The organism is Trinickia sp., assembly GCF_051954495.1.
Classification (GTDB): Bacteria; Pseudomonadota; Gammaproteobacteria; order Burkholderiales; family Burkholderiaceae; genus Trinickia.
The window spans coordinates 1-57,671 of record NZ_JBQCHR010000039.1 but is presented as its reverse complement, the minus strand read 5'-3'; the positions used below and the strand labels follow the sequence as shown (position 1 = coordinate 57,671).

The 57,671-nt window shown below is 63.7% G+C and carries 47 protein-coding genes and 1 tRNA gene (1 of these 48 running past the window's edge); 15 read left to right on the top strand and 33 right to left on the bottom strand.

The window, feature by feature from the left end:
• The 3 genes from prfB to ACTHNR_RS06625 form a co-directional block, all read left to right on the top strand.
• The gene (gene prfB / locus ACTHNR_RS06635) for a peptide chain release factor 2 (protein WP_440546771.1) occupies nucleotides 1-333 on the top strand (it extends 772 nt beyond the left edge of the window). Within the gene, nucleotides 1-333 belong to an annotated coding region that runs on past the window's edge; the region does not span the whole gene.
• A gap of 16 nt (nucleotides 334-349) precedes the next feature.
• Nucleotides 350-1,876, top strand: coding sequence for a lysine--tRNA ligase (lysS, locus tag ACTHNR_RS06630; protein ID WP_440546770.1), 1,527 nt, complete (start codon nucleotides 350-352; stop codon nucleotides 1,874-1,876).
• Between the two features lie 247 nt (nucleotides 1,877-2,123).
• Nucleotides 2,124-2,912 carry a glycine zipper 2TM domain-containing protein gene (locus ACTHNR_RS06625; RefSeq protein WP_440546769.1) on the top strand — a complete coding sequence of 263 codons (789 nt, stop codon included), beginning with the start codon at nucleotides 2,124-2,126 and terminating at the stop codon, nucleotides 2,910-2,912.
• Nucleotides 2,913-3,126: 214 nt separating this feature from the next.
• Here the strand turns inward: ACTHNR_RS06625 and iscX are convergent, their stop codons facing one another.
• From iscX to ACTHNR_RS06565, 12 genes are all read right to left on the bottom strand, one after another.
• Nucleotides 3,127-3,324, bottom strand: coding sequence for a Fe-S cluster assembly protein IscX (iscX, locus tag ACTHNR_RS06620; protein WP_440546768.1), 198 nt, complete (start codon nucleotides 3,322-3,324; stop codon nucleotides 3,127-3,129).
• A gap of 21 nt (nucleotides 3,325-3,345) precedes the next feature.
• Nucleotides 3,346-3,687, bottom strand: coding sequence for an ISC system 2Fe-2S type ferredoxin (fdx, locus tag ACTHNR_RS06615; RefSeq protein WP_440546767.1), 342 nt, complete (start codon nucleotides 3,685-3,687; stop codon nucleotides 3,346-3,348).
• Between the two features lie 84 nt (nucleotides 3,688-3,771).
• Nucleotides 3,772-5,637, bottom strand: coding sequence for a Fe-S protein assembly chaperone HscA (gene hscA, locus ACTHNR_RS06610; protein ID WP_440546766.1), 1,866 nt, complete (start codon nucleotides 5,635-5,637; stop codon nucleotides 3,772-3,774).
• 13 nt (nucleotides 5,638-5,650) lie between these two features.
• On the bottom strand, nucleotides 5,651-6,178 hold the full coding sequence (gene hscB, locus ACTHNR_RS06605) for a Fe-S protein assembly co-chaperone HscB (RefSeq protein ID WP_440546765.1): 528 nt from the start codon (nucleotides 6,176-6,178) through the stop codon (nucleotides 5,651-5,653).
• 126 nt (nucleotides 6,179-6,304) lie between these two features.
• The gene (iscA, locus tag ACTHNR_RS06600) at nucleotides 6,305-6,628 is read right to left on the bottom strand and encodes an iron-sulfur cluster assembly protein IscA (protein ID WP_440546764.1); all 324 of its coding nucleotides are present in this window, start codon (nucleotides 6,626-6,628) and stop codon (nucleotides 6,305-6,307) included.
• A 14-nt stretch (nucleotides 6,629-6,642) separates the two neighbouring features.
• The gene (gene iscU / locus ACTHNR_RS06595; protein WP_440546763.1) at nucleotides 6,643-7,062 is read right to left on the bottom strand and encodes a Fe-S cluster assembly scaffold IscU; all 420 of its coding nucleotides are present in this window, start codon (nucleotides 7,060-7,062) and stop codon (nucleotides 6,643-6,645) included.
• A gap of 45 nt (nucleotides 7,063-7,107) precedes the next feature.
• Complete coding sequence (locus ACTHNR_RS06590) at nucleotides 7,108-8,331, bottom strand: IscS subfamily cysteine desulfurase (protein WP_440546762.1); 1,224 nt, start codon at nucleotides 8,329-8,331, stop codon at nucleotides 7,108-7,110.
• A 74-nt stretch (nucleotides 8,332-8,405) separates the two neighbouring features.
• Complete coding sequence (iscR, locus tag ACTHNR_RS06585) at nucleotides 8,406-8,936, bottom strand: Fe-S cluster assembly transcriptional regulator IscR (protein ID WP_440546761.1); 531 nt, start codon at nucleotides 8,934-8,936, stop codon at nucleotides 8,406-8,408.
• Nucleotides 8,937-9,055: 119 nt separating this feature from the next.
• Nucleotides 9,056-9,541, bottom strand: a complete 486-nt coding sequence (locus ACTHNR_RS06580) for a low molecular weight protein-tyrosine-phosphatase (protein WP_440546760.1) — start codon at nucleotides 9,539-9,541, stop codon at nucleotides 9,056-9,058.
• A gap of 135 nt (nucleotides 9,542-9,676) precedes the next feature.
• Nucleotides 9,677-9,925: a hypothetical protein gene (locus ACTHNR_RS06575; protein WP_440546759.1), complete on the bottom strand. Its 249-nt coding sequence runs from the start codon at nucleotides 9,923-9,925 to the stop codon at nucleotides 9,677-9,679.
• Between the two features lie 147 nt (nucleotides 9,926-10,072).
• Nucleotides 10,073-11,506, bottom strand: a complete 1,434-nt coding sequence (locus ACTHNR_RS06570) for a lactate utilization protein B (RefSeq protein WP_440546758.1) — start codon at nucleotides 11,504-11,506, stop codon at nucleotides 10,073-10,075.
• Between the two features lie 51 nt (nucleotides 11,507-11,557).
• Nucleotides 11,558-12,286, bottom strand: a complete 729-nt coding sequence (locus tag ACTHNR_RS06565; RefSeq protein WP_440546757.1) for a (Fe-S)-binding protein — start codon at nucleotides 12,284-12,286, stop codon at nucleotides 11,558-11,560.
• Between the two features lie 178 nt (nucleotides 12,287-12,464).
• On the opposite strand from ACTHNR_RS06565, the gene ACTHNR_RS06560 reads away from it, so the two are divergent.
• Nucleotides 12,465-13,274, top strand: coding sequence for an IclR family transcriptional regulator (locus ACTHNR_RS06560; protein ID WP_440546756.1), 810 nt, complete (start codon nucleotides 12,465-12,467; stop codon nucleotides 13,272-13,274).
• A 153-nt stretch (nucleotides 13,275-13,427) separates the two neighbouring features.
• Here the strand turns inward: ACTHNR_RS06560 and pbpG are convergent, their stop codons facing one another.
• The gene (gene pbpG / locus ACTHNR_RS06555) at nucleotides 13,428-14,543 is read right to left on the bottom strand and encodes a D-alanyl-D-alanine endopeptidase (protein WP_440546755.1); all 1,116 of its coding nucleotides are present in this window, start codon (nucleotides 14,541-14,543) and stop codon (nucleotides 13,428-13,430) included.
• 648 nt (nucleotides 14,544-15,191) lie between these two features.
• Here pbpG and ACTHNR_RS06550 point away from each other — a divergent pair.
• The gene (locus tag ACTHNR_RS06550) at nucleotides 15,192-15,773 is read left to right on the top strand and encodes a phasin family protein (protein WP_440546754.1); all 582 of its coding nucleotides are present in this window, start codon (nucleotides 15,192-15,194) and stop codon (nucleotides 15,771-15,773) included.
• A 179-nt stretch (nucleotides 15,774-15,952) separates the two neighbouring features.
• On the opposite strand, the gene lpdA is transcribed toward ACTHNR_RS06550, so the two are convergent.
• The 3 genes from lpdA to aceE form a co-directional block, all read right to left on the bottom strand.
• A complete protein-coding gene (gene lpdA / locus ACTHNR_RS06545) occupies nucleotides 15,953-17,725 on the bottom strand; it encodes a dihydrolipoyl dehydrogenase (protein WP_440546753.1) in 1,773 nt (590 codons plus the stop codon).
• A gap of 41 nt (nucleotides 17,726-17,766) precedes the next feature.
• On the bottom strand, nucleotides 17,767-19,443 hold the full coding sequence (aceF, locus tag ACTHNR_RS06540; RefSeq protein ID WP_440546752.1) for a dihydrolipoyllysine-residue acetyltransferase: 1,677 nt from the start codon (nucleotides 19,441-19,443) through the stop codon (nucleotides 17,767-17,769).
• Nucleotides 19,444-19,530: 87 nt separating this feature from the next.
• Nucleotides 19,531-22,227 carry a pyruvate dehydrogenase (acetyl-transferring), homodimeric type gene (aceE, locus tag ACTHNR_RS06535; protein WP_440546751.1) on the bottom strand — a complete coding sequence of 899 codons (2,697 nt, stop codon included), beginning with the start codon at nucleotides 22,225-22,227 and terminating at the stop codon, nucleotides 19,531-19,533.
• Nucleotides 22,228-22,498: 271 nt separating this feature from the next.
• Here aceE and fixL point away from each other — a divergent pair, with 271 nt between their 5' ends.
• The 4 genes from fixL to ACTHNR_RS06515 all read left to right on the top strand — a co-directional run bounded on the left by fixL (nucleotide 22,499) and on the right by ACTHNR_RS06515 (nucleotide 29,027).
• The gene (gene fixL / locus ACTHNR_RS06530) at nucleotides 22,499-25,018 is read left to right on the top strand and encodes an oxygen sensor histidine kinase FixL (protein WP_440546750.1); all 2,520 of its coding nucleotides are present in this window, start codon (nucleotides 22,499-22,501) and stop codon (nucleotides 25,016-25,018) included.
• Nucleotides 25,015-25,659 carry an oxygen response regulator transcription factor FixJ gene (gene fixJ / locus ACTHNR_RS06525; RefSeq protein ID WP_440546749.1) on the top strand — a complete coding sequence of 215 codons (645 nt, stop codon included), beginning with the start codon at nucleotides 25,015-25,017 and terminating at the stop codon, nucleotides 25,657-25,659. The genes fixL and fixJ overlap by 4 nt, the downstream gene beginning before the upstream one ends.
• A gap of 230 nt (nucleotides 25,660-25,889) precedes the next feature.
• The gene (gene folD / locus ACTHNR_RS06520) at nucleotides 25,890-26,747 is read left to right on the top strand and encodes a bifunctional methylenetetrahydrofolate dehydrogenase/methenyltetrahydrofolate cyclohydrolase FolD (protein ID WP_440546748.1); all 858 of its coding nucleotides are present in this window, start codon (nucleotides 25,890-25,892) and stop codon (nucleotides 26,745-26,747) included.
• 144 nt (nucleotides 26,748-26,891) lie between these two features.
• Nucleotides 26,892-29,027: a M3 family metallopeptidase gene (locus ACTHNR_RS06515; protein WP_440546747.1), complete on the top strand. Its 2,136-nt coding sequence runs from the start codon at nucleotides 26,892-26,894 to the stop codon at nucleotides 29,025-29,027.
• A 27-nt stretch (nucleotides 29,028-29,054) separates the two neighbouring features.
• Here the strand turns inward: ACTHNR_RS06515 and ACTHNR_RS06510 are convergent, their stop codons facing one another.
• The 7 genes from ACTHNR_RS06510 to ACTHNR_RS06480 all read right to left on the bottom strand — a co-directional run bounded on the left by ACTHNR_RS06510 (nucleotide 29,055) and on the right by ACTHNR_RS06480 (nucleotide 38,261).
• Entirely contained in the window at nucleotides 29,055-30,341 is a 1,287-nt protein-coding gene (locus tag ACTHNR_RS06510) for an amidohydrolase family protein (protein WP_440546746.1), read from the bottom strand.
• 93 nt (nucleotides 30,342-30,434) lie between these two features.
• Entirely contained in the window at nucleotides 30,435-31,601 is a 1,167-nt protein-coding gene (gene dinB / locus ACTHNR_RS06505) for a DNA polymerase IV (RefSeq protein ID WP_440546745.1), read from the bottom strand.
• Between the two features lie 107 nt (nucleotides 31,602-31,708).
• The gene (locus tag ACTHNR_RS06500) at nucleotides 31,709-33,331 is read right to left on the bottom strand and encodes a methyl-accepting chemotaxis protein (RefSeq protein WP_440546744.1); all 1,623 of its coding nucleotides are present in this window, start codon (nucleotides 33,329-33,331) and stop codon (nucleotides 31,709-31,711) included.
• Between the two features lie 523 nt (nucleotides 33,332-33,854).
• Nucleotides 33,855-33,931, bottom strand: a tRNA-Met gene (locus tag ACTHNR_RS06495).
• Between the two features lie 37 nt (nucleotides 33,932-33,968).
• Nucleotides 33,969-34,763, bottom strand: a complete 795-nt coding sequence (locus ACTHNR_RS06490) for an SDR family NAD(P)-dependent oxidoreductase (RefSeq protein ID WP_440546743.1) — start codon at nucleotides 34,761-34,763, stop codon at nucleotides 33,969-33,971.
• A 213-nt stretch (nucleotides 34,764-34,976) separates the two neighbouring features.
• The gene (locus tag ACTHNR_RS06485; protein ID WP_440546742.1) at nucleotides 34,977-36,587 is read right to left on the bottom strand and encodes a methyl-accepting chemotaxis protein; all 1,611 of its coding nucleotides are present in this window, start codon (nucleotides 36,585-36,587) and stop codon (nucleotides 34,977-34,979) included.
• Nucleotides 36,588-36,812: 225 nt separating this feature from the next.
• The gene (locus tag ACTHNR_RS06480; protein ID WP_440546741.1) at nucleotides 36,813-38,261 is read right to left on the bottom strand and encodes an alpha/beta fold hydrolase; all 1,449 of its coding nucleotides are present in this window, start codon (nucleotides 38,259-38,261) and stop codon (nucleotides 36,813-36,815) included.
• 162 nt (nucleotides 38,262-38,423) lie between these two features.
• Between ACTHNR_RS06480 and ACTHNR_RS06475 the strand changes: the two genes are divergently transcribed.
• From ACTHNR_RS06475 to xth, 3 genes are all read left to right on the top strand, one after another.
• Nucleotides 38,424-39,002 (top strand): TetR/AcrR family transcriptional regulator, encoded by a 579-nt coding sequence (locus ACTHNR_RS06475; protein WP_440546740.1) that lies wholly within the window; start codon nucleotides 38,424-38,426, stop codon nucleotides 39,000-39,002.
• Between the two features lie 78 nt (nucleotides 39,003-39,080).
• Nucleotides 39,081-40,316, top strand: coding sequence for an SIR2 family protein (locus ACTHNR_RS06470; RefSeq protein WP_440546739.1), 1,236 nt, complete (start codon nucleotides 39,081-39,083; stop codon nucleotides 40,314-40,316).
• A 267-nt stretch (nucleotides 40,317-40,583) separates the two neighbouring features.
• Nucleotides 40,584-41,360: an exodeoxyribonuclease III gene (xth, locus tag ACTHNR_RS06465; protein WP_440546738.1), complete on the top strand. Its 777-nt coding sequence runs from the start codon at nucleotides 40,584-40,586 to the stop codon at nucleotides 41,358-41,360.
• A 108-nt stretch (nucleotides 41,361-41,468) separates the two neighbouring features.
• Here the strand turns inward: xth and ntrC are convergent, their stop codons facing one another.
• The 3 genes from ntrC to glnA form a co-directional block, all read right to left on the bottom strand.
• Nucleotides 41,469-43,019, bottom strand: a complete 1,551-nt coding sequence (gene ntrC / locus ACTHNR_RS06460) for a nitrogen regulation protein NR(I) (protein ID WP_440546737.1) — start codon at nucleotides 43,017-43,019, stop codon at nucleotides 41,469-41,471.
• A gap of 13 nt (nucleotides 43,020-43,032) precedes the next feature.
• On the bottom strand, nucleotides 43,033-44,175 hold the full coding sequence (gene glnL, locus ACTHNR_RS06455; RefSeq protein WP_440546736.1) for a nitrogen regulation protein NR(II): 1,143 nt from the start codon (nucleotides 44,173-44,175) through the stop codon (nucleotides 43,033-43,035).
• A gap of 127 nt (nucleotides 44,176-44,302) precedes the next feature.
• Nucleotides 44,303-45,718, bottom strand: a complete 1,416-nt coding sequence (gene glnA / locus ACTHNR_RS06450; protein WP_440546735.1) for a type I glutamate--ammonia ligase — start codon at nucleotides 45,716-45,718, stop codon at nucleotides 44,303-44,305.
• A 434-nt stretch (nucleotides 45,719-46,152) separates the two neighbouring features.
• On the opposite strand from glnA, the gene ACTHNR_RS06445 reads away from it, so the two are divergent.
• A complete protein-coding gene (locus tag ACTHNR_RS06445) occupies nucleotides 46,153-46,620 on the top strand; it encodes a rhodanese-like domain-containing protein (protein WP_440546734.1) in 468 nt (155 codons plus the stop codon).
• 12 nt (nucleotides 46,621-46,632) lie between these two features.
• Here the strand turns inward: ACTHNR_RS06445 and ACTHNR_RS06440 are convergent, their stop codons facing one another.
• From ACTHNR_RS06440 to hrpA, 5 genes are all read right to left on the bottom strand, one after another.
• Nucleotides 46,633-47,463, bottom strand: coding sequence for a competence/damage-inducible protein A (locus ACTHNR_RS06440; RefSeq protein ID WP_440546733.1), 831 nt, complete (start codon nucleotides 47,461-47,463; stop codon nucleotides 46,633-46,635).
• Between the two features lie 9 nt (nucleotides 47,464-47,472).
• Nucleotides 47,473-48,285, bottom strand: coding sequence for an EI24 domain-containing protein (locus ACTHNR_RS06435; RefSeq protein WP_440546732.1), 813 nt, complete (start codon nucleotides 48,283-48,285; stop codon nucleotides 47,473-47,475).
• A 12-nt stretch (nucleotides 48,286-48,297) separates the two neighbouring features.
• Complete coding sequence (locus ACTHNR_RS06430) at nucleotides 48,298-49,299, bottom strand: sterol desaturase family protein (protein ID WP_440546731.1); 1,002 nt, start codon at nucleotides 49,297-49,299, stop codon at nucleotides 48,298-48,300.
• A gap of 25 nt (nucleotides 49,300-49,324) precedes the next feature.
• Entirely contained in the window at nucleotides 49,325-50,356 is a 1,032-nt protein-coding gene (locus ACTHNR_RS06425; RefSeq protein ID WP_440546730.1) for a YncE family protein, read from the bottom strand.
• A 212-nt stretch (nucleotides 50,357-50,568) separates the two neighbouring features.
• Nucleotides 50,569-54,645 (bottom strand): ATP-dependent RNA helicase HrpA, encoded by a 4,077-nt coding sequence (gene hrpA, locus ACTHNR_RS06420; protein ID WP_440546729.1) that lies wholly within the window; start codon nucleotides 54,643-54,645, stop codon nucleotides 50,569-50,571.
• A 22-nt stretch (nucleotides 54,646-54,667) separates the two neighbouring features.
• On the opposite strand from hrpA, the gene argA reads away from it, so the two are divergent.
• Together argA and ACTHNR_RS06410 are read left to right on the top strand one after the other, a co-directional pair.
• Nucleotides 54,668-56,047, top strand: a complete 1,380-nt coding sequence (argA, locus tag ACTHNR_RS06415; protein WP_440546728.1) for an amino-acid N-acetyltransferase — start codon at nucleotides 54,668-54,670, stop codon at nucleotides 56,045-56,047.
• A gap of 48 nt (nucleotides 56,048-56,095) precedes the next feature.
• Complete coding sequence (locus ACTHNR_RS06410) at nucleotides 56,096-56,371, top strand: oxidative damage protection protein (protein ID WP_440546727.1); 276 nt, start codon at nucleotides 56,096-56,098, stop codon at nucleotides 56,369-56,371.
• Between the two features lie 246 nt (nucleotides 56,372-56,617).
• Here the strand turns inward: ACTHNR_RS06410 and ACTHNR_RS06405 are convergent, their stop codons facing one another.
• Together ACTHNR_RS06405 and ACTHNR_RS06400 are read right to left on the bottom strand one after the other, a co-directional pair.
• Nucleotides 56,618-56,815: a hypothetical protein gene (locus tag ACTHNR_RS06405; RefSeq protein ID WP_440546726.1), complete on the bottom strand. Its 198-nt coding sequence runs from the start codon at nucleotides 56,813-56,815 to the stop codon at nucleotides 56,618-56,620.
• Nucleotides 56,816-56,958: 143 nt separating this feature from the next.
• The gene (locus ACTHNR_RS06400; protein ID WP_440546725.1) at nucleotides 56,959-57,579 is read right to left on the bottom strand and encodes a glutathione S-transferase family protein; all 621 of its coding nucleotides are present in this window, start codon (nucleotides 57,577-57,579) and stop codon (nucleotides 56,959-56,961) included.
• Nucleotides 57,580-57,671: the final 92 nt, after the last annotated feature.

The following is a 57,671-nucleotide window of genomic DNA, read 5'->3' as shown; positions in this document are numbered from 1 at the left end:
AAGACCGATTCGGCCGTGCGGATCACGCACATGCCGTCGGGCATCGTCGTGCAATGCCAGAACGACCGCTCGCAGCACCGCAATCGCGCCGAAGCGATGGCAATGCTGAAGTCGCGCTTGTACGAGGCCGAAATCCGCAAGCGTCAGGCCGAGCAGGACAAGCTCGAATCGAGCAAGACCGATGTGGGCTGGGGCCATCAGATCCGTTCGTACGTGCTCGATCAGAGCCGCATCAAGGATTTGCGGACCAACGTCGAAATGAGCAACACGAAGGCCGTGCTCGACGGCGACCTCGACGATTTCATCAGCGCGAGCCTGAAGCAAGGCGTCTAAGCGCACCGGATACACCATGACCGAATCGACTCTCCCCACCGTCGACGCCAGCGTCGACGAGAACAAGATCATCGCCGAGCGGCGTGAAAAGCTGCGCCTGCTCCGCGAGTCGGGTATCGCCTACCCGAACGATTTCCGCCCCACGCACCACGCGGGCGATCTGCAATCGCAATACGTCGACGCCGACAAGGACGCGCTCGAAGCCACCGCGCTGCAAGTCGCCGTGGCCGGCCGCATGATGCTCAAGCGCGTCATGGGCAAGGCGAGCTTCGCGACCGTGCAGGACGGCTCGGGGCAAATCCAATTCTTCGTCACGCCGGCCGACGTGGGCGAGCAGGCGTACGAGGCCTTCAAGAAGTGGGATCTCGGCGACATCATCGCCGCGCGCGGCGTGCTGTTTCGCACGAACAAGGGCGAGCTGTCGGTGCGCTGCACCGAACTGCGCCTGCTGTCGAAAGCGCTGCGCCCCCTGCCCGACAAGTTCCACGGCCTGTCCGACCAGGAAACGCGCTACCGTCAACGCTACGTCGACTTGATCGTCACGCCCGAGGCGCGCAGCACGTTCGTCGCTCGCACGAAGGCCCTTTCGTCGATCCGCAAGTTCATGTCGGACGCCGACTTCATGGAAGTCGAAACGCCGATGCTGCACCCGATCCCGGGCGGCGCGGCGGCCAAGCCGTTCACGACCCACCACAATGCGCTCGACATGCAGATGTTCCTGCGCATTGCGCCGGAGCTTTATCTGAAGCGGCTGATCGTGGGCGGATTCGAGCGTGTCTTCGAGGTCAACCGGAATTTCCGCAACGAAGGCGTCTCGCCGCGGCACAATCCGGAATTCACGATGATGGAGTTCTACGCCGCGTACACGGATTACACGTGGCTCATGGACTTCACCGAACAGTTGATTCGCCAGGCCGCCATCGATTCGCTGGGCACGGCGAACATCGTCTATCAAGGGCGTGAGCTCGATCTGTCCAAGCCGTTCCATCGCCTGACGATCACGCAAGCCATCCGCAAATACGCGCCCGACTACAGCGATGCGCAACTGGCCGACGCTGCATTCCTGCGCACGGAACTTAAGCGCTTCGGCGTCGATACGACGCAGCCGACCTTTCTGAATGCGGGCGTCGGCGCACTGCAATTGGCGCTGTTCGAGGAAACGGCCGAAGCGCAGCTGTGGGAGCCGACCTACATCATCGACTACCCGGTGGAGGTGTCGCCGCTTGCGCGCGCATCGGATTCGGTCGAAGGCATCACCGAGCGGTTCGAGCTGTTCATCACAGGCCGCGAAATCGCCAACGGTTTCTCCGAGCTGAACGACCCCGAAGATCAGGCGGCGCGCTTCAAGAAGCAAGTCGAGCAGAAGGATGCCGGCGACGAGGAAGCCATGTATTTCGACGCCGACTACATCCGCGCGCTCGAATACGGCATGCCGCCGACAGGCGGTTGCGGCATCGGCATCGATCGGCTCGTGATGCTGCTCACCGACAGCCCGAGCATTCGCGACGTCATCTTGTTCCCGCACCTGCGCCGCGAGGACTGACGCGCGCAAACCACAGCGGATTGTAACTATCGGTAAAAGCCGCTCGCCAGCCCGCTGGGAGCGGCTTTGTTTTATGCGGTGCGACCCTTCCACAGCCGATGGCCGCGCCTCTTTCGCGCGGGCGCCGCCGCGGCGCACCACGGTAGCCAGGCCCCGCGCGTTACAAATTGAAACGTCGAGATCCGCGCGATGGCGGAAACTAACGACGTCTCAATCAGAAGCCCCTTCGTTCTCACGGAGGTACCACATGAACAATCCGACCACCCCCGCTCGTCGCTTGCACCCGCTGATCGCGGTCGCCGCGGGCACCGTCATCGTTGCCAGCCTCGCCGCCACCGCCGCCATCACCGGCGTGTTCCCCAAAGCATCGAGTTCGAGCGTTCAAAACGATCAAACGCAAAACGCGCAGGTTTTGTCGCAACCTGTTGTCGATTCGGCCGCTCCGGCGAACACGACGTCGACATCGCTGACGAGCCCGCAGCCGCAGCCCCAACAGCAGCCGGGGCAAGTTCAGACGCGCTCGTCTCAAGCCGCCCAACCGGCGCCGGGCCAGGTGCAATACGCTGGCCAGCCGGGCCAGCCCTCCTACGCACAACCGTCCGGCCAACCGCCCACGCAGCAACAGCAATATGCGCAGCAGCAACAGCTCGCACAGCAGCCCTACGCCCAACCGCAACAGCAGCCGAACGCCCAGCAGGCCTACTGCGCCAGCTGCGGCACGGTCGAATCGATCGCGGCGGTACGGCATGAAGGGCATGGCACCGGTATCGGCGCGGTTGGCGGCGCGGTGGCCGGCGGCCTGATCGGAAACCAGTTCGGCGCAGGCACCGGGCGGACCGCGATGACGGTACTCGGCGCGGTCGGGGGAGGCTTCGCCGGCAATTCCGTGGAAAAGCACCTACGCAGCGAAACGAGCTACCAAGTGCGGGTGAGAATGCAGAACGGCCATCTGCGCTATTTCAACTATCGTGAAGCGCCGCCATTCCAACAGGGCGAGCGCGTGCACATCGAGCACGGCGCATTGGCGGCAGGCTGAACGGCAACGCTCGGCTAACGATAGACGCCTGACGAAGCCGCCTCGGCCAAGGATGGAAGGCGGAGGCGCTCACACTTCGAACGCGTATAAGAAAGGCGACCTCACATGGGTCGCCTTTTTTTTGGTTCGGCTGCTATCCGACTGCTATCCGTCGCTGCGGCAACGCAACCCTACCTCTTCATCACGTCACCGCATTCCTCGGATCAGTCGCGACTCACTCCGCCGCGTCTTCGATCCAAGCTAGCTGAATCGCTTCGAGAATCTTTTCGCTCGATCGATGAGGATCATCGTCGAAGCCGTCGAGCGCCATGACCCACTTGTGCAAATCCGTAAAGCGGATCTGCTGCGGATCGACCTCCGGATGATTGTCGGTGAGGGCCATTGCGATTTCTTGCACGTCCGTCCACTTCATGGCTGCTCCCTCCTTCGGGTCTCAATGATTTTCTTTAGCGTGATTGATCGAGTAGCGCGGGATCTCGACCACGAGATCCTTGTCTTGCGGCACACGCGCTTGGCACGATAGCCGCGAAGTCGGCTCGAGCCCCCACGCCTTGTCGAGCAGATCGTCCTCGTCCTCTTCAGACGGCGCGAGCGCTTCGAAACCTTCACGCACGATCACATGACACGTGGTGCAAGCGCAAGACTTTTCGCACGCGTGCTCGATTTCGATGCCGTGCTCGAGCAGCGCGTCGCACACGCTCTCGCCCGGTGCGGCCTCGAACACCGCCCCCTCCGGGCACAGTTCGACATGGGGCAGGACAACGATTTGAGGCATAGGGAATTCCGTGACTTATAGAATGCGGGGCGGCCGGCGCCGCCCGCCTCGTCATTGTAAGGCGGGCACGTCGACACAGAAATGTCAGATATCCTCGAGCTTGCGGCCGGTCAACGCTTGGCGAATGCTCTTGTTCATGCGCCGCGCGGCGAACTCGTCGGTTTCCTCGGCGAGCGCTTTGGTCGCCGTTTCGATGTCGTCGGCGACATCGCCCTGGGCCGTCGCGCTCAAGCGAGCCAACGCGGCTTCCACCTTCGCGCGTTCGTCGTCGGCCAGCAATTCGCCATCGGCGGCCAGCGCGGCTTGGGTGGCCTCGAGCAAGCGTTGCGCCTCCACCTGCGCCTCGCGCAGCGCGCGTGCGCGCATGTCGATTTCCGCCGTGCTGAAGCTCTCCTCGAGCATGCGCGCGACATCGTCGTCGGCCAGGCCATACGACGGCTTGACCACGACCGACGCCTCGACGCCCGAGTGCTGCTCACGCGCGAAGACCGACAGCAAACCATCGGCATCGACCTGATAGGTCACACGAATACGGGCCGCGCCGGCCGCCATCGGCGGAATGCCGCGCAACTCGAATCGCGCGAGCGAGCGGCAATCGGATACGAGTTCGCGCTCGCCCTGCACGACGTGAATCGCCATGGCCGTCTGGCCGTCCTTGAACGTCGTGAACTCTTGCGCGCGCGCGACGGGGATCGTCGAATTGCGCGGAATGATTTTTTCGGCCAGCCCGCCCATCGTCTCCACGCCGAGCGACAGCGGGATGACGTCGAGCAGCAGCCAGTCCTCGCCGGCGCGATTGCCGGCTAGCAGGTCGGCCTGAATGGCCGCGCCGAGCGCGACGACCTGATCGGGGTCGAGATTGGTCAACGGCGGCTGGCCGAAAAATGCCTCGACGGCACGGCGAATGACCGGCATGCGCGTGGCCCCGCCGACGAGCACGACGCCCTTCACGTCCTGCGGCGCGATCTTCGCATCGCGCAGCGCCTTTTTCGTCGGCACGAGCGTGCGTTCGACGAGCGAACGTACGAGTTCCGCGAACTGCGTCTCGGTCAGCGGCACCGAGATCGGCGTACCGTCCGACAGCGTCGCCTCGACCGTTGCCTCGGGCGACGACGACAGCGTTTCCTTCGCGACGCGCACACGATCGAGCAGCAGCCGGACGTCCTCCGGCGCCAGGCCTTGCGGCGCCAAACCCGCTTCATGCAGCACGTGGCGGAACAAGACGTGATCGAAGTCGTCGCCGCCCAGCGCCGAATCGCCGCCGGCCGCGAGCACCTCGAATACACCCTTCGTCAGCTTGAGGATCGACAGATCGAACGTGCCGCCGCCGAGGTCGTAGACCGCGTACAGCCCTTCGGCGCCGTGATCGAGCCCATAGGCGATCGCCGCGGCCGTGGGCTCGTTGAGCAAACGCAGCACGTTCAGGCCGGCGAGCCGGGCCGCATCCTTGGTGGCTTGGCGCTGCGCCTCGTCGAAGTACGCGGGCACGGTGATGACCGCCCCGACGAGTTCGTCGCCCAGCGAATCCTCCGCGCGCTGGCGCAAGGTAGCGAGAATTTCGGCCGAGACTTCGACCGGACTCTTTACGCCCGCGACCGTGCGAATCTGCACCATCCCCGGGGCGTCGACGAATTCATAGGGGGCGTTCTCCGCCCCTTCCACCTCTTGCTTGCCGCGTCCCATGAAGCGCTTGACCGAAACGATCGTGTTGCGCGGATCGAGCACGGCTTCTTCTTTCGCCGTGTGGCCGATGCGGCGGCCGCCGCGTTCGAGATAGCGCACCACCGAAGGCAGCAGCACCCGGCCCGCTTCGTCGGGCAGCGCTTCGGCGATGCTGTTGCGCACGGCGGCCACGAGCGAGTTCGTCGTGCCGAGATCGATGCCGACCGCCAGGCGCCGCTGATGCGGCGCGGGCGCCATGCCGGGTTCCGAGATTTGCAGTAGGGCCATTCTGTTTTATAGGTCAGTGTTCGAGGCGTTCGATCTGATGGCCGATCTCACCGGCCACGCGCTCGAGAAACATCAACTGCCGCACGGCTTCGGCCGCCGGTTGATCGGCGCCGGTGTCGAGCAGCGTTCCGAGCCTCTCGAAGCGCGTACGCTCCTCGTCGCGAAGCTCGTCTTGCAGCGCCAGCAGATCGCCAACGTTCCTCGCATCGGCGGCGTCCTCCACGCGTTCGCGCCACTCCATCTGCTGCATCAAAAATGCCGGCTCCATCGCGGTGTTCTCGGATGCGCCGACATCGACGCCCCGCAGCGAGAGCAGATACGTGGCGCGCTTGAGCGGATCGCGCAGCGTCTGGTAGGCCTCGTTCGCGCGCGTGGCCCATTGCATGGCGACGCGTTTTTGCGCCTCGCCCGCCGCGGCGAACCGGTCCGGGTGGACCTGCGCCTGCACGGTGCGATAAGCATGTTCGAGCGCCTCGAGATCGAGCGAAAAGCGCGCCGGCAAATGGAACAAGTCGAAGTGGCTGTCTTGGATCGAGGACATGTTGGCAATCGTCGCTGTAACGTAAAGCGCGAAACGTAAAACCGGCGGCGTGCCGCCGAACGAGCGCCTAGAAACAAAAAGGCGGCCCGCGCCGCCTTCTCGCCCGCCCGAGGCGGCCAGCCATCGTCATACGCGGAACGATTCGCCGCAGCCGCACTCGTCCTTCACGTTCGGGTTGTTGAACTTGAACCCTTCGTTCAACCCTTCGCGCGCGAAATCGAGCTCGGTGCCGTCGATATAGGCCAGGCTCTTCGGATCGACGATGACCTTCACGCCGTTGCACTCGAAGATTCGATCCTCGGGTTCGAGCTCGTCGACGTACTCGAGCTTATAGGCGAGCCCGGAGCACCCCGTCGTGCGCACGCCCAGGCGCAGCCCGAGCCCCTTGCCGCGGCGGGTCAGGTACTTCTGCACGTGCTGCGCGGCTTTTTCGGTCAGTGTGATCGCCATGATCTTTCGTTCGCTTACGCGGCTTGCTGCTTGGCTTCGTCGGCCGATTGAGCGCCGCCGTGACGTTGCTTGTAGTCGGCCACCGCCGCCTTGATCGCGTCTTCCGCGAGAATCGAGCAGTGGATCTTGACCGGCGGCAATGCAAGCTCTTCGGCGATCTGCGTGTTCTTGATGGACAGGGCCTCGTCGAGCGTCTTGCCCTTTACCCATTCCGTGACGAGCGAGCTCGACGCGATGGCCGAACCGCAGCCGTACGTCTTGAACTTCGCATCTTCGATGACGCCGTCGGCGCCGACGCGGATCTGCAGCTTCATGACGTCGCCGCACGCGGGGGCGCCCACCATGCCGGTGCCGACCGTATCGTCATCTTTCGAGAACGAACCGACGTTGCGCGGGTTTTCGTAATGATCGAGAACTTTGTTGCTGTAAGACATGATCGAACTCCTAGATTCGCTTAAATCCGAGTAATCGTGAGGCGCTCAGTGCGCGGCCCATTTGATCGTCGACAGGTCGATGCCGTCCTGATGCATTTCCCACAGCGGAGACAGGTCGCGCAACTTCGCGATCTTGTTCTTCAGCAGGTTGACGACGTACTCGACGTCTTGTTCCGTCGTGAAGCGGCCCACCGTGAAACGGATCGAGCTGTGGGCCAGTTCGTCGTTGCGGCCGAGCGCGCGCAGCACGTACGAGGGCTCCAGCGAAGCCGACGTGCAGGCGGAGCCCGACGACACGGCCACGTCCTTGATCGCCATGATCAGCGATTCGCCTTCGACGAAATTGAAGCTGATGTTCAGGTTGTGCGGCACGCGGCGCTCCATGTCGCCGTTGACGTAGACCTCTTCCATCTCGGTCAGACCCTTGAGCAGCCGGTCGCGCAGCATGCGCACGCGTTCGTTCTCCGTGGCCATTTCCTCGCGCGCGATGCGGAACGCCTCGCCCATGCCGACGATCTGGTGCGTGGCCAGCGTGCCCGAACGCATGCCGCGCTCGTGACCGCCGCCGTGCATCTGCGCTTCGACGCGCACGCGCGGCTTACGACGCACATAGAGCGCGCCGATGCCCTTGGGGCCATACGTCTTGTGGGCCGAGAACGACATCAGGTCGACCTTCAAACGGTTCAGATCGATTTCGACCTTGCCGGTCGCTTGCGCCGCATCGACGTGGAAGACGATGCCCTTTTCGCGGCAAATCTCGCCGATTGCTTCGATGTCTTGGATGACGCCGATCTCGTTGTTCACGGACATGACCGAGACGAGGATCGTATCGGGCCGCAGCGCGGCCTTGAAGACGTCGAGATCGATGAGGCCGTCGCTCTTCACATCGAGGTAGGTCACCTCGAAGCCTTCGCGCTCCAGCTCGCGGCAGGTATCGAGCACCGCCTTGTGCTCGGTCTTCACCGTGACGATGTGCTTGCCCTTGCTCTTGTAGAAGTGCGCGGCGCCCTTGATCGCCAGGTTGTCCGACTCCGTCGCCCCGGACGTCCAGATGATTTCGCGCGGATCGGCGTTCACGAGCGCCGCGACTTGTTCGCGCGCTTCCTCGACCGCCCGCTCCGCCTCCCAGCCGTACGAATGGCTGCGCGACGCGGGGTTGCCGAACTGCTCCCGCAGATAGGGGATCATCTTGTCCACCACGCGCGGATCGACGGGGGTCGTCGCGCTGTAGTCCATGTAGATGGGCAGGTGGGGCGTCTGGTTAGTCATCAATGGCTCCGGGGGAAATCGTTATAGCTCGTCAATGTTCGTTCGCGCTGGCTTCGTTTGATCTCGCGCCGGCTTCACGAACTCGCGATGTTGAATACGGAATTGGGCCCTTTGGGGGCGACGCGCGCCGCTTCGACGGCCGCGCTTTCGGGGCGCCTATCGCGCAGCACCGCCGGCGACCCTTCCCGCGCGCGCTGCTGATCGACGAGATCCTGCAATGAGACCGAATCGAGGTACTCGACCATTTTCTGGTTCAGCGTCGACCACAGCTCGTGCGTCATGCAGTGGCCGTCGTGCTGCTTGGTGCCCTCGCACGAGCCCTTCCCGCCGCACTGCGTGGCATCGAGCGGCTCGTCCACGGCGATGATGATGTCCGCCACCGTGACCTCTTGCGCCCGACGCGCGAGGTTGTACCCGCCGCCCGGCCCGCGCACCGATTCGACGATCTCGTGGCGGCGCAGCTTCCCGAACAATTGCTCGAGGTACGACAGCGAGATGCGCTGACGCTGACTGATGCCGGCGAGCGTCACCGGACCTTGCTCCTGGCGCAGGGCCAGGTCGATCATCGCCGTAACGGCGAAACGGCCTTTCGTGGTGAGTCTCATAGGGACAGGGGATCCGAATTCTCGACGATTTTGGTCAAGTATAAATACATGACGTTTTTAGTCAAGTATCCCCTTCAACGTTTAGGTTATTGGTGACGGAGTGAGCGGGCACGGCGCAGTCAAGCCTGTTCGAGCTGTGCCCGCAGGTGCGCGAGCAAGCCCCGGCACGCCGCTTCGCATTGATCGAGCACCGCTTCGAAGCCCTCGCTGCCGCCGAAATAGGGATCCACGACCTCCCGGCCGCCTGCGCCCGGCGCGAATTCCATCAGCAATCGCACGCGGGCGCGCCGCTCGGGCGGGCACACGCGCAACAAGTTGCTGACGTTTTCATCGTCCATCGCCAGCAGCAGATCGAAGCGGTCGAAGTCCCCCACGTCGATCTGTCTGGCCCGCAGCGGCGACAGGTCGTAGCCGCGGCCGCGCCCGGCCTGCTGCGCGCGCGAATCCGGCGCCTTGCCCACGTGCCAATCGCCGGTGCCGGCGGAGTCGATCCGCACCTGCTCCGTCAGCCCGGCGGCCGCGACTTGCGCGCGCATGACCGCTTCCGCCGTGGGCGAGCGGCAGATGTTTCCGAGACAGACGAAGCAGATAGAAACGGTTTTCATCGAAAAGGACTGCACGAGCCGGCGCGCGTGTCGTGACCGCAGTTGCGGGGGCGGCTTTGGAGTCCCGTTTCGGAAACCCTTGAAGCCCTGAACTGCACGCCGGCGAGCGAATCGCTCATTATATCGGGCTGCTGGCTAGGATGCCTGGGGCGTAGCCGCAGGCGCCTGTGCGCGATGCACGGCGGGCGCGACTGCTGCCGACCCCGCATCGATGAGCCCGTACGACACCGTGCGCGCAAGTTCCGCCGTGACCTGCTCGGCCGGCAGCGGCTCGTACGCCGCGCCGCCGTCGCCGTAAGCGTGCAACGCAGCCAGTGCGATCAGCGCCACGGCCAGCGCCAACGGCCAGTAGCTGGAGATATAGCCCGATCTTGTCGTTCTCATATTCGCGCCCCTTTCTCGGCGGACACGCGCCGATCGCGCGCCCGCTCGTATCCATGGCACGTATTCTATAAACTCCGCCTATCGAGACAAAGATGCGAATAGCGAATTCAGCGTTGCGGTGGGATAAACAATGAACCGCTCCGCTCGTTAGCTGCGCCGCTGTTCGCTACGATCGAGATGGGTGCGCTGCGCGGCGTAAAGCTCGCGGAACGTGCGGCCGACCGGCGCCGGCATTTCCCGCGTCGCGGTCCAGCCCTGGCCGAACGGCAAGTACGCAATCGAGCGCCGGCTTCCGCCCGCCCGCTCGAGCACCCGAACGGCAAGCTTGGTCACCAAGGCATACAGCGCCGGCCGCATCGCGACAAAGCCCCATACGGCAAGCGCCGCGCGCTCCCGCAACGGCCTCAAGCCCCGCTCGACCTGCTTTTCGCGCAATGTGCGCAGCAGATCGGAGAGCGGGATGCCTACCGGGCACACCGAGTTGCATTCGCCGCACATCGTGGCGGCCTGCGGCAGATCGAGCGCCTTGTCGACGCCGACGTAGCTGGGCGTGAGCACCGAGCCCATCGGCCCCGGGTAGACCCAGCCGTAAGCATGGCCGCCGACCTTCTGATAGACGGGACAGTGGTTCATGCATGCGCCGCAACGGATACAGCGCAACATTTCTTGAAACGCACCGCCGATCAGGCCCGTGCGGCCGCCGTCGACGAGCACCACGTACATGTGCTCGGGCCCGTCCAAATCGCCCTCGCCGCGCGGGCCGGTCAACAACGAAAAATAATTCGACGTCACCTGCCCCGTTGCGCTGCGCGGCAGCAGCCTCATCGCCAGGGCGAGGTCTTCCAGCGTGGGCAGCACCTTTTCGATGCCGGTGACGGCCACATGCACGCGCGGCATGACCGTGCACATGCCCTCGTTGCCTTCGTTCGTCACGATGGCGACGGAGCCGGTTTCGGCGACGAGGAAATTACCGCCCGTCACGCCCATGTCCGCCGACAAGAAATGCGGACGCAGCACCTCGCGGGCCTCGCGCGTCATGTCCGGGATCTCGGTCAGCCGCGGCCGGCCGTGCGTGGCCGCGAACAAATCGGCGATCGCCTCCTTGTCCTTGTGCACGACGGGCGCAATGATGTGGCTCGGCGGCTCGTTGCCGTTGATCTGAAGAATGTATTCGCCGAGGTCGGTCTCGATCGACTGCACGCCCATGTCGCCGAGCACGGCATTGAGCCGCATCTCCTCCGACACCATCGATTTCGTCTTGATGACCTTCTTGACGTCGTGCTTGCGCGCGATGTCGGCGATGAGCTTCGCGGCGTCTTGCGTGGTTTCGGCATAGAGCACGGTCGTGCCGCGCCGCGCCGCCTCACGCTCGAACGTCTCGAGCCACACGTCGAGATTGTCGAGCGCCCGGTTGCGGCGCGCTTTCAGTTCGGCGCGCGTGGCCGGAAAATCGATCGCCTGCATGGCCACGGCGCGCGCGGACACGAATTTCGTCGAGAGTTTTTTGAGGTTCTGCTGCAAACGCGCGTCGGCCAGACCTTCCTTGGCGCGCGCCTTGAAATGCATCGATTGAACTTGCATGGGGCCCGAGGTATCCGTTCGTTGAACGCAGCGCCGCTGCTCTGTGGTCGGTCAGTGATCGGCGTCGCCGGCCAGCACTTGGGCGATATGCAGCACGCGCGTCGTCGCGTCGCCCGTGCGGCGCAGCCGCCCTTCGATATTGAGCATGCAGCCCAGATCGCCGAGCACGACGCAGCCCGTTCCGCTCGCTTGGACGTTCGCGCACTTTTCGTCGGCGATGGCCGTGGAAATGTTGCCGTACTTGACGGCGAAGGTGCCGCCGAAGCCGCAGCAGTGCTCGCAATCCTTCATTTCCGTGACGGCGACCCCACGCTGGGCCAGCAGCGCGCGCGGCTGCTGCTTGACGCCTAGCTCGCGCAAGCCCGCGCAGGAATCGTGATAGGTGACCGGCCCCGCGAAAGTCCCGGCGGCCAATTCCACCTTCGCGACATTGACGAGAAAGTCCGTCAATTCATAGACTTTCGCACGCAGCCGTTCGTAGCGCCCCATCAGCTCCGGATCGTCGCGAAAAAGGTCGCCGTAATGCACGGCGATCATCCCCCCGCACGAACCCGAGGGAACCACGACGTAATCGAACTGCTCGAATTCGCGCAGCATCTTTTCCGCGAGATCGCGGGCGACGCCGCGCTCCCCGGAGTTGTAGGCCGGTTGCCCGCAGCAGGTTTGCGCCGGCGGGACGATCACATCGAAGCCCGCTTGCTCGAGCAGCTTGACGACTGAAAACCCGATCTCCGGGCGCATCAGGTCAATGAGGCAAGTGACGAAAAGTCCGACTCGCATGGTAGCCACAGGTGAACGAAACGACACGATTATGCGTCGTTTATGGCCGCCGACAACGCAACGAGCGGAAAAAAGCGCCGGCCCGCCGCCCGAGGGCTCATTCAAACGGCGTTCGCTTTTTTCACAATACGAGATACAATGGGCCCCACGTGTTAATTGCCGAGTCAATCGATTTCCAATGAGTGAGACGAATCCGGACTCCAAAACGTCGATCCAAGTGATCGAACGCATGATGCGCCTGCTCGACGCCCTGGCTTCCCATACCGACCCGGTCAGCCTCAAGGAACTCGCGCTGCGCACCGAACTTCATCCCTCGACGGCGCACCGAATCCTGAACGACATGGTCACGTGCCGCCTCGTCGATCGGTCCGATCCGGGCACCTATCGGCTGGGGATGCGGCTGCTCGAACTGGGCAACCTCGTCAAGGCGAGGCTCTCGGTGCGCGACGCCGCCCTCGCCCCCATGCGCGAGCTGCACCGGATGACGGGGCAGACCGTCAATCTGTCGGTACGCCAAGGCGACGAAATCGTCTATATCGAACGGGCCTACTCCGAGCGCTCGGGCATGCAGGTCGTGCGCGCCATCGGCGGGCGAGCGCCGCTTCATCTCACGTCCGTCGGCAAGCTGTTCTTGGCCGCCGACGAGGCCGCGCGTGTCCGCGCCTACGCCATGCGCACGGGTCTCTCGGGACATACGCAGAACAGCATCACCGACATCTCGCGGCTCGAACGGGAACTGACGCAGGTTCGTCAACAGGCTTGCGCACGCGATAACGAAGAACTGGAGCTCGGCGTGCGATGCATCGCCGCGGGTATCTACGACGATACCGGCAAGCTCGTAGCCGGCTTGTCGCTGTCCGCTCCGGCCGACCGCCTGCAAGACTCGTGGCTCGGCCAGTTGAGCCGCACCGCTCTCGTCATTTCCGAGTCGCTCGGCTACCATCCGGAAGCCGCAGCCGACGCCCCGATGAAGTCAGGGGCGCACTAAGCCTGCTGCTTGTCGGCGCGGCACGGCGTAGGTATCGTCGATCGTCCATCGAAGCGCCGGACGCACACAGCAAAAAGCCCGCTTCGAGAAGCGGGCTTTTTGTTTCGGCAGACGCTACGCCAAAGAGGCGCGCATGCTCGGTCGCCGTCGGCCTCAGGTGCCGCGACCGCCTGCGTCCGCGCTGGTGATGCGCGGGCCGTCGGACTCGTCGAGCCACTTGCGCAGGCGCTGCGCATCGGCAAAGCGCGAGTATTTGCCCAACGAATCGAGCAGCACCATGACCATGGGGCGGCCGTGGATCGTCGCCTGCATCACGAGGCACTCGCCCGCTTCGTTGATGAAGCCGGTCTTCTGCAGCCCGATATCCCAAGTAGGATTGCGCACGAGCGCATTCGTGCTGTTGTAGGCCAGCACGCCGCGGCCCGGCGACACTTCGTAGCTGCGATCGGTCGAGAACTTGCGGATCAGCGGATACTGATACGCCGCGTTGATCATCTTCACGAGATCGCGCGCCGTCGAGACGTTATGGCTCGTGAGGCCCGTCGGGTTCTCGAAGTGCGTATCGTTCATCCCCAGCTCTTTGGCCTTGGCGTTCATCGCGGCGATGACCGCCGGGCGGCCGCCCGGGTAATAGCGCGAAAGCGCGGCGGCGGCGCGGTTTTCCGACGCCATCAACGCGATGTGCAGCATATCTTCACGCGAGAGCACCGAGCCGACGCGTAGGCGCGAACCCGTGTGCTTTTCGTAGTCTTTGTCTTCGTCGGTGACTTCGATCTGATCGGTGAGCGGCGCCTTTGAATCGAGCACGACCATGGCGGTCATCAGCTTCGTGATCGACGCGATGGGTACGACCGACGTGGAGTTCTTGTCGAACAAGACTTCCGACGTGTTTTGATCGACGACGAATGCGACATTGGAGCGCAGCGCAACGCCTTCAGGCGTTTCCTGCAGACCGAACGCCTGCCCGGCCGTGGGCGAACGCGGCTCGAAAGCCACGCGATGCACGACGCCGTGCCGGGCGTGCGCGCGCGCCGTGTAGTGTACGCGCGCGCGTTTGACCGGCTCCTTCGCTTGCGTGCCCGCGGCGGCGACCTTGTCGCTCTTTTTCAGGTGTTTCTTATGGACCGGCTGATGAGCCGCCGTGGCGGTCGCGGCAAAGGCATCGATCGGGGTCGCGATGGTCGCGACGAGCAATGCGCCGGCCGACACGACTGTGCCGAGCGCCACGCCTCGCATCATGCTGAGCGACGAAAACAGAGCGAATTTCATTGGTGTTCTGAAGCAGGAGTGGCGAACGGTTGTCGGCAAGTGTAGTAAAGCTACGAAAAATTAGCAATATTAAGCACTTATGGGCCGTCCTTGATCCAATTTGTAAATTAGGGAAACGCGGGCCGTGCATGCATCTTGCGCATCCCGCCCCTCGCCTACTAGGGCCGTAACCGCATAACGGCCGTATTTGTCTAAACTTGAACGAATTCGTTCCCCGCCGGGCCACACTCGACGCGGGTTTCGGCCAAACAGCCTCGCCCGGGGGCCCGACAAGCTCGTCTTAACGCGCCAGCCTCACGTTCGGTGTACAGCGTTTCCCGCCAAAACACCGCGCGCTGGCGCACATCGACGGATCAAAGCCGTCATCGATGCCGCATCGGCGCGCCGGCACGCATCGAGCAGTGCGGCAAAAATACCCGAAAACGATTCCATCGTCACGTCCCCAAATACCCGCAAGACATTGTTTTACCGACAAATTCCCGATATTGTGCGGCGCACCAAAATCCGCTTGACATTTGTTCACGTCGTCCTAAAATGGGAACCGTTGTTGCGACGCACAATACACGTCGATCCAAGAAGCGCCTCGCAAGTTTAGCCATTCCACCATGCTCGGCCTGCCAAGACAGGTCGAATTTCAGGAGCGAAAAGATGACTCTGTTGACCCCTGAGCAATTCGCCGCAGCACAGAAAGCGAACCTCGAAGCCCTCTTCGGTCTGACGAACAAAGCGTTCGAAGGCATCGAGAAGCTTGTCGAACTGAACCTTCAAGTGGTGAAGTCGACGCTCGCCGAAGGCCAGGAAAACGCACAACGTGCGCTGTCGGTCAAGGACGCGCAGGAATTCGTCGCGCTGCAAGCCAGCCTGGCGCAACCGGTGGCCGAAAAGGTTCTGTCGTACGGCCGTCACCTGTATGAAATCGCCTCGGCCACGCAAGCGGAATTCGCGCGCGTCGCGGAAGCGCAGTACGAAGAGCAGAACCGCAAGGTTCAAGCGCTCGTCGAGAACGTCGCGAAGAACGCGCCGGCCGGTTCGGAAACCGCTGTCGCCGTCATGAAGTCGGCCATCACCGCCGCCAACACGACGTACGAAACGGTTCACAAGGCCACGAAGCAAGCGGTCGAAATCGCCGAAAGCAACTTCAACGCCGCCGCCACGGCTGCGCAAAAGGCTGCCCAGCAAGCCGCGTCGCAAGCGTCGCGCGCTGCCGGCGCCAAGAAGACGGCTGCGTAATCGCCCGGCATTCGCTCCGCGCCGAAAGACAAAAACGGCGCGCTCCCTAAGCGGAGCGCGCCGTTTTTTATTTGCCGGCCCGCCCGGCATGGAAAACGACGGGCGGGACACCGGCCTGTTCCGCCTAATTCCCGTATCGACAACCCGCTGCCGACCACCGGCCGGCAGCAGGCGCTGCCTTACTTCTTACGCTGCGGCGGCAGGTCCGTACAGACACCCTCGTAAAGCTCGGCTGCCATACCGATCGATTCGCCGAGCGTCGGGTGCGGGTGGATCGTCTTGCCGATATCCGTTGCATCGGCGCCCATCTCGATCGCCAAGCACACTTCGCTGATGAGATCGCCGGCATTCAGGCCGACGATGCCGCCGCCGATCACGCGATGCGTTTGTTCGTCGAAGATCAGCTTCGTGAAGCCCTCGTCGCGCCCGTTTGCGATCGCGCGGCCCGATGCGGCCCAAGGGAAGACCGCCTTGCCGTATTTGATACCTTCGGCCTTGCACTGATCTTCCGTCTTGCCGGCCCATGCCACTTCCGGATCGGTGTAGGCCACCGAAGGAATCTGCAGCGCGTCGAAGTAGGCCTTTTCGCCGTTGGCCGCCTCGGCCGCCACATGGCCTTCATGCACGGCTTTGTGCGCGAGCATCGGCTGACCGACGATATCGCCGATCGCGAAGATGTGCGGCACGTTCGTGCGCATCTGCTTATCGACTTCGATGAAGCCGCGATCGGTGACCGCCACGCCCGCCTTGTCCGCGCCGATCTTCTTGCCGTTCGGGCTGCGGCCCACGGCCACAAGCACGAGGTCGTAGCGTTGCGGCTCGGCCGGCGCCTGTTCGCCTTCGAACTTCACGTAGATGCCGTCCGACTTCGCTTCGGCCGCCGCCGTCTTCGTCTTGAGCATGACGTTGGCGAAATGCTTGGCGCTGTACTTCTGCCAGACCTTCACGAGGTCGCGGTCGGCGCCCATCATCAAGCCGTCGAGCATTTCGACCACGTCGATCTTCGCGCCGAGCGTCGCATAGACCGTCGCCATTTCGAGGCCGATGATGCCCCCGCCGATGACGAGCATGCGTTGCGGCACTTGGCGCAGTTCGAGGGCGCCCGTGGAATCGACGACACGCGGGTCTTCCGGCATGAACGGCAGCTTCACGGCTTGGGAGCCGGCCGCGATGATCGCTTGCTTGAACTTGACGATCTTCTTGCCGCCCTCGCCCTGCACTTCCATGTGGTGCGGATCCACAAACGTGCCGACGCCCGTCGCCACTTCCACCTTGCGGGCCTTGGCCATGCCGGCGAGGCCGGTCGTCAGCTTCTTGACGACACCCGATTTGAACGCGCGCAGCTTGTCCAGATCGATTTGCGGCTTGCCGAACGTGATGCCGTGGTCGGCCAGCGCCGCCACTTCGTCGGTGATGAGCGCCGTATGCAGCAGCGCCTTCGACGGAATGCAGCCCACGTTCAAACACACGCCGCCGAGCGTCGAATAGCGTTCGACGAGCACCGTCTTCATGCCGAGATCGGCCGCGCGGAACGCAGCCGAATAGCCTCCGGGGCCGGCGCCGAGCACGAGCATGTCGCATTCGATATCGGCGGCGCCCGAGAAGCTGCCGGCTTGCGGCGCGGCGGCGGGAGCGGCGCTCGAAGCGGGCTTCGCCGCGGGAGCGGCGGCCGCGGCCGGCTGCGGCGCGGGCGCGCTCTTGGCCGGCTCAGAGGCGGCGGCTTCGACGAGTGCGACGACGGTGCCTTGGGAGACCTTATCGCCGGCTTTGATTTTGACTTCCTTGACGGTGCCGGCGACATCGCTCGGCACTTCCATCGAGGCCTTATCCGATTCGAGCGTCAGCAGCGATTGTTCTTTCTCGATGACGTCGCCCGGCTTGATGTTGACTTCGATGACGTCGACATCTTTAAAATCGCCGATATCCGGCACCTTCACTTCGACGAGACTCATTCACACGCCCCTTCTTGTTTGGATTGCGCCATGTTCGACGATTAAAGAATCACGCGCCGGAAATCGGCAAGCAACGCACCCAGATACGCATTGAAGCGCGCGGCTTCGGCCCCATCGATCACGCGGTGATCGTACGAGAGCGAAAGCGGCAGCGTGAGACGCGGCACGAACTGCTTGCCGTCCCACACAGGCTTCATCGCGCCGCGCGACAACCCGAGAATCGCCACCTCGGGCGCATTGATGATCGGCGTGAAATGCGTGCCGCCGATGCCGCCGAGCGAGGAGATCGAGAAGCATCCGCCTTGCATTTGATCGGGTTTGAGCTTGCCGTCGCGCGCGAGCTTCGACAGTTCGGCCATTTCCTTCGCAATCTCGATGAGCCCCTTCTTGTCCGCGTCGCGGATCACGGGCACGACAAGGCCGTTCGGCGTGTCGGCCGCGAAACCCACGTGGTAGTACTGCTTGAAGACGAGGTTGTCGCCGTCGAGACTCGCGTTGAACGTCGGGAATTTCTTCAGCGCCGAGACGACGGCCTTGATCACGAACGCCAGCATCGTGACTTTCACGCCGGCCTTCTCGTTTTCCTTGTTCAACTGCACGCGCAGCGCTTCGAGCTCGGTGATGTCCGCTTCGTCGTTGTTCGTGACGTGCGGGATCATCACCCAGTTGCGGTGCAAATTCGCGCCGGAAATCTTCTTGATGCGCGAAAGCGGCTTCGGATCGATCGGACCGAACTTCGTAAAATCGATCTTCGGCCACGGCAGCAGATTCAGCTCGCCGCCGCCCGCGCCGGCCGCGGCCGGAGCCGAGCCGCCCAGCGAGCGCTGGCCCGTCATGACGCCCTTGACGAACGCGGTCACGTCCTCTTGCGTAATGCGTCCCTTCGGGCCCGTGCCCTTTACCTGCGCGACATCGACGCCAAGCTCGCGCGCGAACTTGCGCACCGAAGGCGACGCATGGCTCGGCAGGCGCGAACCGCCTTCGCCGGCCGGGATGATCGGCGCTTGCGCGAGCGCCGACGGCTGGGCCGGCATGCCGTGCGGCGTGTCCTCGCGCGGCGAATCGGCAGGCGGTTCGACCTTCTTGGCCGCGGGCGCTTGCGCCGGGGCAGCCGCTGCCGGGGCCGCGCCCTGTGCTTCGACGAGAACGATCAGCGAGCCTTCCGACACGGAATCGCCCACCTTGACTTTGATTTCCTTGACGACGCCGGCAACCGGGCTCGGCACGTCCATCGTGGCCTTGTCCGATTCGAGCGTGACGAGCGACTGCTCCTTCTCGACGCGGTCGCCGACTTTGACGGCCACTTCGATCACGGGCACGTCTTTGTAGTCGCCGATGTCCGGCACCTTCACTTCCTGCACGCCGCCGCCGGCCGCGGCAGCGGGCGCGGCTTGCGCGGGTGCGCTCGATTGAGCGGCGGCGGGCGCGGGCGCCGCGGCGCCGTTCGCCTGGCCCGGCTTGGCGGCGGCTGCGCCGCCCGTCGGCTCCAGCAAGATGATCAGCGTGCCTTCGGACACGGAATCGCCTTGCTTGACCTTCACTTCCTTGACCGTGCCGGCTTGCGGGCTCGGCACGTCCATCGTCGCCTTGTCCGATTCGAGCGTGACGAGGGACTGTTCTTTTTCGACGGCGTCGCCGGCCTTCACGAGAATTTCGATGACGGGCACATCTTTGTAATCGCCGATGTCCGGCACCTTGACTTCGATCGCTTCACTCATTGTTGGTGTCTCCAGGGGCTCACACAGGCGCGCCCGCCGTGTTTCCAAGCGGCGGGCGCGCGCACAGCCTCACGCGAAGGCGATGCCTTAAACGGTCATCGGGTTGGGTTTGTTGGGGTCGAGCTTGTACTTCGCAAGCGCATCGGCCACGACCTTACGCTCGATCGTACCCTCATCGGCCAGCGCGTTCAGCGCCGCGACGGTGACCCAATAGCGGTCGACCTCGAAGAAGTGACGCAGACGCTCGCGGGTATCCGAGCGGCCGAAGCCATCGGTACCGAGCACGACGAAGCGATTGGGCACATACGCGCGGATCTGGTCGGCCAGCGCGCGCACGTAGTCGGTCGAGGCGATGACGGGGCCCTGCGCGTCCTTGAGCAGGGTCTCGACGTGCGAGAGCTTGCGCGGCTCGGTCGGATGCAGCAGGTTCCAGCGCGTCACGTCCTGCCCTTCGCGCGCGAGCTGCGTGAAGCTCGGCACGCCCCAGATGTCGGCGTCGACGCCCCAGTCGTTCTTGAGCAGATCCGCGGCGGCGATCACTTCGTTCATGATCGTGCCGGCGCCCATCAGTTGCACGCGCGGGCTCTTCGATGCACCGTCGACCTTCTTGAACGAATACATCCCCTTGATGATGTGCTCGGCCACGTGCTCTCCCTGCGGCATCGCCGGGTGCTCGTAGTTTTCGTTCATCACGGTGATGTAATAGAACACGTCTTCCTGGTTCTGCACCATGCGGCGCAGACCGTCCTGCATGATGACCGCGAGTTCGAAGCCGAACGTCGGATCGTAGCTCAGGCAGTTCGGCACCGACTGCGCCCACAGCAGCGAGTGGCCGTCTTCGTGCTGCAGACCTTCGCCGTTGAGCGTCGTGCGCCCTGCCGTCCCGCCGAGCAGGAACCCGCGCGAACGCATGTCGCCGGCCGCCCACACGAGATCGCCGATGCGCTGCAGGCCGAACATCGAATAGAAGATGTAGAACGGCACCATGATCTCGCCGTGCGTCGAGTACGACGTCGCGGCCGCGATCCAGTCGCACATCCCGCCGGCTTCATTGATGCCTTCCTGCAGAATCTGCCCCGTCTCCGATTCGCGGTAGAACATGAGCTGATCGGAATCCTCCGGCACGTACTTCTGGCCGTCCTGGTTCCAGATGCCGATCTGACGGAACAGACCTTCCATGCCGAACGTGCGCGACTCGTCGGGCACGATCGGCACCACGCGCTTGCCGAGCGCCTTGTCCTTGAGCAGGATGTTCAGGATCCGCACGAACGCCATCGTCGTGGAAATCTCGCGGCCTTCACCCGTGCCCTTGAGCAGCGGTTCGAACGCGGCAAGCTCGGGCACCGGCAGCGATTCGGCCTTCTCGCGGCGCGCGGGAAGATAGCCGCCCATGTCCTGGCGGCGCGCACGCATGTATTCCAGTTCCTTCGAACCTTCCTCGAACTTCAGGTAGGGCACGTTGACGATGTCTTCGTCGGAGATCGGCAGGCGGAATTGATCGCGGAACACCTTGAGCTGATCCACCTGCATCTTCTTCTGCTGGTGGGTGATGTTCATGGCTTGGCCGGCCTCGCCCATGCCGTATCCCTTGATCGTCTTCGCCAGGATGACGGTCGGCTGATTTTGGGCATGCTGCGCTTCGTGGAACGCCGCGTAGATCTTGTGCGGGTCGTGGCCGCCGCGGTTCAGGTTCCAGATGTCCTCATCGGACCAGTCGGCGACGAGCGCCTTCAGTTCGGGCGAATTGAAGAAATGCTCGCGGACGAAAGCGCCCGATTCGGACTTGTACGTCTGATATTCGCCGTCGACGACTTCCATCATGCGGCGCATCAGCGCGCCCGTCTTGTCGCGTGCGAACAGCGCGTCCCAGCGGCTGCCCCAAATGACCTTGATGACGTTCCAGCCGGCGCCGCGGAACTCCGATTCGAGCTCCTGAATGATCTTGCCGTTGCCGCGCACGGGCCCGTCCAGGCGCTGCAAGTTGCAGTTGATGACGAACACGAGGTTGTTGAGGCGCTCGCGCCCGGCCATGCCGATCGCGCCGAGCGATTCGGGTTCGTCGGTTTCGCCGTCGCCGAGGAACGCCCAGACCTTGCGGCCGTCCGTCTTCGCGATGCCGCGCGCCTGCAGATACTTCATGAAGCGCGCTTGATAGATCGCCATGATCGGGCCGAGACCCATCGAGACGGTCGGGAACTGCCAAAAATCGGGCATCAGCCACGGGTGCGGATACGAGGAGATGCCCTCGCCGCCGACTTCCTGGCGGAAATTGTCGAGCTGGTTTTCGCTCAGCCGGCCGAGCAGGAACGCCCGCGAGTAGATGCCGGGCGACGAATGGCCCTGCACGAACACGAGATCGCCGCCGTGGTTTTCCGACGGCGCATGCCAGAAATGGTTGAAGCCGACGTCATACAGCGTGGCGGCCGAAGCGAACGACGCGATGTGGCCGCCGACGTTGGTGTGCTTGCCGGCCCGAAGGACCATGGCGATCGCATTCCATCGCGTGTACGAGCGGATACGGTGCTCGATGTCCTGGTCGCCCGGAATCTTGGCCTGACGCGAGACAGGAATGGTATTGATATAGGGCGTTTGCGCCGAAAACGGCAGATGCTCGCCGTGCACGCGCGCGAACTCGATCTGTTTCTCGATGAGGTAGTGCGCACGGTCCGGACCGACGGCAGAAATGACCCCTTCGAGCGCGTCGAGCCATTCGCCGGTTTCCTGGGGGTCGTCGTCTTTTTCGGCGGCGACATATTTCATGACTTCGTCGGGCACAGCGGACATTCTCGTCTCCTGATTGGGGGTGCGCTTCGAACGGGGCGACGCAGACCGGGTCGGACCGCGGCGGTTGACGGCGATTGTAAAGAGGCTTGGCGCGCCTTAGCAATCAATTTTTCGAATTGCGAGATCATTTCTCATAATACGAAATATTGCTGCATTGCATCTAAAAATGATGGCATTCGTGCGGCAACGTGCCGTCAGTTGCGTCAAACGACGCCTGAACACCCTTGTTTTACGCCAATTGGACCTGGCCCGCTGCGCTACAATTCGAGCCATGTTGACCGATCGGCTTTTCGCACGCTCGGCGCGATCGTCCGGCCCCCGGACCGATTCGGCGCCGTCTCGCTGGCACCACGGACCGTGGTGGTCCAATTCGTATTTGCTCACGCCGCTGCTGTCGATCCTCGTGTTCCTCGTGGTGATGAGCCTCATCCTTTGGAGCTTGAACCGCCGCGAGCAGCAGCAGCAGGAAGACACGCTCTACCGCAACGTGGCTTGGGCGCAGCAACAAATCCGCCTGTCGATGACCGGCGCGCAGGAACAATTGCAAGCACTCGCGCGCGACATCGCGGCGGGTCACTCCGATCAGCACTCGTTCGAGATGTCGACGGCCGACATCATGCAAGGCCACCCCGAGATCCTCTATCTGAACTGGTATACGGCCCAGAAGGTGCCGCGCTGGCCCAATACGCCGCTGCCCCTGGCGGGCCAGCGCTTCGCGCGGTTGACCGACGCCCAGATGGACGAGGCGGTCCAGGCCGCGTTCGCCGACGTGCGCGGCTCGCGGCGCCAGGCCTACTCGCCGCTGATTTACGACGACGTGGGCAACGGCTATCTGACCCTGCAGACGCCGATCTACCGCGACCGCGAATTCCTCGGCTCGATCGCGGCCGTGTTCTCGATCGAGGGCATTCTCAAGCACGACATCCCGCCCGAACTGTCCGCCAAGTACAAGATCTCGATCACCGACGCAAACAACCGCGAGCTGGCGACGACATCGACGCGCCCGCGGCTGCCGCGCGACATCTTCTACGATCTACCGCTCGATCCGCCGGGTCAGGGCGTGACCGTGCGCGTGTACGCGTTCCCGCAGATCACGAACTTCACGAACAACACGCTCGTCTGGCTCGTCGCCGGCCTGTCGTGCTTCGTGCTGTGGAGCCTTTGGAGCCTGTGGAAGCACACGCGCCAGCGCTTCGAGGCACAGCAGGCGCTGTATGCCGAAGCGTTTTTCCGCCGCGCTATGGAAAACTCGGTGCTGATCGGCATGCGCGTGCTCGACATGCACGGCCGGATCACCCACGTGAATCCGGCGTTCTGCCGCATGACGGGTTGGGACGAAAGCGACCTCGTCGGCAAAACGGCGCCGTTCCCGTACTGGCCGCGCGACGCCTACCCGGAAATGCAGCGCCAGCTCGATATGACGCTGCGCGGCAAGGCCCCCTCCTCCGGCTTCGAGTTGCGCGTGCGGCGCAAGGACGGCTCGCTCTTTCATGCGCGGCTGTACGTCTCCCCGCTGATCGACAGCTCCGGGCGTCAAACCGGCTGGATGTCGTCGATGACCGACATCACCGAGCCCAAGCGCGCGCGCGAGGAATTGGCGGCCGCGCACGAGCGCTTCACGACCGTGCTCGAAAGCCTCGATGCGGCCGTCTCGGTGCTGGCCGCCGACGAAGCCGAGCTGCTGTTCGCGAACCGCTATTACCGGCACTTGTTCGGCATCCGTCCCGACGGGCACTTGGAGCTTGCCGGCGGCGGCTTCGACAGCGCCCAGGCGTCGTCCGATTCGATCGACATGGTGGACGCCTACGCCGGCCTGCCCGCCGCCGCGCTCACGGAAAGCACGGCCGACGCCCAGGAAATCTACGTGCAGAGCATCCAAAAGTGGTTCGAGGTGCGCCGTCAGTACATCCAGTGGGTGGACGGCCACTTGGCGCAGATGCAGATCGCCACCGACATCACCACGCGCAAGCAGGCGCAGGAGCTTGCCCGCCAGCAAGAAGAAAAGCTGCACTTCACGAGCCGTTTGATGACGATGGGGGAAATGGCCTCCTCGCTCGCGCACGAACTCAATCAGCCGCTGGCCGCCATCAACAATTACTGCTCGGGCACGGTCGCGCTCGTCAAGGCCGGCCGCACCACGCAGGAAACGCTGTTGCCCGTGCTCGAAAAGACGGCCCAGCAGGCCGTGCGCGCCGGCATGATCATCAAGCGCATCCGCGAATTCGTGAAGCGCAGCGAGCCCAAGCGGCAGGCGGCGCGCGTATCGGACATCGTCGCCGACGCCGTCGGCTTGGCCGAAATCGAGGCCCGCAAGCGCCGCATTCGCATCCTGACCGAAATCCGCTCGCGCCTGCCCGTCATCTACGTCGACCCGGTGCTGATCGAGCAGGTGCTCGTCAATCTGCTCAAAAACGCCGCGGAAGCCATGCACGAGGCTCGCCCGAACGCCGTCGACCCGGTCATTCGCGTGATCGTCCGGCTCGACGCCGGGTTCGTCTGCATCAGCGTCATCGACCAAGGCCCGGGCGTCGACGAAGCTGCGATCGAACGCCTGTTCGAACCGTTTTACAGCACCAAATCGGACGGCATGGGCATGGGGCTCAACATCTGCCGCTCCATTATCGAGTCGCATCGGGGGCGTCTGTGGGTTGTCAACAACGTCGATGCCGACGGGAAGATCACAGGCGCCACGTTTCACTGTAGTCTGCCGATCGGCGCACCCAGCGATCCGGGCCAAGGCGGCACGGTCGAAGCGCCGAGACCACAAACCGTTACCACGGGAGAGCTATGAGCAGCCCAGTCACTAGTCAAGAAACCGTCTTCGTGGTCGACGATGACGAAGCCGTGCGCGATTCGCTGCGCTGGCTTTTGGAAGCGAACGGCTATCGCGTGCAGTGCTTTTCGAGCGCCGAGCAATTCCTCGAAGCGTATCAGCCCGCCCAGCACGCCGGCCAAATCGCTTGCCTCATTCTCGACGTGCGTATGTCGGGCATGAGCGGGCTCGAGCTGCAAGAGCGCCTTATCGCAGAAAACGCCTCGCTGCCGATCATCTTCGTCACGGGTCACGGCGACGTGCCGATGGCCGTGTCGACCATGAAGAAAGGCGCGATGGATTTCATCGAGAAGCCGTTCGACGAAGCCGAACTGCGCAAGCTCGTCGAGCGGATGCTCGACAAGGCGCGCAGCGAAAGCAGCACGGTGCAGCAGCAGCGTGCGGCGGCCGAACGCCTGGGCAAGCTGACCGCGCGCGAGCATCAAGTGCTGGAGCGGATCATCGCGGGCCGCTTGAACAAGCAGATCGCCGACGACCTGGGCATCAGCATCAAGACGGTCGAAGCCCACCGCGCCAACATCATGGAAAAGCTGAACGTCAACACGGTGGCCGATCTGCTGCGCCTCGCGTTGTCGAACAAGCCCGCCAATCAGTCATAACGCCGAGCGCCGGCGCCTGCCGGCCCGCGCGCCTGTCCCCCGCCCGGAGCGCCTCCGCCCGGGCCGGAGCACCGCGTCGCCATTGTCGGCGACGCTATAATTACGCTTTTGTCGCGCGGCGAATCGCCTTACTCGCCGCCACGCCTGTCTGCCTGCCGCGCAACTTGCCTGGCCGGGGCCAGCCGTTCGCGCGACCGCCGTTTTTATCGTTTCAATCTCGACCGACCACCATGACAGCCAAACCGATCGACGGCCTAGCCCTCTCCAAGACCCTTCGCGCCGATGTCGCGGCGCGCGCCGCGCAGCTGACCGCACGCGGCCACCAGCCGGGGCTCGCCGTGGTGCTCGTCGGCGACAACCCGGCCAGCGAAGTGTATGTGCGCAACAAGGTGAAGGCGTGCGAGGACAACGGCATGTACTCCTCGTACGATCGCTACCCCGCCACGCTGTCCGAGGCCGATCTGCTCGCGCGCATCGACGCCTTGAATCGCGACGCGCGCATTCACGGCATTCTCGTGCAACTGCCGCTGCCGCCGCACATCGATAGCCACAAGGTGATCGAAGCGATTGCGCCGGAGAAAGACGTCGACGGTTTTCACGTCGCCAACGCCGGCGCGTTGATGACCGGCAAACCGCTTTTTCGGCCCTGCACTCCCTACGGCGTCATGAAGATGTTCGAGGCGTACGGCATCGAGCTGCAAGGCGCGGAAGCGGTCGTGATCGGCCGCTCGAACATCGTCGGCAAGCCGATGGCGATGATGTTGCTCGAAGCCGGCGCAACGGTCACGATCTGCCATAGCAAGACGCGGGATCTTGCCGCCCACACGCGCCGTGCCGACATCGTCGTGGCTGCGACGGGCCGGCGCAATCTCGTCACGGCCGATATGATCAAGCCCGGCGCGACCGTCATCGACGTCGGCATGAACCGCGACGAGGCAGGTAAGCTCTGCGGCGACGTCGATTTCGCCGGCGTGTCGGCCGTGGCCGGCCACATCACGCCCGTGCCCGGCGGCGTGGGCCCTATGACGATCATGATGCTGCTCGTGAACACGATCGAAGCGGCCGAGCGCCAGGCGGCGCAAGGCTGAACGCGGTCTGCGCGCAAGGGCCGCGGATCTTGAGAACGAAAAGCCGCGCCGCCGATTGGAATCGGCGCGCCGCGCCCCAATAATGAACGTATCGGGCGCCTCGCGCGTCCGCTCTCTCGACACTCGACTGACAGGAACAGCGCTATGGCACCGAATACGTCCGATTCGTCCCTCTCAAACGCTCAGCGCATCCAAGATAACCCGCTGCTCGATTTTTCCGGCTTGCCGCGCTTCGGCCAGATCCAAGCCGAGCACATCACGCCCGCGCTCGACGTCCTGCTCGAGAAAGCGCAAGCGGCGATCGACCATGCCACCGATCCGGCCACGCCCGCGACTTGGGCCGATGTGGTCGAAGCGACGGAGGCCGCCACCGAACCGCTCTCGCGCGCTTGGGGCATCGTCGGCCATTTGAACGCCGTGGCCGATACGCCGGCGCTGCGCGCCGCCTATGGCGAAAACCTGCCGCGCGTCACGGAGTTCTGGTCGAGCGTGGGCCAAAACCTCGCTTTGTTCGAAAAATACAAAGCGATCGTTGCGAGCCCCGCTTACGCCGGCTTGAACGAGGAGCGCAAGAAGATCTTGCAGAACTCGCTGCGCGACTTCCGCCTCTCGGGCGCCGAACTGCCCGAAGATCAAAAGCCGCGCTTCTCCGAATTGCAGGAGCGCCAAGCCGCGCTGGCCAAGGCGTTCTCCGATCACGTGCTCGACGCGACGAACGCCTACGCCTATATCGCCAAGAGCGAAGCCGAACTCGCCGGCCTGCCTGACGATGTCGTGCAAGGCGCGCGCGAGGCGGCGCAAGAGGCCGGCGTCGAAGGCTGGAAATTCACGCTGCACTTCCCGTCGTACTTCCCGGTCATGCAATACGCCGCGCACCGTCCGATGCGCGAAGCCATGTATCGCGCCTACGTCACGCGAGCGTCGGAACTCGGCGCACAATACGGCGGCGGCAAACCCGAATGGGACAATACGGAGAACGTCGCCCAGCTCCTGCAACTGCGCAAGGAAGAGGCGCAGATGCTCGGCTACCGCAACTTCGCCGAAGTGTCGCTCGTCCCGAAGATGGCCGACACGCCCGAGCAGGTCATCGCGTTTCTCGAGGATCTGGCCAAGCGCGCTCGCGCCTACGGCGAAAAAGATTGGCAAGAACTGCGCGAGTTCGCGGCGAGCGAACTCGGCCTCTCGCATCTGGAACCTTGGGACGTGGCGTTCGCGGGCGAGCGTCTGCGCGAGAACCGCTATGCGTTTTCCGAAAACGAGGTCAAGCAGTATTTCCCTGAACAGGCCGTCATCGGAGGGCTGTTCAAGGTGGCGCAAACGCTGTTCGGCGTGAAGATCCGCCAAGACGACGCCGCCGTGTGGCACCCCGACGTGCGCTTTTTCCGCGTCGAAGATGAGGACGGCACGCTGCGCGCGCAGTTCTACCTCGATTTGTACGCTCGCGAAGGCAAGCGAGGCGGAGCGTGGATGGACGATGCGCGCTCGCGCCACAAGCGCAGCGACGGCGGCTTGCAAACGCCGGTCGCCTATCTCACGTGCAACTTCTCGGCGCCCGTGGGCGGCAAGCCCGCGTGCTTCACGCACGACGAAGTCATCACCCTCTTCCATGAATTCGGGCACGGGCTGCATCATATGCTCACGCGCGTGGACGAACTGGGCGTGTCGGGCATCAACGGCGTGGAGTGGGACGCGGTCGAGCTGCCCTCCCAATTCCTCGAGAATTTCTGCTGGGAGTGGGACGTGCTGGCCGATATGTCGTCGCACGTCGACACGGGCGCCAAGCTCCCGCGCGAGCTGTTCGACAAGATGATCGCCGCGAAGAACTTCCAAAGCGGTCTCGCGATGCTGCGCCAGATCGTGTTTTCGATGTACGACATGCTGCTGCATACGAGCTTCGACCCGCAAGGCGCGCAAAGCGCGAACGAACTCGCACGCGAAATCAACGCGCGCTACCACGTGATCGCGCAAGCGAGCTTCTCGCGCTGGCCGAATACGTTCAGCCATATCTTCGCGGGCGGCTACGCGGCGGGCTACTACAGCTACAAGTGGGCCGAGGTGCTGTCGGCCGATGCCTACGCCGCGTTCGAAGATGCCGCGAAGAGCGCACAAGGCAGCGTGCTCGATGTCGAAACCGGCACGCGCTACCGCAAGGAAATCCTCGAAGTGGGCGGCAGCCGCCCGGCGATGGACTCGTTCAAGGCGTTCCGCGGCCGGGCGCCGACGATCGACGCGCTGTTGCGCCACAACGGCATGGCCCAAGCGCCTGCTCAGGCAGGCTGAGTCATCGGCAACGTCAAGCCGCGCCCCTCAACGACGCAGCTTGAAGTCCACCGTGCCCGGACGCCCTTCGAGCGCGAGGGCCGCATGAGGGGCGGGCGTGCGCGCGACGACCTTGCCGCTTCTTACGACGGCCAAGCGCGTCGCTCGCAGCCGAATCGCCTCGATGGGGTCGCGCGCATCCAGCACCACGCAATCGGCCCGGCAGCCCGGCGCAATGCCGTAGCCGTCCAAGCCCAGAATGCGTGCGGCGTTCACCGTTACCGCGTCGAACGCCGCGCGCATCGCTTCCACGCCCGTCATCTGTGCGACGTGCAGCCCCATGTGGGCGACTTCGAGCATGTCGCCCGAGCCGAGGCTGTACCACGGGTCCATCACGCAATCGTGGCCGAACGCCACCGGAATCCCGGCCGCGAGCATCTCCGGCACGCGGGTCATGCCGCGTCGCTTCGGGTACGTATCGGCCCGCCCCTGCAGCGTGATGTTGATCAGCGGATTGGCGATGGCGGCCACGCCCGACTCGCGCATCAACGGCAACAGCTTGCTCACGTAGTAGTTGTCCATCGAATGCATCGACGTCAAGTGCGAGCCGGCCACGCGCCCCGCGAGCCCGAGTCGATGCGCCTCGGCGCACAGCGTTTCGATATGGCGCGACAGCGGATCGTCCGATTCGTCGCAATGCATGTCGACGGGCAGCCCCTTTTCGGCGGCGAATTCGCAGAGCAAGCGAATCGACTCGGCGCCGTCGGCCATCGTTCGCTCGAAATGCGGAATTCCCCCCACGACGTCGACACCTAGCGCGACGGCTCGCTTCAGGTTCTCGAATGCACCGGGCGAACGCAGCAGACCATCCTGCGGAAAAGCGACGAGCTGCAAGTCGAGATACGGGGCAACGCGGCGCTTCACCTCGATGAGCGCCTCGACGGCAAGCAAGCGCGGATCGCAGACATCGACATGCGAGCGGATGGCGAGCAGGCCCCGTGCGACGGCCCAATCGCAATACTGCAGCGCGCGCTCGATCAGCGCCTCTTGGGTAAGATGCGGCTTGAGCTCGCCCCACAGGGCGATGCCTTCGAGCAACGTGCCCGAAGCGTTCACGCGCGGCAAACCGTACGAGAGCGTGGCATCCATATGAAAATGCGCGTCGACGAACGGCGGCGCGACGAGTGAGCCCGCGGCATCGATCTCCTGCGCGCCCACGGCCGCGACATTCGCTTCGACAGCATGGATGCGTCCGCCGTCGATGGCGATGTCGACCGGTGCGTCCCGACCCGCGACGTGATGCGCCAACACGGCGCGGCGAATGATGAGATCCATCGAGGGCTCCTCGAGCGATGGGCCGGCAGGCGCCGCCGGCTAGGGTGATGGGACGAGCACGTCGGCTAAGCCGTTCACTGCCACAGACAGATTCTATCGACCGGCATCGCTTTGCTCATCCTGCTGATCTTGCTCGTCGTCGAACAGCGGAAACTGGCCATGGCTGGCCACATCGTCGCCCTCCTCCAGCCGCACCCCGACGCCGAGCAAACGCACGGGACGGTTGCGGCGGGCGAACCCTTTTTCGAGCAAAGCGAGGAACGTAGGCAGATCGGTCTGCGTGGCAACGCATTCGACCGTCGTGCGCTGAAAATCGGCAAACCGGATCTTGACGTAGAGCTTGCGGATCGCGCTAGCGGCGCCGACGCGCTCGATACGCGAGTCGAGCTGCTCGGCGAGTTGCCGGATTTCGGCCGAGCACTCATCGAGCGTGCGCAGATCGGTCACGTAAGTGGTCTCCACGCTGACCGACTTGCGTTCTTGATCGGGCTCGACGGCGCGATGATCGATGCCCCGCGAAAGATCGTAGAGCCGGCGGCCGAACGCGCCGAAACGCCGATGCAGATCGACGAGGGTCCATTCACGCAGGTCGAGACAGGTTTCGATGCCGAGCTTTTCGAGTTTCCCGGCCGTCACCTTGCCGACCCCGAAGATTTTGCGCACGGGCAACGCCGCGACGAACGCATCGACCTCGTGCGGACGCACGACGAACAACCCGTCGGGCTTCTTCCAATCGGAAGCGATCTTCGCGACGAATTTATTGGGCGCCACCCCGGCCGACACGGTTACTCCGACCGTTTCGCGCACGCGCTCGCGAATCTCGGCCGCCATCAAGGTGGCGCTGCCCTTGCAGCGGGTGGCTTGCGTGACATCGAGGTAAGCCTCGTCGAGCGAAAGCGGTTCGACGATCGGCGTGTAGTCGCGGTAAATGGCCATGATCTGCCGCGATGCGACGCGATACTTCTCCATGGCCGGCGGCATGATCAGCAGCTCGGGGCACTTGCGCATGGCCAGCGCCGAGGACATGGCCGAATGCACGCCGTAGCGGCGCGCCTCGTAGTTGCAAGTGGCGATGACGCCGCGATGCTCGGGGCGGCCGCCGACGGCCAGCGGCCGGCCCCGCAGGCTCGGATCGTCGCGCATTTCGACCGACGCGTAGAAGCAATCGCAATCGCAGTGGACGATCTTGCGCGCGAGCGAGGCCGTCGCGCCGATCGGCGCGGGAACGGAGGGAGAGGGAATCGGTTCGCGCGTGCTCAAAGTGAGCGTTACTGTACAAAAACACAGTGCCCATGACAAGCGGCGCGCGAGACCGGGCAGGCGGTGCGTCAACCCCGCTCGCACCGGCTATTGCCCTAAGGAAGTCGTTATCCGACGATTTCCCATTCGTCGGCGTTGGCGGAGGCCGCCAACGCCCCCACCACCGGCGATACGCGCTCGCTCATCGTCGTCCGGAAGAACGCCACGGCGTCGCTGAGCTGACGCCCCTGCTCGTCGAGCGATTGCGAAGCGGCGGCGGCCTGTTCGACGAGCGCCGCGTTTTGCTGCGTGACGTCGTCCATTTGCGAAACGGCCAAGCCGACTTGTTCGATGCCGCGCCGTTGTTCATCCGAGGCCGCGGCAATCTCGCCCATGATGTCGGTGACGCGGGCGATCGCTCTCGTCACTTCCTCCATCGTGGAGCCGGCCTCGCCTGCCAGCGCCGACCCTTCCGCGACCGTCTGCACCGAAGCGGCGATGAGCTCCTTGATCTCCTTGGCGGCGTTCGACGAACGCTGCGCCAGGCTGCGCACCTCGCTCGCGACGACCGCGAAACCGCGGCCTTGTTCGCCGGCGCGCGCGGCCTCGACCGCGGCGTTCAGCGCGAGGATGTTCGTTTGGAACGCGATGCCTTCGATCATGCCCGTGATATCGGCGATCTTCGTCGAGCGATCGCTGATCTGCATCATCGTGTCGACGACTTGCCCGACCACGCCGCTCCCCTTGCCCGCGACGTCAGACGCATTCGAGGCGAGCATGCTCGCTTGCTGCGCATTTTCGGCATTCATGCGCACCGTCGAGGTCAATTGCTCCATGCTTGCGGCGGTTTCTTGCAGCGAAGAGGCTTGCTGCTCTGTCCGCGACGACAGGTCGAGGTTGCCGGCGGCGATTTGCGCCGTGGCGCTCGACACCGTTTCGCTGCCGGAGCGCACCTTGGCTACGACGCGTCGAAGGTTCGTGCTCATATCGCCCAGCGCGCGAAGCAATTGGCCGGCTTCGTCATGGGTGGTCGCTTGGATCTCGCCGGTCAAGTCGCCTTCGGCTACTCGGCGCGCAAAGGTCACGGCGCGCTCGAGAGGCCGCGTGATCGAACGCGCGGCAAGAATGCCTAGACCCAGCACGCCGACGAGAATGGCGAGCGAGCTGACGATTTCGAGCACGTTGGCGCTATCGATGAGCGCCCGCGCCCGCTCCGCGCCCTGCTTGCCGAGCTCGTTGTTGTACGCGCGGTGCGCTTCGATGGCTGCCTCGGCGTTGGCGATGGTGTTGGCCATCGCGCCCTCGAACAGCGCCTGCGCATCCTGCTTTTTGCCGTCGCGGGAAAGGGCCAGCAACTGATCGCACGTTTTCGCGGACTGGTCGATCGCCGCCCGATCGGCGGCAAGCATGGCGCGATCCTTTTCGTCGGACACCAGCGCATCGTAATGGTCGAACGCGGCGCGCAGCCTCTCGTGCTGAGCCGCGATTTGCTGTTCGAGGCTCTGCATTTTTTGCGGATCGGTCGCTGCAACGTGCCGAGCGGCGAGTAACGTGATGGCGTTGTACGCGTTCAATGCGCCGTCGAGCGCGACAAAGCTCGGCACCGTGTTTTCGGTGCCGTAGCTGGCGGCCTCATAAACGCGCCGCGTCTGATAAATGCCGAATCCAGTGACCGCGAACAATGCCACGGCCGCCACGAGATTCAACATCATCAGCCGCCGGGCGATCTTCAAGTCGTAAAACCACTTCATTGCTGCTTCCTATGCCGATGATCGATCGCACGGCAGCGAAGCCGTACGAGGCGCAAAAAATAGTAGGGTAAGGACGTGTCGCCGAGCACCGTCGGGCGACGGGGTTTACGCACGCATACAAGCGCGTGCGTAGTTACTAAGTTCTCCTAACTGAACCTCGGAGAACCCGCGGCAACGTTTGCGCGCGACATCGAATGGGGACGGACACTCCCAGATGGATGAGGCTTCGCGTGCACGGTGGCCGGGATCGATGCGGACATCGCTCGATGCGAACCACCGCATGCAATATCGGCGCGCGCGCGCCAATGCTTGAGGGTTGACACGCGAAGATCGGGCGAACCGAATGCGCTCGCGTGCGCGGAGCGTAATGAGGGTGCGGTGAGGAAAAAATGCGACAGGAAAACTTCGCGGTTCGCTCGCTGCGCGCATACCTTCGGGCGGTACGCGGTACAGGGGCCCGTGCGGAGCAACAGCAAGCGCCACAAAAGCAAAAACCCGCCACTACAGGACGGGTTTTCGTGTTTGGTTGCGGGGGTAGGATTTGAACCTACGACCTTCGGGTTATGAGCCCGACGAGCTGCCAGACTGCTCCACCCCGCGTCAGAGAAAGCAATTATACGAGAGTTCGTGCGCCACGTCAAACGATGCTGTCGACGACGCCTCCATCGACGCGCAGCGCGGCGCCCGTGGTCGCGGAAGCTTGCGGCGAGCACACGTACACGACGAGGTTCGCGACCTCTTCGACGGTGGCCGGACGCTGCAGGATCGAGCTTGCGCGATGCGCGCGAACGAATTCCACGGCGACCTGATCAACGCTCTTGCCCTCTTTGTCGGCGGTATCGCTGAGCATCGCCCTCACGCCCTCGGACAGGGTCGGACCGGGCAATACGGAGTTCACGGTCACCTGCGTGCCCGCCGCCAGCTTCGCCAAGCCACGCGCGATCGAGAGCTGCGCGGTTTTGGTCATGCCGTAGTGGATCATGTCGGCCGGGATATTGAGCCCCGACTCCGACGAGATGAAAACGACACGTCCCCAGTTGCGATCGAGCATGCCGCGCATGTAGTGACGCGCGAGCCGCACACCGGACATGACATTCGTTTGGAAGAAGCGCTCCCACGTTTCGTCGGAGACGTCGAAGAACGGCTCGGGACCGTAGATGCCGGCATTGTTCACGAGAATGTCGACATCGGGGACAGCTTCGGCGAGCTTGGCCACGCCGGCCGCGGTGGACAGATCGCCGGCGACGCCGCGCACGTCGGCATTCGCCACGGCTTCGCGCAGCGCATCGAGCGATTTGACGACCGACGCCTCGGTGCGGCCGTTGATGACGGTGTGCGCGCCCGCGCGCGCGAGGCCGGCCGCGATGGCGAAGCCGATGCCGGCGGTCGACGCGCTGACGAGCGCGGTTTTGCCTGTTAAGTCGATGTGCATGAAATTCTCCTTGGGGCAGCCAGGGTCATCGCAAACGACGCATCAGCGCCGCGCGTTCGTGTTCGCATTGTGGCGCACTGAAGGCGGACGTGCATTTGGCCCTAGCCCTCGTATCCCTGGTGCGCAGCCGGCGCATGCCAATGCTTCATTATTCCGAGCAGTGATTCTTTCCAGCCATCACGCTGTTTTCCCCGATCTCGATGTTCCTTGAAATTAGACGGTTGAGGCGACTGCTGGCGAAACATGGGATGGATCCCCAAAGCAGCTCGTCACGATCTGCTCGGCATCTCCGATTCTGAACACCCCGATCGCGTCGCGCAGCGACCTTGCCTGAGCGTCCATGGAATGCGCGGCAGCCGACGTTTCCTCCACCAGCGAGGCATTCTGCCGCGTCACATCATCCATCTGGGTGACTGCCTTGTTGATTTCTTCGATTCCTACACTCTGCTCGGACGAGGCAGAAGATATTTCCAGCATGATGTGCGCGACATCCCTGACCGAAGACACGACGGCATCGATCGTGCCGCCCGCTTCCTGAACCAACTTTGCCCCCTGTGCGACCCGCGCAACCGACTCGCCAATCAGATCCTTGATTTCCCGCGCCGCCGTCGCGCTGCGTTGCGCGAGACCGCGAACCTCCGTCGCGACGACCGCGAATCCCCGTCCGTCCTCGCCGGCGCGCGCGGCCTCCACGGCCGCATTCAGAGCAAGGATGTTGGTCTGAAAGGCAATCGACTCGATCAAGGAGGTGATTTCCGATACCTTGAGGGAGCTTTCCGAAATATCACGCATCGTATGAACGACGCTGCCTACGGCCACGCCCCCTCTCGCGGCGACGTCGGCGGAGGACTTCGCAAGCGCCGTGGCGCGCTGTGCACTGTCCGCGTTCTGCCGGACCATATCCGTCAACTGTTCCATCCTGGCGGCCGTCTGCTCGAGAGACGCCGCCTGCTCTTCTGTTCGTTGGGACAGGTCCGCATTGCCTTGCGCAATCTCGCTCGCCGCCACGGAAATAGCGTCGCTCGATGTCTTTATGCCCGCCACGATCTGCACGAGCTGCGTCTTCATAGCCGCGATCGAGTACATCAAACTATCCGTATCGCCCTTTCTCGTCGGTATATGAACCGCCAAGTCGCCTGATGCAATCTGGCCTGCAATCCGTGCCGCTGTCGCTGGCTCGCCCCCCAGTTGCCTGGACAGTCTCCACGCCACCAGCCAGGTCACCATCAAACCAATACCGACCGCTACACCGATCAACGCTTTAATGACCTTCTTGATGCGGTTGTACGCGTCGTAGGCCACATCGCCTTCATCACTGGCGCCTTGCAGATTCACGTCGGTGATCGTCTGAAGGGCTTGACCGAGGCTTCCCCGAAGTTCGGCGCCTCGTCCGGAAAGCAGCGCTGCGGCTTCTTGGAGATGACCGGTCCTCACCAGCGATCGCACTTGCGCATCCAGTTCGGCATACTTCGGCATCAGTGCCTGGATACGGGCATAGGCTTCCTGCTCGGCCGTCTCATGCAGATTCGTTTCATAGTCACTGGCGGCCTTTTGCCATGACTTGAATCCCTGATCCACGGCGCTATCTGCCAGCTTCGCTTCTTCCGGTGCAGACGCCGACACGTCGCGAAACTCTTCCAGTGCAATCTCCTTGAGCGCAACGGCCATCTGCTGACTGGCGACCACGCTCGGGAGCCAATTCTCCCGAAGCGATTCCACGTGGTCATTCTCCCGGTAAATTCCAGAGAGCCCCCAGAGACCGATACCGATCAGCATCAGCAGTACGACACCGAATGCCAGCACGAGCTGCGTGACTACCTTCACGTTCGCAAGAAGCCTCACGATATTCCCCAAGTCAAACCAAGACGATTCGGAGCGGACGCCAGGAAAGAAATCACCCTGCGTCCGGCAGGCCCGTTTGTCGTGCTTGAGTCACGGCATGGCGGCCGGGAGGCCCGAGCCTCCCGCTCGACGCGCTCGCCGCCGCGGACGCTACGGACAATTGTTGTTCCGGCAGTTAGTTCGCTCGGCGGTGCATTTCGGTTACAGCTACCCGCGCTGTTGCGAAAAGATAGGCGTGAAGCCGGCATCGATTTCGACCCGCGACAGATGCGCCACCGTGTTGGCAAGCGTCTTGCCCGCCACGGCCATCGCAATTGCGACCGCCGCGCGACGATCGAGGCCGGCGGTCGTCAGCGCGTCGACATCGCTGTCGGAAACCTGCGTGCGCTTCGACGCGATCGCAGTCGCGAAACGACGCACGGCTTCCAGCTTCGGATCGGCGAATGCACCACCGTTGCGCAATGTGTCGACCACGACGCCGGCCGCGCCCAGCTTGGCTGCCAGCGTCGCATGTACGGCCACGCCGTAGTCGGCCGCATTCGCACGGCTCGCCGCAGCCATCGCGACTTGCTGAGCGATCGGATCGAGCGAGGTCGTGCCGAGCGCCTGCAGCCAGGCGAGATACGCGCCGAGTACGGCCGGCTCCGCGCCCAGCGCATAGCCGAGGTTCGGCACGAAACCGAATACACCGCACATCGCGTCGAGGATCGGTTTGGCTTGCGCCGGCGCGTTCTCTTGGTTTAGCGCCCCGAACAGCGCTTCGCCCTGGGCGGCGTCGAGCGTACGCGCCAAGAAGGCACGGATGATGCCGGCCACTTCGTCAAGATGCGTTTCGAGCGGGAAATGCCCGGCGTCGACGAAATGCACTTCGGCGTCGGGCAAGTCGCGAAGGAACGCTTCGGCGCCCGCCGGCAGAAAGAACGGATCGTTCTTGCCCCACACGGCCAGCGTCGGTGGACGATGCGTGCGGAAGTATTCGTGGAAGCGCGGGTACATCGCGACGTTCGTCTTGTAGTCTCCAAACAGGTCGAGCTGGATCTCGTCGCTGCCGGCGCGGTCGAGGAAATGCTGGTCGAGGGTGTAGCTTTCAGGTGCGATCAGCGCGGTATCCGCTTCACCGTGCTGGTACTGGAACTGAGTGATTCCGGCCGCGAGCATCACGCGCAACTGCGTGCGGTTCGCTTCGGACGGATCGTTCCAGTAGGCGCGGATCGGATTCCAGCCATCGCTCAAACCTTCCTCATAAGCATTGCCGTTCTGCGAAATCAGCGCCGACACGCGCTCCGGCCGCGACGCAGCCAGACGAAAGCCGACCGGCGCGCCGTAGTCGAACACATAGACCGCGTAGCGGGTCAGGCCAATCGCGTCGGTGAAGCTTTCGATCACTTCGGCTAGATGGTCGAACGTGTAGCCGAAAGCCTTCGCATCGGGTGCATCGGAGAAACCGAAGCCCGGCAGGTCCGGCGCGACCACGTGGTACTTGTCGGCCAGGCGCGCAATCAGCCCACGGTACTGGTGGCTCGAGGTCGGGAATCCATGCAGCAGCAGGACGGCGGGAGCGTCCTTCGGGCCGGCCTCGCGATAGAACAGGTTAAGCGCCGAGCCGGTACGCTCGTCGCTAACGGAGACGGTTTGATAGGTGGAAAGCGCGGACATCGAAATCTCCTAGATCAAGGGAACGGATGACGGCTCGGATAAAATTGAACCGAACGATCGGTACAGTATAAATAAAATCTCGATCCGTCAAGCGTTGATTTCCTCACGTTCCTTCCGTAAGCTGGCACCTGTACCGAATGATCCGTACAATTTGACCAAGCTATGCCCACTACACAAGCCGCAAAAGACGAAATCGTCGACCGATTGTTTGCCGTATTCCGCGAGCGCGGTTTCGAGGGCGCATCGCTGGCGGATCTGTCACGCGCAACCGGGCTCGGCAAGTCGAGCCTTTACCATCACTTCCCCGAGGGCAAGGAACAGATGGCGAAGGCCGTGCTCGAGCGCGCCGCGGCCGTGATCGACAGCCAAATCCTTGGCCCTGCGCAAGCAGCCGGCTCGCTCAAGACGCGCATCCGCAAAATCGTGGGGACCTTCGACCAGATGTACGCCGGAGGCACCACCCCGTGCATACTTGGCCAGCTATCCAGCGCCGACATCGGTGCCGAGGCTCGACAGAACCTCGGTCAGGCACTCGCCCACTGGATCGAAGCAATCGAGAAATTGGCGCGAGACGGTGGCGTCTCGCCCGTCAAGGCGCGACACTTCGCTGAAGATTGGGTGGCACGCGTGCAGGGCGCATTGGTTCTGCAAGCGGCGACGGGTGAAATCGGACCGTACAGGCGCGCCATGAATGCATTGCTGGATCTATCGAAAGACAGCGCAGCCGGGGCACAGGACTAGTGCCTTGTTCAACGCGCCGATCCTAGGACACGGGGCGCAGAGAAGACGCCCCCTCGAATATGTAGCCATACACGTGTCGTGAAGAAAAAACTGCTCATCGTTGCCGGTGCTGGCGCATCGATTGACTTCGGACTCCCGTCTGTCGCAGAGATTGACGACCTGCTGTTCGAAGCGGCTTTCACAAGATGGACCCTGGCATCCGCTAGCAATCAGAATCTGTATGGCTGGGTCCGAGATTCAATCAACGCGTATTACCGAGCTGGCCAATACCCTCGCTTCACCCATGACACCAACTTTGAGGAAATTCTTTTTCAGCTTCACGCCTTGGATGTCTTCCTCTCGGACCGCTATCATCTCCAGAGCGCCAAAGCACTGTTTGCCCCCATCCCCTTGCCAGACATCTTGGATGGAGAGGCGAGTCCACGACGGGTCGAGAGCGGAATGCTGACCGGACTGGCGAAACATCTCGCCAATACCGTCATCGATGAATGCATTGTTCGGTCAGAGCGGGCGTCTACCCAGAAACAGACCGCGATCGCAGAACTCAGACATTTGCTGTCAGAACTGTCGAACGAATTCGAAATTGGCGTTGTCACCCTGAATTACGACAACATCATCAGCCAGGCCAACCCCGCCATGTTTACCGGTTTCAACGAGCAAGGGATCTTCGAGCCGGAAACCGTGTTTGATCGCGAGGCATGGAACTTCATCTATCACCTGCATGGTTCCGTTCACTTCTCCACGGTTCGCTCCGAGCAAGGTAATCTCCTCATTTCCTGGCAACATACGCCCCTTACCAGTGGGCATGGGAGAACCTTTGGAGGCAAACGACAGGAATCCGTGGAGGGTCTGGAATCGCTGAACTCTGTCATTGTCGCGGGCTATGGAAAGTTGCATCAGATCCTGCGGCAACCATTTCGAACGTACTTCGCCCAGATACAGAGACTTATTCATAGCGCCGACTCCATCCTCTTTGTAGGTTACGGATTCGGGGACGTCCATCTCAATGAACTATTTGCCGACGTGCGGAGCAGACGCCGACCATGCGTGGTGATCGATTACGCAAAAAACGAGGCGCCCTGTTTTGAACGGCGGATGGACGACTGGACTAACCGCGTGAGTGAAACGCTTTTCCCTGAGGGTCGACATCCCCCTTTTTCGTCGGGCTCGATACGCACAACGCACGTGGGCGATTACAGGTCAGCGGGAGAACTGGAGGTCTGCCTCGACCCAGAACTCCCCCTTGCCATCTGGTATGACGGGCTGCTTTCAGCCTGCCGAAAACCCGAAAGAATCATGGAGCACCTCCGATAAAACGAGCCTGCCGCCGGACCGCCGATGGCAAACTAGTGCTGAAGGAGGAGGTTGAGGTCGGCGAGCGCTCATCGTCGCGGTATGCCGGCGCCGATACGACCGAGTCGTATGTCCAGACATACAACTGCCTGGCTGGTGCTTATCTGCGCGGACATGGCGCAAAATCCAACGCGTGCGACAGCGAAACAGAGATCAGTAGCGAATGCGATCCAGATGCCAGCCTCACGAACAGAACTTATCCGTTGGAATCAATTCTTTAATTATTTTATGAAAATCGCCACTTGGAACGTCAACTCCCTGAAGGTTCGGCAGCAACACGTGATCGATTGGCTCGAGTTGAGCCAAGTCGACGTGCTGTGCTTGCAGGAGCTGAAAATGCCCGACGAGAAATTTCCACGCGCGGAACTCGCGGCAAAGGGCTATCGAAGCTGGTTCGCCGGACAAAAGACGTACAACGGCGTGGCCATCCTCGTGCGTGACGGCATCGACGTGGACGAATCGCATATCGTGCGCAACATCCCCGGATTCGACGACGAACAGCAGCGCTTGATCGCCTTGACCGTGGGCGGCGCGCGCATCGTCTCGGCGTACTTCCCGAACGGCCAAGCGCCGGGTACCGACAAGTTCGCGTATAAGCTGCGCTGGCTCGACGCACTCGCGCAGTGGATCAAGGACGAAATGCACGTCCATCCGAAGTTCGCGCTGCTAGGCGACTACAACATCGCCCCGGAAGATCGCGACGTGCACGACCCGAAAGCCTGGGAAGGCCAGAATCTCGTCTCGCCGCAAGAGCGCGCGGCTTTCGCGAAGCTCGTCGAGTTGGGACTCGTCGATGCCTTCCGCAAATTCGAGCAACCGGAAAAGGTATTCACCTGGTGGGACTATCGAATGCTCGCCTTCCGCCGTAACGCCGGCCTGCGTATCGATCACATCCTGCTTTCGCCCGCGCTGGCGGAAGGCTGCACGATGTGCGAAGTCGACAAAGTGCCGCGCAAGTGGGACCAGCCGTCCGATCACGCACCGGTCGTCGCGCAGCTCCCGTAGCGTCGGAAAAAGCAATGACGACTGCAGTCACCGCACCGCGCCGATAAAAAAAGGCCGACGCTCTGAACGAGTCGTCGGCCCTGCGGCACGTTTGCGCTCACGCGCCGGTCACGGCTCCAGATGCAGTTCCTGAATCTTGCGCGTGATCGTATTGCGCCCGATCCCGAGGCGTTCGGCCGCTTCGACTTTGCGCCCACGCGTGAAATCGAGCGCTTCGCGTATCACGGCCGCCTCGAACCGGCGCGCCAGTTCGTCCATCACGTCGACGGTGTTTTCGCGCAGCATGCGCGCCACCTCGGCGCGCAATCCGCTCTCCCAAACACTGACCGGCACGCCCGTCGCGACGCCCGCGAGCGCCGCCGGCGCAAGCCCCGCGCCGTTGTGCTCGCCCTCCAGCGAGACGACGCCGCCCGAACCCAGCGCCGCACCGTTTCTTGCGCCGACCGAAGCCGCCGCGCCCGCCGCGCTCCCCGCGACGATTTCGCCCGCCCCTTCCGACGTGGGGGCGGGGACGAGGTCCGGCGGCAGATCCTTGATCTCGATCGTCTGCGCGGGCGCCATCACGGTCAGCCAGTTCGCGAGATTCTCGAGTTGCCGCACGGTGCCCGGAAACGGCAACGTCGTGAGGTACGCTAGCGCCGCATCCGACACGCGCTTAGGCTCCACGCCCAGATCGCGCGCGCTCTTTTGCAAGAAGTGACGAGCAAGCAGCGGAATATCCTCGCGCCGCTCGCGCAGCGGCGGCAAGCGCAAGCGGATCACGTTCAGGCGGTGGTACAAGTCCTCGCGGAACAAGCCTTGCCGCACGCGCGCTTCAAGGTTCTGGTGCGTTGCGGCGATCACACGCACGTTCGCGCGCAACGGGCTATGCCCCCCGACTCGATAGAACTGCCCGTCCGACAGCACGCGCAGCAAGCGCGTCTGCAGATCGAACGGCATGTCGCCGATTTCGTCGAGGAACAGCGTCCCGTTCTCGGCCTGCTCGAACCTGCCCTGCCGCGTGGCTTGCGCGCCCGTAAAGGCGCCGCGCTCGTGGCCGAATAGTTCGGACTCCAAAAGATCCTTCGGAATCGCGGCCGTATTGAGCGCGATGAACGGTCCGTTCGCGCGCGGGCTATGCCGATGCAGCGCACGCGCGACGAGCTCCTTGCCGGAGCCCGACTCGCCCGTGATCAACACCGTGGCGGCGGAGTGAGAAAGCCTGCCGATCGCACGGAACATGTCCTGCATGGCCGGGGCTTGGCCGAGCATCTCGGGCGCATCGGCCAGCGTAACGTCGCTCGCGTGCGAGCCTCGCATGCTCTCGTCGACGGCGCGGCGAATCAGCTCCACGGCCTTGTCGACGTCGAACGGTTTCGCGAGGTATTCGAACGCGCCGCCTTGAAACGCGGCCACGGCGCTGTCGAGATCGGAATAGGCCGTCATGATGATGACGGGCAATTCGGGCACGCGCTCGCGGATCGCCTGCAGCAATTCGAGGCCCGATGCCCCCGGCATCCTGATGTCGGAGACGAGCACCTGGGGACTTTCGCGCTCGAGCGCCGCAAGCGCCTCGCGCACGTTCGCAAAACTGCGCGTCGGGAAATTTTCGCGCGCCAGCGCTTTCTCGAGCACCCAGCGGATCGATTGGTCGTCGTCTACTATCCAGATCGGCTTCATGGAGTGGGTCTTATCAATTGACGAGCGGCAGCAAAATCTGAAACTCGGTGTGTCCAGGGCGGCTCTCGACTTCGATCAATCCGTCGTGCTGTTGCACGAACGTTTGCGCGAGCGTGAGACCGAGCCCACTGCCGTCTTCGCGGCCGGACACGAGCGGATAAAAAATGCGATCGCGGATTTCTTCGGGAATTCCGGGCCCGTTGTCGATCACTCGCAAGTCCAACGCCAATTTGAATAGGCGTTTGGAGATCGTCACCTTGCGCGCGACGCGCGTGCGCAAGGCGATGCGCGCATCGCCCTGGCCGATACGTTCGCGCAGTGCCTGCGCCGCGTTGCGCACGATATTGAGCAGCGCCTGAATGAGCTGCTCTTTATCGCCGCGCAAGTCGGGCACGCTCACGTCGTAGTCGCGCTCGATCGTGAGGCCTCGCGGGAATTCCGCGAGAATCACCGCGCGCACACGTTCGCATACTTCGTGAATATTGACGTCGCCGACGATGTGCGGGTGCCGATGCGGCTCCAGCAATCGATCGACGAGCGTCTGCAAGCGATCCGATTCCTTCACGATCACCTGCGTGTATTCGCGCAGCTCCAGCCGTTCGCGCGCGCCGAGCTCGAACTCGAGCAACTGCGCGGCGCCTCGAATGCCGCCGAGCGGGTTCTTGATCTCGTGCGCGAGATTGCGAATGAGCTGCTTGTTCGCGATCGACAAATCGTGAATACGCTCCTCGCGATCGGTGCGCAGATGTCGCTCGTTCTCGAACAACTCGAGCAACACGTAATCGGGCGCGCTCTCGAGAAAGCCGACCACCACGTGGACATGCAGCGGCTCGCGCCCCGCTCTTTCGAGCACGGTGTCGAGATGCGTCGCATGAAAACGATGCTCGGCGATCGCGGTGATCGTCGCATTCAGATCGTCACTGTTCGCGAACAACTCCGACCACGACATCTGCATCAGCTGTCGACGCGACAAATCGAGCATCGACTCGGCCGACGGGTTCGCGAACGCGACGCGCAGCGTGCGCTTCTCGAGCACGAGCGTGACGGTAGGCAACGCTTCTAGCCCAGGCAGCAGGCCCGACTGCGCCAACACCGCGTCGTCGGAAAGCGGCTCGGATTGGCCTTTCTTTGCCTTGATCAAATTCTTGAGCACCATCGTCGACCGACCGCCGCGAAAAGTACGCAACGAATGAACGAAAAAGGGACGGCGCCGCCGTCCCTCCGAGAATCGCAAGCCTTCACGCGCGCTTCGCCGACGACAGGGGCAAAGCGCATCGCGCTGCTTACAGCGAGTAGTACATCTCGAACTCGATCGGGTGCGTCGTCATGCGGAAGCGTTGCAGCTCGCCTTCCTTCAGGTCGAGGTACGCGTCGAGCATGGCGTCGGTGAACACCCCGCCGCGCGTCAGGAACTCGCGATCCTTGTCGAGCGCTTCGAGCGCTTGATCCAGACCGGCACAGACGGTCGGGATCTTCGCGTCTTCTTCAGGCGGCAGATCGTACAGATTCTTGTCCGCGGCTTCGCCCGGATGAATCTTGTTTTGCACGCCGTCCAGACCGGCCATCATCAGCGCCGAGAACGCGAGGTACGGGTTCGCCATCGGATCGGGGAAGCGCGTTTCGATACGGCGGCCCTTCGGATTGCTCACGTGCGGAATGCGGATCGAGGCCGAACGGTTGCGCGCCGAGTAGGCGAGCTTCACGGGCGCTTCGAAGTGCGGCACGAGACGCTTGTACGAGTTCGTCGTCGGGTTCGTGATCGCGTTCAGCGCACGTGCGTGCTTGATGATCCCGCCGATGTAGAACAGCGCGAATTCCGACAGGCCGGCGTAGCCGTTGCCCGCGAACAGGTTTTGGCCGTCCTTCCAGATCGACTGGTGCACGTGCATGCCCGAGCCGTTGTCGCCGACGACGGGCTTCGGCATGAACGTCGCCGTCTTGCCGTACGTGTGCGCGACGTTATGGACGATGTACTTCAGTTGCTGCGTCCAGTCGGCGCGCTGCACGAGCGTCGAGAACTTCGTGCCGATTTCGTTTTGGCCTTGGCCCGCCACTTCGTGGTGGTGCACTTCGACCGGGATGCCGATCTGCTCGAGCAGCAGACACATTTCCGAGCGCATGTCTTGGAACGAATCCACCGGCGCGACCGGGAAGTAGCCGCCCTTCGTGCCCGGACGGTGACCCGTGTTGCCGCCTTCGAATTCCTTGCCCGACGACCACGGCGCTTCTTCCGAGCCGATCTTGACGAAGCAGCCCGACATGTCCGTGTTCCACTGGACCGAGTCGAAAATGAAGAACTCGGGTTCCGGACCGAAGAAAGCCGTGTCGCCCAGACCCGTGCTCTTCAGGTATGCCTCGGCGCGCTTGGCGAGCGAACGCGGATCGCGCTCGTAGCCCTTGCCGTCGGCCGGCTCGACCACGTCGCACGTCAGCACGAGGGTCGGCTCTTCGTAGAACGGGTCGATGAAGGCGGTGTTGGCATCCGGCACGAGCAACATGTCCGAAGCCTCGATGCCCTTCCAGCCGGCAATGGAGGAACCGTCGAACGCATGGCCGCTTTCGAACTTGTCTTCGTCGAACGCCGACAGCGGCACCGAGACGTGCTGCTCCTTGCCGCGCGTATCGGTGAAGCGAAAGTCGACAAACTTGACGTCCTCGTCCTTGACGAGCTGCATGACGTCGGCCACGGATTTACTCATATCCTCTTCTCCATTTAATAGGTTCGGCGGTTCTTCGCTTCCGCCCGCTTCGGCACGTCGCGCCATCCACAGCCAAAGGCGGTCTTTCAAGCGATCGCCGCGGGTAAAAGCAGCTTCCGTGCCAACCACCTCGACTCATGCGCATCTATCGACGCGGGGCGCGCCGGGCCGCGATGCGGCGCGCCCCGCGCTGGAGCCGGTTGCCGCACGGCGAGGTGCGCCGTGCGCCGCGACGACGAGGGATGCGCACTTTATCGGTGCGCGATAAGCGAGAATGGCGGCGACGAATCCCATTGTGGTGCATTGCTCGCTAATTTGCACTTTTTTGGCGCATCCGCATGCGGCGCCCGCTGCACCATCGTGCAACGGGGCGGCTCGAGCGAGCGCGGCCGCCGCGCTAGAATGTCTCTTTACGAACGAGGAGACGACGGCCCATGAGCTCGCTAGACCAAATCCTCGCGCAGGCCGACAAGCGCCGCGCCGAACATCAACTGGCCTATGCCGGAGCCGTGTCTCCGGCCGAGGCGTTCGAGCTGCTGCAGCTCGATCCGAATGCACGGCTCGTAGACGTACGCACGCGCGCCGAACTCGACTGGGTGGGCCGGCCGCTGGTCGGCGACGGCCAGTACGTTCACATCGAATGGACGCGTTATCCGGGCGGCGTGCCCAACACGGAATTCGCGGCGCAACTGCGGGACGCCGTCGGGTCGCCCGATACGCCTATCTTGTTTCTGTGCCGCAGCGCCGCGCGCTCGAAGCTCGCGGCCGTGGCGGCTGCCCAGGCAGGCTATACGAAGGCCTTCGATCTGCTCGAAGGCTTCGAAGGCGACAAGGACGGCAACGGCCACCGCAAGACGGTGAGCGGCTGGTGCTTCCGCGGGTTGCCGTGGATGGGCGCGTAAGCGCGAGCGCGCCTACGGTTCGACGATATCGCCGCCGAGCAGGTGCACGCCTTCCCGAAGCTTGACGAACGCGGCGGCAACCGCCTCGGGCTCTCCCTTCACGCCCAGATCGATGTGCCGCCGCGCGAACACGCCGCCTCGCTCGGCATCGCCGACGCTCGGTAAGCTGAACACGCGCACGCCTGGGAAATCGGCCTCGATTTTCTCCATGAGCGGCGTGAGCGTGGACTCCATCAGCTCGAACACGTAAAGCGAGCGCTCGGCATGCGCCACCGCGTGGTGCAGATGCGCATACTTCGTGTCGAGCACCCATTCCATCATCGGCCAGGCCATGACCGGAAAGCCCGGCACGAAATGATGGTCGCCCACCGAAAAGCCCGGGATCTTGTTGTAGCCGTTCGGGATAATCGTCGCGCCGCGCGGGAACACGCCCATGTTCAAACGGTGCTGGTTTTCCGGCGAATCGAGATCGAGCGGCGGATGAGCCGCACCCGCGGCGCCCGCCGCACCGCCCCCGGCCGCGTGCATGTCGCGGATGCGCGCGCGGATGAGTTCGGCCGCCTCGGGATGCAGCTCGAGCGGCACGCCCAGCGCTTCGGCCGCGCATTGCCGAGTGTGATCGTCGGGCGTGGCGCCGATGCCGCCCGTGGAAAAAACGATGTCGCCCGACGCGAGCGTGCGCTTGAGCGTGGCCGTAATGCGCTCGCGATCGTCGCCGACATATTCGGCCCAACCGAGCGCGAGGCCTCGCGCATTCAGCAATTCGATGACTTTCGGCAGGTGCTTGTCGACGCGCCGCCCCGAAAGGATCTCATCTCCGATGATGATCACGCCAAATGCCATAGACCGCCCTCACGTGGATGGAAGCGCCTCGTCGGCGCGCAGGCGCTGCAATGCGTCCAGACAATAGTGGCCGAACCAGAGCGCCGAAAACACGAGGATAAACGCATAGACCCAAATCGTGGCGGCGGCGATCACGGGAAACAGTACGACGAGCCAGATCGACCACGCCCAGATCACCGTCGGCACGGCGCCCATGAGCCCGGTGGCCACGCCGATCGCGAACAGCGGCCCGCGATGGCGACGAATCAGCGCGCGTCGCTCGGCGGAACTCGCGTGCAGCGCAAGCGCGTCGTAAGTCATGACGCGGTAGGTCAGCCAACCCCACAGCAAGGGCGGAATCACGGCGAATAGCGGCGGAAAGAGCCAGAGCGGCACGGTCAGCAGAAACAGGACGACACAGACGATCGTCGTCACGAGGGTATGCGCGAGGCTGCCGTACCAGGTGCCGCCGCGACGCTGCTCTAGCCCGGCGAACCGCCGCATCGACAAGTGGCGAACGACCATCGGCATCGAGATCGTCGCGATCAGCAGGAGCACCGTCGTGGCGATGAGCGGAATCGACAGCGCGACCACGATGAACGGCGCGAGCGCCGCGTGCAGCGAGCCGAGGCCCACCCAATCGAACGCGCGGTCAAGCGATGCGCCGAGCCAGGAAGCGCCCAGCCAAATGCGAGCCTGACCGACGAGCGGCTGCCACATGAACCAGAAAAACAGCCCCCACCCCGCCGCCGCCACGATAAACGGCATGAACGTGAGCCAGAGCATGCGCGGATGCAGCGCGCTGGCGGCCGCCTTGCCGAACGAGCGCAGAAAATCGCTCATGCACGCGCCCCGTCAAGTCGCGGCGACATCCCCGCCGCCGGCGCCCTTGCGTCCCGCGCCGAGCCGGCGCGCGATACGTACGAACGCCAGCCAATGCTGCGACACGAACCCTTCTCCATACGATTGCCCCTCCCGTTCCTGGCGGATACCTGTCGGTTCGACCGTTCGATCCCACGATGCGGTCTTGAACAGCATATCCCACCACGGGAGAAGGACGCCGAAGTTGCACCCGTAGGCCGTCCCTTCGTGACCGTAGCCGACGGCATGATGCCGCCGATGGAATGCCGGGGAGACGACCAGCCGTTCGAGCAGGCGCCCGAAATCGAGCCGGGCGTTCACGTGTTGCACGCTTTGCATGAAGTTCGTTGCGGCCGTGAGAACGACGAATTGCGTGGGCGCGATGCCGATCGTCAGCGCGATGGCGGCGAAGAAGCCCGCCTGCAGGACGTCGTCGAGCAGGTGGTTGCGATCGTCGCACCACAGCGACATCTGGCGCTGGCTGTGATGCACCGCGTGCAGTTCCCACCACACGCCGACCCGATGCTGCCCCCGGTGATACCAATACCCGGCGAAATCCAGCACGACGAGATAGATCGCGAATGCGACGAGCGGTTGCGAGGTGACGCCCGGCCACAGGGTATCGAGATTGATGTTCGAAATACCGTGGTAGCGAAGCCAGACCTGCGTGCGATCGAAGATCGGCTGGAACGCGACGAAAAAGAACAGATTGAACAGGCCGAGCTTCGTGATCCACGTGTACAGCACGTCGACGCGCACCGCCTTGCGGCTCTCCCATCGCTCGACGGGCCGCAGCGCCTCGAGCGGCCGCAGCAGCCCGTACATGGCGACGATCGTCATGAAGCCGACGATGACGGGGTACAAGGCGTCGTAGGCGTCTTCGTCGTAATCCATCCAGCCGAACTTGAACAGCAGCGGCTGGACGAGGTTCATGAAAAACCACGTCTGCAGCGACGACACCAGGGAATCGAGCGACCCGACGATCAAATGCAGCATGGCGAACCGATGGCGCGAGCCGCGCTCAAGCGCCGTTGGGCGCCGTCACCGGCGCACGATCGAAGAAGAAGATGCCGTGCGGCGAACGGCCGACCGCGATCGTCTTGACGAGCTTGCGCGTGGACAGATCGATGATGCCGACGTGTTTCGCGAAACGGAACGTCACCCAGAGATAACGCTTGTCCGCCGTGAGTTCCATATCGTCGGGGCCCGGCATGAGGCCCGTGATGTCGCCCACGTTCGTCAGCGTATTTTCGTCGATGATGCTGATCGTGCTCGCCACGCGGTTGCTGACGGCCACGTGCACGCCGTCGTCGAGCGAACGGAAATTGTGTGCGCCCTTGCCCGTTTGGATGCGCTTGACGATCGTCTGCTTGCGCCAGTCGACGACGGCTACGTCATCCTCGCCGGTCATGCCGATGAGCAAGTATTTGTCGCCCGGCGTCAGCCACAGCCCGGCCGGCGTATCGCCCACGTTCATCTTCCACTTGACCGTTTGGGTCGCCAGATCCACGGCGGCGATCTGGCCCGACACTTGGAGCGTGACGAATACCGTCTTGCTGTCCTTGGTGAACGCCATGTGGCTCGGCATCGTAGCGAGCGGCAAGCGCTTCACCAATGTCGGCGTGGCCGTCTTTTCGTCGTACGAGTAGATATCGAGGCGATCGAGGCGCAAGCCGGTGGTCACGAACCATTTCCGGTCGGGCGAAAAACCGAGCTGATACGGGTCTTCGATGTTTTCGATGCGCCGCTGAACTTTGCCGCTCTTGGGATCGACGAACATCAGATCGTTCGACACCGAATCGGCCACGATCAACGAACGGCCATCGGGCGTCGACATCAAATGATGCGGTTCCTTGCCGGTCGGCGTCTTGCCGCCGACGATCTGCTGGGTCGCCTCGTCGATCAGCGACAGCGTGGCTTCGCCGGAATTAAGAACGATGACGTTGTTCGCGTATGCCGCGGGGGCGCATACTGCCGCCGCGACGAACACGGTCAAGAACGCGCCGGCCGTGCGTGCGGCGAGCCCGGCGCGAGAGAGAAAAGAGGTAACCATGGACACTCGTTGGAAAAAACCGTCGCCATCATAAAACGTTTGCGACGCGCCACGGTTGACCCAGATTCAAAAAAGGCTGCCGCCAAAGCCGCACCGTATGCGCCATGCACCGGCGCAGCGCAGGCGTCGATAACAGGGCCCCATCGCCCTGTCCGTTTCCGCCGCCATGCGCGCACGGAAAACGCTGCATTTCAGCCGCGATGAGGCCATTCTCAGCGCTGCATCGACTCCCACACTTTATGGAGCCGCTTGACGGAGACCGGCATCGGCGTGCGCAGTTCCTGGGCGAACAACGACACGCGCAATTCCTCGAGCAGCCAGCGAAATTCGGCCAGCCGGGCATCCGCCACGCCGCCGCGCGCCGATTGCGCGCGCTGGTATTGCAGCAGCAGCGGCTGCATGTCGGCAAACGAGCGCGCGTCGCGGGCGGAATCAGCCTTCAGTTTGTCGATGCGATGCGCGATGGCCTTCAGGTACCGCGGAAAATGCGCGAGCTGCGCGTAAGGCGTATCGACGACGAACCGCTTGCCGATCAACGCCTGCAATTGCTGCTGCATGTCCGCATAGGCGGCGGCGAACGGCTTGGCTTGAGCCAGCTTTTTCGTCACGCCGGCGTATTCGGTGAGGATTTGCCCGACGAGGCGTGCAATCTCCTGCGCGAGCAGCGACAACCTGCCCCTGCCCTCGTCGCGGCGCGTATGGAAACTCGCGTCGTCGTCGGGCAACGGCTCTTGGAGGCAGGCGCGGTCGAGCGTCGTATCGATCAGTTGATCGCGCAGCGCTTCTTGCGTGCCGAGCGGCATGAAATGCATCGCCATTTCCCGCAGGCCGGGCAAATTCTTCTCCAGATATTTGATCGGCTCGCGCAGTTGGAGCGCGAACAGACGCCGCAGGCCGGCTCGGTGGATCCGCGCGGCTTCCTCGGGGGAATCGAACACTTCGACGTCGCAATGTGTCGTGCGGTCGACCAGCGCGGGATAGCCGAACAGCGTCTGCCCTCCCCGGCGGATTTCGAGCAACTCGGGCAGCTTGCCGAAATTCCAGGTCGTCAAATTGTCATAGAGCGCGGTTGTGGCGGCGGCGCTTGCAGCACCCGCCTCCGAGGCACGGGACGAGCCTGCGGCGGCCGGCGCCTTCGATTGCCCGGCGGATCGGCTCGGCTGGCTCGCTTGACCTAAGCGCGCGGCCTCGCCCGCGCTCGCGGCGGCCCGTTCAGCACCGCCGCCATTCGTACCCAGCGCAACACCGGCGGCGAGCTTCTGGAAATGCCGCTGCGCGTCGGCGCCGAGCTCGGCGCGAAGCTGGGCCAGATTGCGGCCCATCGCCAATTGCCGCCCGTGCTCGTCCACGACCTTGAAGTTCATGAACAAATGCGCCGGCAGCGTTTCGAGCTTGAAATCCGTCGATTTGAGCGCGACCTGCGTCTGCTCGCGCACGTCGGCGATCAACGCCTCGACCAGGCCGCCGCCGCCGAACCGGCCCTCGTGGCGCTCGGCGAAGCCGGCCGCGTACTCGGGCAACGGCACGCAGTGCCGGCGCAGTTTCTGCGGCAAGGACTTCAGCAGCAGTTGCGCCTTTTCCTTGATCATGCCGGGCACGAGCCACTCGGTGCGACGGGCATCGACCTGATTGAGCGCGTACAGGGGGACCGTCAGCGTCACCCCATCGCGGGGCGAGCCCGGTTCGAAGTGGTATCCGAGCCCCATCTCGACGCCGGACATCGTCATGCGCTTCGGAAAAAGGTCCGTCGTGACGCCGGCGGCCTCGTGCCGCATCAGGTCGTCGCGCGACAAATAAAGCAGACGAAGCTTCTCCTCGGGCTGCCCGCTCTTCTTGACCTCGTCGCGATACCAGCGCTCGAACGCCGCGCCCGTGTGCATGCCGTTGGGCAGCACCTGATCGTAGAAGGCGAAGATCAGTTCGTCGTCGACGAGCACGTCCTGCCGCCGCGACTTGTGCTCGAGCTGCTCGATGTCGGCCAGCAGCTTGCGGTTGTGGGCGAAGAATGCAAGCTTCGTGTCGAATTCGCCTTCCACCAGGGCGCCGCGGATGAACAGCTCCCGGGCGCGCGCCGGATCCTGCGCGCCGAACGCCACGCGCCGCCGGTGATAGACAGGCAGCCCGTAGAGCGTCGCGCGCTCGAACGCCGTGACTTGCGCCGCGCGCTTTTCCCAGTGCGGCTCGGAGAGCGAGCGCTTCAGCAAGTGCCCCGCAACCTTCTCGATCCATTCCGGCTCTATTTTCGCGAGACAGCGCGCATAGAGCCGGCTCGTCTCGACCAATTCGCCCGCCACGACCCAGCGGCCGGCTTTTTTCACGAGCGTCGAGCCGGGCCAGAGGAAGAATTTGATCCCGCGCGCGCCGAGGTAATGCGGCTCGTCGTCGGCTTTGAGGCCCACGTTGCCGAGCAGGCCCGTCAGCAGGGCCAGATGAATTTGCTCGTAGGTCGCACAGCTCTCGTTCAGGCGCCAGCCGTGTTCGCGCACGACGGTCAGGAGCTGCGAATGGACGTCGCGCCACTCGCGCAGCCGCAGATGCGACAAAAACTGGGCGCGGCAGGCGTCGACGAGCTGGCGGTTCGACTTCTTGTGCGCGACGGCCTCGCCGAACCATTTCCAGATCCGCAGCCACTGCAGGAATTCCGAGCGCTCGTCCGCAAAGCGCCGGTGCGCCTCGTCGGCCTGTTCCTGGGCGTCGGCGGGACGCTCGCGCGGGTCTTGCACCGACAGGGCGCTGGCGATGATCAGCACTTCGCTTAGCGCCTGCTGGTCCCGAGCGGCGAGAATCATGCGGCCCACGCGGGGGTCGAGCGGCAATCGAGCAAGCTCGCGGCCGAGCGGCGTGAGCGCATTCTCGTCGTCGACGGCGCCCAATTCCGCGAGCAGCTGATAGCCGTCGGCAATGGCGCGGCCCGGCGGCGGCTCGATGAACGGGAACGATTCGATCGCGGTCAGATGCAGCGACTTCATCCGCAGAATCACGGCCGCGAGCGACGAGCGCAGGATTTCGGGGTCGGTGAAACGCACGCGACCTTGGAAATCCGTCTCGTCGAAGAGCCGGATGCAGATGCCGTCGGCCACACGGCCGCACCGGCCCGCGCGCTGGTTGGCCGCCGCCTGCGACACCGGCTCGACCTGCAGTTGCTCCACCTTGTTCCGATACGAATAGCGCTTCACGCGCGCAAGGCCCGTATCGACGACGTACCGAATGCCCGGCACCGTCAACGACGTTTCCGCGACGTTCGTGGCGAGCACGAGGCGCCGCGCGTTCGACGGCTTGAATACGCGCGCCTGCTCCTCGGCCGAGAGCCGCGCGAACAGCGGCAAGATTTCGGTGTGCGGCGGATGGTGCTTGCGCAGCGCCTCGGCGGCCTCGCGAATCTCTCGCTCGCCGGGCAGGAAGACGAGCACATCGCCCGGCCCTTCCCGGCAGAGTTCATCGACGGCGTCGACGATTGCCTCCATGAGGTCGCGATCGGCATCGCGCGCGCTTTTTCCGCGTTCGGGGCGATCGGCGCGCTCGCGCCCCGTCGTGCCTTGCGCCGCCTTCACCGCGGGGCTTTGCTCCTCGACGGGCCGATAGCGGATCTCGACCGGGTACAGCCGCCCGCTGACCTCGATGACGGGCGCGGGCAAATCGGGCGCACCGAAATGGCGCGCGAACCGCTCCGCGTCGATCGTCGCCGACGTGACGATGAGCTTCAAGTCGGGCCGCTTCGGCAAGATCTCCTTCAGATAGCCGAGCAGGAAGTCGATGTTCAGGCTGCGCTCGTGCGCCTCGTCGATGATGAGGGTGTCGTAGGCGCGCAAAAGCGGGTCGGTCTGCGTCTCGGCCAGCAAGATGCCGTCGGTCATCAGCTTGACCGACGCACCCGGCGCGAGATTGTCGGTGAACCGTACCTTGTAGCCGACCACTTCCCCGAACGGCGTGCCGAGTTCTTCCGCGATGCGGCGCCCCGTGGCCGAAGCCGCGATCCGGCGCGGCTGCGTATGGCCGATAAGGCCCGTCCCGCCCGCGCCGAGGCCCCGGCCGAGCGACAGGCAAATCTTCGGCAGCTGCGTCGTCTTGCCGGACCCCGTTTCGCCCGACACGATCACGACCTGATTTTTGCGAATCGCACGGGCGATCTCTTCGCGCCGGCCCGACACGGGCAACGCGGCCGGAAACTCGATCGGTGGGACGGGATTGGGCGGGACGGCGGGACGGCGAGGACGTTCGGCGCGAGCCTCACGCGGGGCGCGCGGTGCTCGGACCTCACTCGCGGCCGGACTTTTGGGTACGTTCGACATGGGGGCGCATTATAATCCGACCATGAATTCTCAAACCGACCTCGCCCCCTCGCCCGAGAGCGCCACACGCGCCGCGGCGCCCGACTCCGTTGCCGTCTCGCCCGCCCAGTTCGTCGACTGGATGCGATCGGTCGCGCCTTACATTCATGCGTTCCGCAACAAGACATTCGTCGTCGGGTTCGGCGGCGAAGTGGTCCATCAGGGGCTGCTCAATGCGCTCGTTTCCGACATTGCGCTGCTGCAGGCCATGGGAATCCAGATCGTGCTCGTGCACGGGTCGCGCCCGCAGGTCGAAGAGCAGATGAATCTGCATGGGGTGCAATCGGAGTTCTCCCACGGCATGCGCATTACCGACGCGCGTGCGCTCGAATCGGCTAAGGAAGCGGCCGGCGAAGTGCGGCTCGACATCGAAGCGGCGATCAGCCAGGGCTTGCCGAACACGCCGATGGCTCACGCCCACATCAGCGTCGTATCGGGCAACTTCGTCACGGCGCGTCCGGTCGGCATTCTCGACGGGGTCGATTTTCAGCATACGGGCATCGTGCGCAAGGTCGATGCCGAATCGATCCGTCATTCGCTCGCCAGCCGCAAACTCGTCCTGCTTTCCCCGCTCGGCTTTTCGCCCACGGGCGAGGCGTTCAATCTGTCGATGGAAGACGTGGCGTCGGCGGCCGCGATCGCGCTGCGCGCCGACAAGATCATCTTCCTGACCGAAACGCCGGGGCTCATGAACGACAGCGGCGATCTCATGCAAGAGCTCTCGCTCGACGACGCCTACAAGCTGCTCGACAGCGGCGAGATCAAAGGCGACGCCGCGTTCTATCTGAAACATGCGGTCCGTTCCTGCCGGGGCGGCGTCGCGCGCGCGCACATCATTCCCTATGCGCTCGACGGCAGCCTCTTGCTCGAACTCTTCCTGCACGACGGCGTCGGCACGATGATCTCGTACGAGAACCTCGAAAGCCTGCGCGAGGCGACGCCCGACGACGTCGGCGGCATCCTGACGCTGATCGAGCCGCTCGAATCCGACGGCACGCTCGTCAAGCGCGGCCGACATCAAATCGAGCGCGACATCGATCACTTTTCGGTCATCGAGCACGATGGCGTCTTGTTCGGCTGCGCGGCGCTTTACGCGTACCCGCAGGAGCGCATCGGCGAGATGGCGTGCCTCACCGTCGCGCCGGACGCGCAGGGCGCGGGCGACGGCGAACGCCTGCTCAAGCGCGTCGAGCAGCGCGCCCGCGCGCGCGGCCTCACGCGCATTTTCGTGCTGACGACGCGCACCGAGCACTGGTTCCTCAAGCGCGGCTTCGTCAAGGCAACGGTCGACGATCTGCCCGAAGACCGCCGCCGCCTCTATAACTGGCAGCGCAAATCGCTCGTGCTGATGAAGCACCTTTGAGCGCACCGCGTCGCTGCCCGCCCCAATCGACTACAGGAGAAATGCAAGATGGCCCGCATGATTCAATGCGTCAAACTCGGCAAGGAAGCCGAAGGACTCGATTTTCCGCCGCTGCCGGGCGAACTCGGCAAGCGCATCTATGAAGGGGTGTCCAAGGAAGCCTGGCAAGCCTGGCTCAAGCAGCAGACGATGCTCATCAACGAAAATCGTCTGAACATGGCCGACCCGCGCGCGCGCCAGTATCTGATGAAGCAGACGGAAAAGTTCTTCTTCGGCGAAGGCGCCGATCAAGCGGCCGGCTATGTGCCGCCCGCGCAGAGCTGAGCGTCGCTCCCCGGCCGCTGATCGCGGCCTTTCCCGCAACCGCTTGACTGCCGCCGGCTCGCCACGCATGTGGCGGGCCGGCGTCGTTTGTGCCGGCCGTCCGGTCGGCGGTCTTCGCTGTGTTTCGGCGCCGATCGGCCGCGGACGATGGCCGGTTCAGCCGATCGTCAACGTCTGGAGATGCGCCTGAACGCGCGAGCCCTCGATCAGCAGCATGCCCATACGAGAAAATGGAGATTGGCCAACTCAAGCGGCCACGGCCGCGGACTGGCGGTGGCCGAGCAGCCCGCGCGAGCGATGCAACGCCGCGCGCGCACCGCGCGTCGCCATGACGGCGCCCACTTGCCCGAGATTGAAATCGAGCGAGACCATCAATTCCATCAGCTCGACCATCGGCAAGACGACGGTCGGACTGTACAGCCGTTGTTCGATGAGCTTCTTCATGGCGGCGACCCTCCTAGGCCCGGCGGGACAGCCTATGCCCCGCCGCACAACATGAAGGCCATTCTAAGGACGCGCGCGATGCCGATAAATGCATCAAATCGAAAGTCAGAAGTCGCTGGAAGCGAACAATCGCGGTATTGCGCCTATTCGAGCGGCGCGCCTGCGAATTCGGGCAGCGCCTCGGCCCGCCGCGACAGCGCCGTCAACGCCGGATAGCGGCCCGGGTCGATGGCGTCCGGCAAACCATGTTGCGTGAAGCGCCAAGCCACGGCCACCGTGATATCCGGCTGCATGAGCCGATCGCCGCAGAGCCACGATTGCGCACCGACGCCGGCCACGCCCTGCTCGAGCGTCTGATAGGCGGCGGCAAGCTGCGTATGCACGCGGTCGAGCCACGGCCCGTGCTGCTTCTCCGGCGGCCGCAAGTTGCGCTCGTACACGATCTGCACGGACTTCTCGCAGGCCGCCAACGCAAACCCGATGAAGTGAAGCGCACGCCGGCGCGCCGCGCTGTCCTGCGGCATGAGCCGCGCCTGGGGGGCGACGCAATGATCGAGGTAGTCGAGGATGAGCGACGAGTCGATCAACTGCGTGCCGTCGTCGTCGATGAACGTGGGCGCCTTGACGACCGGGTTGATTTGGCGAAATTGGTCGAAATGACGAAAGACCGACACCGACCGGTGTTCGAACGGCATGCCGAGTACGGCCATCGAAATGGCGACACGGCGCACGAACGGGGAATCCATCATGCCAATTAATTGCATCGATGCCTCGCTTCTTTTCAAGTGACGGGGTTGGCACGGGCCAGGCGCCAGTTTGCCGTCCCGCAGGCGCCGCCCGCAAGCGAATCGTCGCC

Coding starts and splice junctions, on each gene's coding strand:
- ACTHNR_RS06565 (WP_440546757.1), bottom strand. CDS start 12,286: ATGCGAGTCGGACTTTTCGTCACTTGCCTCATTGACCTGATGCGCCCG.
- ACTHNR_RS06510 (WP_440546746.1), bottom strand. CDS start 30,341: ATGGATCTCATCATTCGCCGCGCCGTGTTGGCGCATCACGTCGCGGGT.
- lpdA (WP_440546753.1), bottom strand. CDS start 17,725: ATGAGTCTCGTCGAAGTGAAGGTGCCGGATATCGGCGATTTTAAAGAT.
- iscR (WP_440546761.1), bottom strand. CDS start 8,936: ATGAGACTCACCACGAAAGGCCGTTTCGCCGTTACGGCGATGATCGAC.
- ACTHNR_RS06500 (WP_440546744.1), bottom strand. CDS start 33,331: ATGAAGTGGTTTTACGACTTGAAGATCGCCCGGCGGCTGATGATGTTG.
- ACTHNR_RS06490 (WP_440546743.1), bottom strand. CDS start 34,763: ATGCACATCGACTTAACAGGCAAAACCGCGCTCGTCAGCGCGTCGACC.
- ntrC (WP_440546737.1), bottom strand. CDS start 43,019: ATGAAGCCGATCTGGATAGTAGACGACGACCAATCGATCCGCTGGGTG.
- ACTHNR_RS06575 (WP_440546759.1), bottom strand. CDS start 9,925: ATGAGAACGACAAGATCGGGCTATATCTCCAGCTACTGGCCGTTGGCG.
- ACTHNR_RS06400 (WP_440546725.1), bottom strand. CDS start 57,579: ATGCAATTAATTGGCATGATGGATTCCCCGTTCGTGCGCCGTGTCGCC.
- glnA (WP_440546735.1), bottom strand. CDS start 45,718: ATGAGTAAATCCGTGGCCGACGTCATGCAGCTCGTCAAGGACGAGGAC.
- ACTHNR_RS06625 (WP_440546769.1), top strand. CDS start 2,124: ATGAACAATCCGACCACCCCCGCTCGTCGCTTGCACCCGCTGATCGCG.
- ACTHNR_RS06580 (WP_440546760.1), bottom strand. CDS start 9,541: ATGAAAACCGTTTCTATCTGCTTCGTCTGTCTCGGAAACATCTGCCGC.
- ACTHNR_RS06560 (WP_440546756.1), top strand. CDS start 12,465: ATGAGTGAGACGAATCCGGACTCCAAAACGTCGATCCAAGTGATCGAA.
- fixJ (WP_440546749.1), top strand. CDS start 25,015: ATGAGCAGCCCAGTCACTAGTCAAGAAACCGTCTTCGTGGTCGACGAT.
- pbpG (WP_440546755.1), bottom strand. CDS start 14,543: ATGAAATTCGCTCTGTTTTCGTCGCTCAGCATGATGCGAGGCGTGGCG.
- ACTHNR_RS06480 (WP_440546741.1), bottom strand. CDS start 38,261: ATGTCCGCGCTTTCCACCTATCAAACCGTCTCCGTTAGCGACGAGCGT.
- aceE (WP_440546751.1), bottom strand. CDS start 22,227: ATGTCCGCTGTGCCCGACGAAGTCATGAAATATGTCGCCGCCGAAAAA.
- hscB (WP_440546765.1), bottom strand. CDS start 6,178: ATGTCCTCGATCCAAGACAGCCACTTCGACTTGTTCCATTTGCCGGCG.
- fixL (WP_440546750.1), top strand. CDS start 22,499: ATGTTGACCGATCGGCTTTTCGCACGCTCGGCGCGATCGTCCGGCCCC.
- ACTHNR_RS06405 (WP_440546726.1), bottom strand. CDS start 56,815: ATGAAGAAGCTCATCGAACAACGGCTGTACAGTCCGACCGTCGTCTTG.
- ACTHNR_RS06445 (WP_440546734.1), top strand. CDS start 46,153: ATGAGCTCGCTAGACCAAATCCTCGCGCAGGCCGACAAGCGCCGCGCC.
- lysS (WP_440546770.1), top strand. CDS start 350: ATGACCGAATCGACTCTCCCCACCGTCGACGCCAGCGTCGACGAGAAC.
- argA (WP_440546728.1), top strand. CDS start 54,668: ATGAATTCTCAAACCGACCTCGCCCCCTCGCCCGAGAGCGCCACACGC.
- folD (WP_440546748.1), top strand. CDS start 25,890: ATGACAGCCAAACCGATCGACGGCCTAGCCCTCTCCAAGACCCTTCGC.
- iscA (WP_440546764.1), bottom strand. CDS start 6,628: ATGGCGATCACACTGACCGAAAAAGCCGCGCAGCACGTGCAGAAGTAC.
- ACTHNR_RS06590 (WP_440546762.1), bottom strand. CDS start 8,331: ATGACTAACCAGACGCCCCACCTGCCCATCTACATGGACTACAGCGCG.
- iscX (WP_440546768.1), bottom strand. CDS start 3,324: ATGAAGTGGACGGACGTGCAAGAAATCGCAATGGCCCTCACCGACAAT.
- ACTHNR_RS06430 (WP_440546731.1), bottom strand. CDS start 49,299: ATGCTGCATTTGATCGTCGGGTCGCTCGATTCCCTGGTGTCGTCGCTG.
- ACTHNR_RS06410 (WP_440546727.1), top strand. CDS start 56,096: ATGGCCCGCATGATTCAATGCGTCAAACTCGGCAAGGAAGCCGAAGGA.
- fdx (WP_440546767.1), bottom strand. CDS start 3,687: ATGCCTCAAATCGTTGTCCTGCCCCATGTCGAACTGTGCCCGGAGGGG.
- ACTHNR_RS06425 (WP_440546730.1), bottom strand. CDS start 50,356: ATGGTTACCTCTTTTCTCTCTCGCGCCGGGCTCGCCGCACGCACGGCC.
- ACTHNR_RS06475 (WP_440546740.1), top strand. CDS start 38,424: ATGCCCACTACACAAGCCGCAAAAGACGAAATCGTCGACCGATTGTTT.
- ACTHNR_RS06435 (WP_440546732.1), bottom strand. CDS start 48,285: ATGAGCGATTTTCTGCGCTCGTTCGGCAAGGCGGCCGCCAGCGCGCTG.
- hrpA (WP_440546729.1), bottom strand. CDS start 54,645: ATGTCGAACGTACCCAAAAGTCCGGCCGCGAGTGAGGTCCGAGCACCG.
- iscU (WP_440546763.1), bottom strand. CDS start 7,062: ATGTCTTACAGCAACAAAGTTCTCGATCATTACGAAAACCCGCGCAAC.
- ACTHNR_RS06570 (WP_440546758.1), bottom strand. CDS start 11,506: ATGCAAGTTCAATCGATGCATTTCAAGGCGCGCGCCAAGGAAGGTCTG.
- hscA (WP_440546766.1), bottom strand. CDS start 5,637: ATGGCCCTACTGCAAATCTCGGAACCCGGCATGGCGCCCGCGCCGCAT.
- aceF (WP_440546752.1), bottom strand. CDS start 19,443: ATGAGTGAAGCGATCGAAGTCAAGGTGCCGGACATCGGCGATTACAAA.
- xth (WP_440546738.1), top strand. CDS start 40,584: ATGAAAATCGCCACTTGGAACGTCAACTCCCTGAAGGTTCGGCAGCAA.
- glnL (WP_440546736.1), bottom strand. CDS start 44,175: ATGGTGCTCAAGAATTTGATCAAGGCAAAGAAAGGCCAATCCGAGCCG.
- ACTHNR_RS06440 (WP_440546733.1), bottom strand. CDS start 47,463: ATGGCATTTGGCGTGATCATCATCGGAGATGAGATCCTTTCGGGGCGG.
- ACTHNR_RS06515 (WP_440546747.1), top strand. CDS start 26,892: ATGGCACCGAATACGTCCGATTCGTCCCTCTCAAACGCTCAGCGCATC.
- ACTHNR_RS06550 (WP_440546754.1), top strand. CDS start 15,192: ATGACTCTGTTGACCCCTGAGCAATTCGCCGCAGCACAGAAAGCGAAC.